Source organism: Ralstonia chuxiongensis, assembly GCF_024158925.1.
GTDB lineage: Bacteria > Pseudomonadota > Gammaproteobacteria > Burkholderiales > Burkholderiaceae > Ralstonia > Ralstonia chuxiongensis.
In genome coordinates, this window is the sequence record NZ_JAMYWC010000002.1 from 396,027 (window position 1) to 452,671 (window position 56,645).

The window sequence follows — 56,645 nt, forward strand, 5'->3', positions numbered from 1 at the left end:
CAGCACGAGGTCGACCAGCCGGGCGCCCAGCAAGTCGCGGCGCAGGCCGTTCGACAGGTTCAGCAGGTTGTTGAACGCCTTCGGTGCGAGTTGGAAGTAAGCGATGCGGGGGGCTTGCGACATGAGCGGCTCCTAAAGGGTTTGGGTTGGTCACCAGGAGCAGTGGCAGGCGTTGCGTTGGTGCCCTGCGTCGCTCCATACCTTTAAGACGCCCCGCGCGGCCGGCTTGTGACAGCCCGGCCAAAAAATGTTTCGCCTTCTTTTATGCGCGGGTGCCGATGTGCGCCAGCTTGTCCGGATTGCGCACCACGTAGATGGCCACGATGCGGCCGTTTTCGATGACGAACGACTGGGCCGATTCCAGCGTGCCGTTGACGTAGCGCAGCAGGCCGGGTTCGCCATTCACGCGGGCGTGCACGTAGCGGACTTCGCCCATTGCACGCACCAGCTCGCAGTAGATCTTGGTGATCTGGCCGGCGTCTTGAATGATGCGCATGAACGAAGGCACCTTGCCGCCGCCATCGCCCACCAGTTGCGCGTCGTCTGCCAGCAGGGCGCGAATGGCGTCGCGCTGGCCCGTGCGTGAGGCCTCAGCAAAGCGCTCCAGCAAGTCCCGATGCGCATCGGGCGCAACATCAAAGCGCGGGCGCTCCTGCTGCACGCGGTCGGATGCGCGGTGCACCATCTGCCGGCACGCGGCTTCGGTCTTGCCCAGCAGGGCGGCAATCTCTGCGTAGTCCTGGTCGAACACCTGGCGCATCAGAAACGCCGCGCGCTCCTCGGGCGACAGGCGCTCCAGCACCCACAGCAGGGCCATCGACAAGTCGCCCGCCAGTTCTACGGCGGCCTCGGGCGTGGGCGCGGCAGATTCCGGTTCAACCAGAGGCTCGGGCAACCACCAGCCGACGTACGCTTCGCGCTCGGTCTTGGCGGCGCGCAGGCGGTCGATCGACAGGCGCGTGACGACGGTCACGAGCCACGCCTCGGCGGATTGCAGCGCGGTCTGATCGGTCTGGTGCCAGCGCATCCAGGCGTCCTGCAGCACGTCTTCGGCATCGGCCCGGCTGCCGAGCATGCGATAGGCAATCGCAAAGAGGCGGGGCCGGGCGGCGGTGAAGGTCGTGTCTTCGCTGTCGGTGCGGATGGCGCGGGTGGTGTGGTCGGGGCTGGGCTTGGTCATGGCGTGCGTGTCGTCTAGGGATTATGCTCCCTAGACGGGCGGGCGCGATCGGTTGTGACAGGATGCCGTGATTAACGATTATGCGGCGTTCGTCACATGCTGCGCGTCAGCCCCACTGGCGCTTGCCCTGAGCCACGGCCCCAGCGCCTGTTGCAGCGTCATCAGGTCGATCGGCTTGCCGAGCAGGCGTGCGCCGGCAATGGGCTCGCCAATCTCGGCCTCCGTGCCATAGCCGGACATCAGCAGCACATCCACGTGCGGTTGCAGGCGCAGCAGCGTGCGGGCGAGGTCCGCGCCGGATTGGCCGGGCAGGGTGAGATCAGTCAGCAGTACCTGCACGGTGCGCGTGCGGGCCAGTGCAAGGGCGTCTTCGGCAGTGGCGGCTGCCACGCACTGCAGGCCGAAAGTGGTGAGCACTTCCTGCATGGCTTCGCGCGAGGCGGTGTCGTCTTCCACCAGCAGCAACGTAGGCGGTTGTGAAGCGTCGGTTGCCACTGCATGGCCCATCGATGCCGATGCCGATTGCGCGGTGCGGTTGGCGGTGAGCACGTTGCGCACCATGCGCGCCAGGTCGTCACGCCGGTAGGGCTTGCCGAGCAGCGTCACGCCGGGCGGCAGTCTGCCGTCGTGTAGCACCTCGTCACGCGTGTAGCCTGAGACGAGCAGCACTGGCAGCGGCGGCACGCGTTGCGCGGCGCGTATCGACAGTTCGCCGCCCTTGATGGAGCCCGGCATGATCACGTCGGTAAACAGCAGGTCAATGGATGTGTCGCTGTTCATGAGCTCGAGTGCGGCCTCGCCGTTGGCGGCTGTGAGCACGCGGTAACCGAGCTGGGTCAGCATGTCGACGGCGGTCAGGCGCACGTCGGTATCGTCTTCCACCACAAGGATGGTTTCGCGCCCGCCCATGGGCGTGACGATGGTGTCGTGCGGGTCGCCGGCATCGTCCGGGGCCGCCTCCGTGCAGCGCGGGAAGTACAGCCGCACCGTGGTGCCCTGTCCGACCGCGCTGTCGATGGCGATATGCCCGCCGCTCTGCTTGACGAAGCCAAACACCATGCTCAGCCCCAGGCCCGTGCCGTGGCCGTCGGGCTTGGTGGTGAAGAAGGGCTCGAAGACGTGTTCGACCACTTCGGGCGGCATGCCTACGCCGGTGTCGGTGACGGAGAAGACGAGGTAGTCGCCGTGGGCGGGCTGGTCACGCCCTCGTGCTTTTGTGCTGTCGAGCGTGATGTTGTTGGCCGCAATGGTCAGTATGCCGCCGCCGCGCATGGCGTCGCGTGCGTTGATGGCGAGGTTCAGCAGCGCGTTTTCGAGCTGGTTGCGGTCGGCCTGCACGTTCCACAGGTCGTCGGCCAAGCGCGTTTCCACCTTGATGGCTTCGCCCAGCGCACGGTGCAGCATTTCGCTCATGCCTTGGATCAGCCGCGTCGGTTTGACGACCGCAGGCGAGAGCTGCTGGCGCCGCGCAAAGGCGAGCAATTGCGCCGCGAGCGTGGCACCGCGCTGCACGGCTCGCGTGGCGGCGGCAATCCGATGCTGCACGCGTGTGTTGCCCGGCGCTTCCACCGACAGCAACTGCAGGTTGCCGGCAATCACCTGAAGCACGTTGTTGAAGTCGTGCGCCACGCCGCCGGTCAAGTTGCCGATGGCTTCCATCTTTTGAGCCTGGCGCAATTGCGCTTCCACTTCAGCGCGGGCAGACAGCGCATCGGCCACGCGTTGCTCCAGCGTTTCGGTCAACTGGCGCAGGGCCTGTTCGGCGGCCTGCCGTTCGCGCTCGGTCTGCACGCGCTCGGTGGTTTCCACCACGATGGCCAGTACGCCGGCTGGGCTGCCGGTGTCGTCGGGCAGCGGGCTGTAGTAGAGATCCATCCACACATCTTCGGGGCGGCCGTTGCGCAGCAGGACGAGTTCTTTGTCGCGGTACGACAGCGTGCCGCCACCCAGGCAGACATCCATGACGTGCCGGTTGAAGTCGGCCACTTCGGGCCAGCCGAGTTCCACCGGGCAACCAAGAAGATACGGATGACGCCCGCCGGCAAATACGGCGTAAGCGTCGTTGTAGATCATGTAGCCATGGCGTTCCCACATCATGACCAGCGGTACGGGCGATGCCAGCACCATTTGCACCGCGGCGTGCAGGCTGCTCGGCCAGCCCTGGATCGGGCCCAACTGGGTAGCGCCCCAATCGAATGCCAGCACGCGCTGCGCCATCTCACCCTTCCACCCCAGGCAATCATGGTCATGCGCGAGAAACGGCATAAAGTCTCCTCTGTGGCGGGCAGCACAAATGCGGCCGAGTCGCGGTCATTCTAGAAAACGGGGAGGCCGGCCGGCGTCGGCATCCGACGGCTCAAAGCGATGTTGCGCACGCAGAAAACGTGCCCGAGGCGCCCGACACGCTTTGCGCTGGCTGTCTATCATGTGCATCCGTGCCCGCGCAGTCGCGCGCTTCGCACCGGAGTTTCCTACCCACCATACGCCCACACTCGCCAGGAGTTTTCATGAAGTTGATCGGCATGCTTGATTCCCCGTACGTGCGCCGCACGGCCATTTCGCTCAAGCTGCTCGGGCTGCCGTTCGAGCACGCGTCGGTGTCCGTCTTCCGGCATTTCGACCAGTTCCGCGCCATCAACCCGGTCGTCAAGGCACCCACCCTGGTGTGCGACGACGGCACCGTGCTGATCGACTCCACGCTCATCATCGACTACGCAGAGGCGCTGGCGGGCCGCAGCCTGATGCCAGCCGCCATTGCCGAACGCCAGCACGCGCTGCGCGTGATCGGCCTGGCGCTGGCCGCGTGTGAAAAAGCGGTGCAGATCGTCTATGAACACAACCTGCGCCCGACCGAGAAAGTGCACGGGCCCTGGGTCGAGCGCGTGCACAGCCAATTGCTGGCGGCGCTGGAAGCGCTGGAAGCGGAGTGGAAGGACGCGCCGCTACCCGTCGAGGCAGGTGAGCTGACGCAGGCCGGCGTGACGGTGGCCGTGGCCTGGGCCTTTATCCAGTTGATGGTGCCGGACCGCGTGCCGGCGGCGGATTATCCGCGCCTGGTGGCGTATTCGGCGGCTGCGGAACAGCTGGGCGTCTTTCGTGAGTTGCCGATGGATGCGGTTTGATGGCAGTTCAGTTCAGGCCACCTGCGGCTCGATGTTGGCCTGACGGTACAGCCCGCCCACCAAGTCGGATTCGGTAACGATGCCGGCCAGTCGGCCGTCGGCATCCAGCACCGGAATGTGGTGGTGGCCGGCGCTGGCAAACATCGGCACCAGATCCGACATGGGCGCCGTGGCAGCGATGGTCTGCACGCGCGTTTTCATGTGATCGGCCACGCGCGGCGGCGTGAGCGTGCCGATGCTGAACCAGCGGCGCAGCGTCTGGCGCATGTCTGCCGGCGCCAGGCCGAGCAGGTCGACGCGCGTGACGATGCCCACCACGCGCCGTCCTTCGTCCACCACCGGCAGTGCCTTGAAGCCATGCTGACGCAGCAGTTGCAGTGCGCGCGGGATCGACGTGCTGGCCGAGACCGTGACCACCGGCGTGGTCATGATGTCGGCGCAGGCGAGCGCGTGGAACGTGCGCGTGTAGGCCTGCAGTTGCATCTCGCGCAGCACGGCTTCAATGTCTTCGGGGTCGATGTCGAGCAGCTCGCTCTGGCGGCGCAGCGCGGCGACGATGTCGGCGCGGGTGAAGCCGGCCGCCGTGGGCGGGCGTTCAGCCGCGGGCAGGCGTTGCGCGTGCGGATACCGGTGGCCCGTGGCCGCGTGGTACACCAGCGCGCCCACCAGCAGCAACGCTGATTGAATCAGGATCGGCTCCAGTACGAAGCGATAGCCCAGCGCATGCACGGCCGGCCCGCCAATCACGGCGGTGAGCGCTACCGCCCCCGATGGCGGGTGCACGCAGCGCAGCGCAAACATGCCCGCAATGGCCGCCGAGATGGCCAGCGCAGACGCAATCACCGGGTCGTCCACCAGCAGTGCGAAGGTCACGCCCACGGTGGCCGCCACCAGGTTGCCGCCGATGATCGACCACGGTTGCGCGAGCGGGCTGGCCGGTACCGCAAACAGCAGCACGGCAGAGGCGCCCATTGGCGCGACCAGCAGCGGGATCAGCGTGGCAGCGCCCGGCACCATCTTCATCATCGTGCCGGTAAAGAGGATGCCGACGAGCGCGCCAACGGCGGAACGGACGCGCTCGCTCCAGCGCACCGTCACGGGTGCAGGAATAAAGCTGTGGAGCCAGCGACGCAGGGCGGGATGCAGAGGTGAAGCGGACATGGTCGACGGGACGGCGATTGCCCGGACGAGGCTTCACCAAAGTCAAAAAACGCAGCCGGCGATTGTATCACCCTGTGACATAAAGCACTGTCAGCGCTGTCATGGCGCGGAATGCCCCAATGTAGGGCGCAGATCACGCAGATTTGTCAACGAAACGTCACCGTTTTTTCACGGCGCGTGCCGAGACTGCTGGGCTTTCCAGCGCTCTCTTCGGGTTGCAAGCCCGTCGCACCATGTCCTTTACTGTTCGCCCCGCGTTCTCTCACCCGCGTCTTTGCTCCAGTTTCGTTGCGCTGTTCGGCGCCCTCGCGCTTACCGCGTGCGGAGGCGGCGGCGACACCACCACGGCGCCGGTAGCCACCACGCAAGCCATTCCCGCGCCGCCGGCAGACCCGGGCTTTGTCGACACGGCGGCGGTGGCCACTGGCGTACCGGCGTTCGTCGACAACATCGCCACCAACCAGCGCGGCGATGCGCGCTACGCCACGCTCGGCACCAACGCCGGTGTGCGCCTGTTCACGCGCTTTCTCGACCTGTGGCAGCCGCTCACGGAAATCGTGGATGCGGGGGTGAGCGCGCCGGCCAATGGCTCGTTCCCGGCGGTGGTCGCGTCCACGTGGACGGGCCTGCCCAACGATGGCACGGCCGGCGGCACGCAGCTCAACCTGCCGGTCTTGAACGCAAACGTTCAATACGTGGTGAATGCGACCACCAACCGCACGCAGGCCCAGGCCGACGCAGCGTACTTTGACGACCGCCGCGGCAAGGGCTACAGCGTGAGCGACGGCATGGGGCCGCTGACCACCGCGTGGCGCACGCTGGCGCAGCAGACCACGTCCATCACCACCGTGCCGGCCGATGCGACCACCGTGCTCTACAACGACAGCGGCAACAACACCGGCGTGGGCACCTCGGGCGGCAATACCGCCTTCGGCAAGGTCGTCGACCTGATCAACACGGTGGGCAACAACGCATCCACCGAGCCGTCCAAGCGTTTCTACAAATATGCGCGGCCATACCGCTGGAGCAGCAGCGTGGTCGTCGTGCCGACGCTGGTGCCGGCCGAGAGCCCAACGCCCACGACCGATGGCGGCTTCATCAGCGGCCACTCGGCCGAAGCCGTGCGCGATACCGTGGCGATGGCGTATCTGGTGCCTGAACGCTTCCAGCAGATCGTGGCGCGCGGGATGGAACTGGGCGAGAACCGCATCCTGGCGGGCATGCATTCGCCGCTGGACGTGATGTCCGGCCGCATGATCGGCATTGCTGCGGCCGCGGCCAACCTGGCGGACCCGGCCAACGCCACGCTCAAGGTGGCGGCCTTCTCGCAAGCGCACACCGCCCTGATGGCGCAGACGGGCACGGATGCCACCAGCTTCCCGGCGCTTGCGCAGTCCGGCACGCTCGCCACCGACCGCTTTGCCGACTACGCCACCAACCAGACCAACTTCACGCGTCGCATGACCTTCGGCTTCACGCAGATCGGCGCCACGACGCTGGTGCCGGTGGTGCCCAAGGGCGCCGAGGTGCTGCTGGAAACGCGCTTCCCGTATCTGAGTGCTGACCAGCGCCGCGTGGTGCTCAAGACCACGGAGCTGGCTTCCGGCTACCCGGTGCTCGACGACGCCGAAGGTTGGGGCCGCCTCAACCTGTTCGCTGCGGCGGACGGCTACGGCGCGTTCAATGGCAACGTGATCGTGTCGATGGACGCAACGCAGGGCGGCTTCAACGCGGCCGACACGTGGCGCAACGCCATCTCCGGCGCGGGCAAGCTTACGCTGCAAGGCAGCGGCACGTTGCGTCTGGCTGGCGCCAACACCTACACCGGCGGCACGCAGGTCGCAGGTGGTGTGCTGGAAGCCGATTCGGCCAACGCGTTCGGCGCGGGCGATGTGTATGTGGGCGCCGGCACGCTGGCCGTCCAGGCGCCGGCAGCGGTGGCCATTGCGGGCAAGTTCACGCAACTGCAGGGCACCACGCTGGATCTGGCCATCGGCCCGAACGGTCAGGGCAAGCTGAGCGTGGCTGGCCTCACCACGATTGCCGGCGGCACGCTGCACGTGAAGTTCGTGAACGGCTACGCGCCCAAGGTGGGCGACACCATCGCCGTGGTGGATGGCGCGGGCAGCAACCGCCAGTTCTCGTCGGTGGTCGTTGACGGCTTCAAGGCCACGGCCATCTACACGGCTACCGGCATCCAGATCCACCTGGACGCCTGATCGCCCTGATCGCTTACCTGAGCGGTAGCAGCACGTCCGTCACGGCTTCGTGTTCGGGCACGTCGGGGTAGAAGCGCACGCGCTGGAACAGCAACGGCGCGTCGCGCAATTCCTCGCCGCTGGCGGGCAGCCAATCGGCATACAGGTACGCAACGCTCTGGCCGAGCGTATCGTCGGAGCCCGTGTGACGCAGCACGGCGTAGCGGCCGCCTGCCAGCGTTTTGCTCGCTACGCCCGCAGCATTAGGTGCGACCGGTGCGGGCGTGGCCGCGCAGATATCCATGCGGAACGCCTCGGGCGGCACATCGTCGGGGTTGTCGTAGACGACGTTGTACGTGGCCGAAACGCTTGGGTGCAGCCGATGCTCGCGGCGCCAGGCGATGAACGTGCGGATGGTCTCGCCCAGGCGTGCTGGGTCACCGCGGTGCTCGATAGCCGCGACGGGCACGGCTTCGCGCTCGACGATCTCGACGGAATGGGATTGCGGTCGTGCGGGCATGTGTTGGCTCCTGAGGGCGCGCAGCGCCTGTAGATCAGTGGCCCAGGGCGCCCACTGCGGCGCCGCCCGAAATGCTGACGGCGATTGCCCCGTTTGCCTGCGGAACGCCCGCGCAAATGCTTCCGGCCCTTCGTATCCGCACGCTAGCGCGATGTCGGTGATACGCGCATCGTCGCGATAGGCGAGTTGATGTGCGGCGCGCTTCAGGCGCAGCAACTGCACATAGCGGCCGACGTTCATGCCGAACAGCAACGAGAACTGGCGGTGGAAGTGGTAGCTGGAAAACGCGGCGACCTCGGCTAGCCCGTCCACGTCGAGCGTGCCTTCCAGATGCGCGTCGATGTGTGCGAGCACGGCGCGGAAGCGGGCGAGGTAGCGGTCGGTGGCGGTGGTCAACATGGGGCTCCTGGGTAGCAACACGGTAGCGGTGTGCTCCTTCGCGTGCCTGATCGCAATTGCTCGATGCCATAAAAAAACCGCCCCGAGAGGCGGTTTCTTCTGTGCGTCAGCGTGGCTTCAGGCAAACGCCTTGGCCGGCTCACCTGCCAGGCCAGCTGCTTCGCGCAGCAGCAGGGCCTTGTCGGTGGCTTCCCAGCTGAACTCCGGCTCTTCGCGGCCGAAGTGGCCGTACGCGGCGGTCTTTTCGTAGACCGGGCGCAGCAGGTCCAGCATCTGCACGATGCCCTTCGGGCGCAGGTCGAAATGCTCCTGCACGAGCTTGGCGATCTGCTCGTCCGGGATCACGCCCGTGCCTTCCGTGTACACCGTGATGTTGATCGGGCGTGCCACGCCAATCGCGTAGCTCACCTGCACCTGGCACTGGCGCGCCAGGCCGGCGGCCACCACGTTCTTGGCGACGTAGCGCGCGGCATAGGCGGCCGAACGGTCGACCTTCGACGGGTCCTTGCCCGAGAACGCGCCGCCGCCGTGCGGGGCTGCGCCGCCATACGTATCGACGATGATCTTGCGGCCGGTCAGGCCGCAGTCGCCTTGCGGGCCGCCGATGACGAAGCGGCCGGTCGGGTTCACCAGGTATTTGGTGTCAGCCAGCATGTGCGAGGGCAGCACCGGCTTGATGATCTCTTCGATCACCGCTTCGCGGATGGCCTCTTGCGACATCTCCGGCGCGTGCTGGGTAGACAGCACCACGGTATCCACGCTGTGCGGCTTGCCATCCACATAACGCACCGTCACTTGGGACTTGGCGTCCGGGCGCAGCCAGGGCAGGCGGCCGTCGCGGCGCAGTTGCGACTGGCGCTCGACCAGACGGTGTGCGTAGTAGATCGGGAAAGGCATCAGCTCGGGCGTTTCATCGCACGCGTAGCCGAACATCAGGCCCTGGTCGCCGGCGCCCTGGTTCAGGTAGTCGTCCGATGCGCGGTCGACGCCCTGGGCAATGTCGGGCGATTGCTTGTCGTAAGCGACGAGGACGGCACAGCCCTTGTAGTCGATGCCGTATTCGGTGTTGTCGTAGCCGATGCGCTTGATGGTTTCGCGCGCTACGTGGATGTAGTCGACGTTGGCCGTCGTGGTGATTTCACCCGCGAGCACCACCAGGCCGGTGTTGCACAGCGTTTCTGCTGCGACGCGCGCATATTTGTCCTGAGCGAGGATAGCGTCCAGGATGGCGTCGGAAATCTGGTCGGCGACCTTGTCGGGATGGCCCTCGGAGACCGACTCCGAGGTGAAGAGGAAGTCGTTGGACACGGCTGTTAGCTCCAGATTGGCTATCACGTTGCCAATCCGTTAAGCCACGGCCGGCGACGCTTTAGCGGTATTTAGCAACCTTGCCGAGGTTTGTGGCCAAGCAAGGATTCGCCCCGCAAGTTGTCAGTTAACTCGGCGAATCGCGCTATTATACGCGGCACTTTTCGGGGCCGCAGCAAGGCCTGTCAAGACCCTGCTCCCCTGTCGACTGCGACCAACACATTGCAGCGTACGCACGCATGACCTTCCTCTACTGGCTGTTTTCTCGCCTGCCCCTGCCAGTGCTGCAGGCGCTGGGCGGCTGGCTGGGAGCGTTGGCCGCCAAGGTGCCCGGCCGCTATCGCGACCGGCTCATCGCCAACTTCCGCCACGCCTATCCCGACGTCACGCCCGCCATGCTCAAAGAGGCGGGGCGCTCTGCCGGCCGGATGGTGTTCGAGATGCCGTACTTCTGGGTGCGCAAGAACGGGGCGGACGTTGCTCCGCACCTGTTCGACGTTTGCCGAGAAGCTGTTGAGCGCGCGCTTGCAGATGGGCGCGGCCTGATCTTCCTCACGCCGCATCTGGGCTGCTTCGAGGTCTTGCCGCAGGCCTACGCGCGCGAGCATCCGGTCACGTCGCTGTTCAAGCCGCCGCGCAAGGAGAGCCTGCGCACCTGGATCGAGAACATGCGCAAGGGGCCTAACATGCACATGGCCCCGGCGGACCCGCGCGGCGTGCGCATGCTGGTGCGTGCACTCAAGCGCGGCGAGGCCGTTGGCATCCTGCCCGACCAGACGCCCACCGGCGGCGAAGGTGTATGGGCGCCGTTCTTCGGCAAGCCTGCCTATACGATGACGCTGGTGCACCGTTTGCATCGGCTGACAGGTGCGCCCGTCGTGGCACTGTTTGCCGAACGGCTGCCGCGCGGCGCCGGCTACCGCTTGCACATGCATGAGCTCGGCGATCTACCCGAAGACGCCACGCAAGCTGCGACCCTCATCAATGCCGCCATCGAACAGTTGATTGCCGTGGCGCCGACGCAATATCTCTGGGGCTATAACCGCTACAAGCATCCCAAGGGCGCGGACGCTCCGCCCGCTGCCTGACACTCTGCCTTTATGGAACGTTTCTCTGCCAAACTCGGACTCGGCTTTCTATGGCTGCTGTCCTTCTTGCCGTACGGTTTTGTCGCGCGTTTTGGCGAAGGCCTGGGCGGGCTGCTGTACCGCATTCCCAATGGCCGCCGCCGCGTGGTGCTGGCCAACCTGCGTGCGTGCTTTCCCGAGAAGTCCGAGGCCGAGCGCGAAGCCATGGCGCACGATGTCTTCCGCAAGGTCTTCCGCAGCTTTGCCGAGCGCTCGTTTGCGTGGTTCGCATCGGAAAAGCGCCTGATGCGCGTGGTGAAGATCGACGACCAGGCCAATCTGCCGGCGCTCCACGGCCAGCCGCACATTCTCGTCACGCTGCATCTGTCAGGTGTGGAGATCGGTGCGCTGGCGCTGACGGACTACTTGCGCACGCACGTCGGCAACGCGGGCTGCTCGCTGTACACGCGCATGGCCAACCCGGTGCTCGATGACGCCATCAAGGCGCTGCGCAGCCGCTTTGGCGCGACCATGGTGTCGCGCAACGAAAACATCCGCCAGATCATGCGCACCATCAAGCGCGGCGAGGCGCTGCAGCTCATTTCCGACATGGATTTCGGCGAGCGCGACTCGGAGTTCGTGCCGTTCTTCGGCGTGCCGGCGCTCACGCTCAATGCCATTCCGCGCATGGCATCGATGACTGGCGCCAAGGTGATCCCGATGTACACCGAGATCCTGCCCAACTACGAGGGCTATGCGCTGCGCATCCTGCCCGCGTGGGAGAACTACCCCACCGGAGACCTGACCGCCGACACGCGCCGGATGAATGCCTTCTTTGAAGACGCCATCCGCCCGCGCATCACCGAGTATTACTGGGTGCACAAGCGCTTCAAGCACCGCCCCGAGGGCATGCCGGGCATTTACTGATGCCGGGAGCCGGCCGGGGCAACCGGGGCCGGCTCGCTTTAGAATGGGCGTTTTCCGAACGCTCATTGCCGCATCTGTGCGGCCAGCCATGAAACTGCACTTCACCAAGATGCATGGCGCGGGCAACGACTTTGTCGTGCTCGACGGCATCCAGACCCCGATCGACTTCACGCCCGAGCAATGGGCTGCCATTGCCGACCGCCACTTTGGCGTGGGGGCAGATCAACTCCTGCTGGTCGAGCGTTCGACACGGCCCGATGTCGATTTCCGCTACCGCATCTTCAACCACGACGGCGGTGAGGTGGAGCACTGCGGCAATGGCGCCCGCTGCTTCGTCAAGTTCGTCACCGACCGGGGTTTGACCGATAAGCGCACCGTACGCGTGGAAGTCATGAACGGCATCGCCACGCTGACAATGCAGGACGATGGCCAAGTGACCGTTGACATGGGGGCACCGGTATTCGAGGCGGCGCGCCTGCCGTTCCTGCCCGAAGGTCTGCCCACCCGCGTCGAAGGCGAAGACACGCAGCATGCGCTGCAAATCAACGGCCGCACTGAATGGATCTCGACCGTGTCGATGGGCAATCCGCACGCGGTGCAGATTGTCGACGACACGGAGGCTTTTCCCGTGCTGGAAGACGGCCCGCTGATCGAATCACATGCCGTGTTTCCTCGTCGCGTGAATGCGGGATTCATGCAGATCGTCGATCGTCATTCCGTGCGTCTGCGCGTGTACGAGCGCGGCGCGGGCGAGACGCTCGCCTGTGGCACTGGCGCATGCGCAGCGGTGGTGGCCGGCATCCGTCGTGGCCTGATCGATTCGCCCGTCAAGGTGGCCACACATGGCGGCGATCTGACCATCGCCTGGGCGGGCGTTGGCCAACCGGTCATGATGACGGGCCCCGCCACGACCGTCTTTGAAGGCACGCTGGACCTGGATGCGCTCAAGCTGACCGCCGCCGCGCATTGATATTGCGGATACCGCACGGCGGCCTGCCGCCTACGTCAGAGCAACAAGCCAACAAGGAGATACCGTGGCATCCAGCGGCAAGAACCCGATTGACTCCTGGTATTTCGACGGCAGCAGCAAGTTCAAGATTGCCAAGTTCGATCCTGCCGCCAAGCCGTGCACCACGGGTAGTAAGGCAGGCGACCAGGTACGGCTGGCCGAACTCTCTGCGCGCATAGAGGCACTCCAGGACATTTTCTATGCTGAGCACCGGCGCAAGCTGCTGGTCGTGCTGCAGGGCATGGATACCGCGGGCAAGGATGGCACGGTACGCACCGTGTTCCGTGCGCTCGACCCACTTGGCCTGCGCGTGGAGGGTTTCAAGGTGCCGACGCCCCTGGAGCTGGCGCACGACTTCCTCTGGCGCATACACGCACAGGTGCCAGCCGCTGGCGAGATCGCCATCTTCAATCGCAGCCATTACGAAGATGTGCTCGTCACTCGCGTGCATGGCGATATCGACGCCGCCGAGTGCAAGCGCCGCTACGCTCACATCAACGCGTTCGAGCAGATGCTGGCCGAGACTGGCACCACCATCATCAAGTGCTTTTTGCATATCTCCAAGGACGAGCAGCGCGACCGGCTGCAGGAGCGTATCGACGATCCGCAAAAGCACTGGAAGCTCGGGATGGCGGACCTTGAAGACCGCAAGCTCTGGGACGACTACATGGCCGCCTACGAAGACGCCATCAATGCCACGGCCACCCCGCACGCGCCCTGGCACATTATTCCGGCGAATTCCAAGTCGCACCGCAGCCTGATGGTGGCGGAGATTCTGCTGGCGGTGATGGAGCGGTTGAAGCCGGAGTATCCGGCGGGGAATCCGGCGTATTCGGGGTTGAAGATCGAGTAGGGCGTTGGGTTGTGGGTTGATGAACCACAAAAAACAAAACCCCGGCGAAGTCCATCAACCGGGGTTTCCCAACAGTACAGCGAAAAGCGTCAGATCGCGCTAACGCCGTATTTGTCCCGGTAGGCCGCGGCCTTTTCACGGTAGCCAGCCAGCGCAGGATCGCCAGCCCCATCCAGATATCCCAGCAAGTCATCCAGGTTGGCAATCGACACCACCGGCATCCCATACTGCGCCTGCACATCCTGCACCGCAGAGCGCTCGCCGATATCCACAGCATTGCCGCTGCGCTCCATCCGATCCATCAGGATCAGCACGGCAGCCGGCGTCGCGCCAGCGGCGCGAATCAGCTCAACCGACTCGCGCACCGAGGTGCCGGCGGAAATCACGTCATCGACGATCACCACGCGCCCCTGCAGCTTCGCGCCGACCAGGCTGCCGCCTTCGCCGTGGTCCTTGGCTTCCTTGCGGTTGTACGCAAAGCCCACATTGCGGCCCAGGCCTGCGAGCGCGACGGCGGTGGCCGACGCCAGCGTGATCCCCTTGTAGGCCGGCCCGAACAGCATGTCGAACTCGACACCCGAGTCCAGCAGGGTTTTCGCATAGAATTGCGCGACTTGGCCCAGCAGCGCGCCGTCTGCGAACTTGCCGGCGTTGAAGAAATAGGGCGACGTCCGCCCCGCCTTGGTCACGAATTCCCCGAACGACAGCACGCCGGCTTCCACCGCAAAGCGGATGAAGGATTGGCGCAACTCGCTGTTTTGGCTCATCTTTTTTCTCTGGTCTGCAAAAAAGTCCCGCCATGTTACGCATCATTTCCGCCAACCTCAACGGCGTTCGCTCCGCTGCCAGCAAAGGCTTTTTCGAATGGATGGGCAAGCAGGACGCCGATTTCGTCTGTGTGCAGGAACTGAAATGCGCGCAAGACGACATGACGCCCGAATTCCTGGCGCCGCACGGCTACCACGGCGTGTTCCAGCACGCGGTGAAGAAAGGCTACAGCGGCGCAGGCCTGTACACGCGCCACAAGCCGGATGAAGTCATCGTCGGTTTCGATAACGGCGAGTTCGACGCCGAAGGCCGCTATGTCGAGGCCCGCTACGGCAAGCTGTCGATCATCTCGGTCTACGTGCCGTCGGGCTCCAGCGGCGAAGAGCGCCAGCAGGCCAAGTTCCGCTTCATGGACCTGTTCATGGAGCACCTCAAAGACCTGCGCCACGAAAAAGGGCGCGAGGTCGTGTTGTGCGGCGACGTCAACATCGTCCACAAGGAAATCGACATCAAGAACTGGAAGGGCAACCAGAAGAACTCCGGCTGCCTGCCCGAAGAGCGCGCGTGGCTGACCAAGCTGTTTGACGAAGTCGGCTACGTGGATGTTTTCCGCACGCTGGACGACCGCCCCGAGCAGTACACGTGGTGGAGCAACCGCGGCCAGGCTTACGCAAAGAACGTCGGGTGGCGGATCGATTACCAGATCGCCACGCCGGGCATTGCCGCCACCGCGCGCCGCACGTCGATCTTCAAGGACATCAAGTTCAGCGACCACGCGCCGCTGACGATCGATTACGACACCAAGGTGCACTGGTAGGCACTTTATTGCGCTGCCGCAGAAATTTCTTCGTCAGCCGCTACAATGCAAAACTCACGCGCCGGCATGGGGTCGGCGTTGTGCTTTTTGCTCCTCTGTTTTTAGCGAGATCGCCATGGCATTCAAGGTTTTCGTCGACGGTCAGGAAGGCACCACTGGCCTTCGCTTGCTCGACTATCTGTCGCAGCGCGACGATATCGAGCTGCTGCGCATCGCCGAAGACAAGCGCAAGGATTCAGCCGAGCGCGCCAAATTCCTGAATGCCGCCGATGTCGCATTCCTGTGCCTGCCGGACGTCGCCTCGCGCGAGGCCGTCTCGCTGGTCAACAATCCGAACACCTGCATCATCGACGCCAGCACCGCGTTCCGCACGTCGGATGATTGGGTCTACGGCCTGCCCGAGTTGAACAAGGGCCAGCGCGAGCGCCTGCGCAACACCAAGCGCATCGCCGTGCCGGGCTGCCACGCCAGTGCTTTCGTGCTGCTGATGCGCCCGCTGGTGGAGGCGGGCATCGTGCCGGCCGACTACCCGGTCACCGCGTTCTCGCTCACGGGCTACAGCGGCGGTGGCAAGGCGATGATTGCCGACTACCTCGCCGCCAATAATCCGAAGCTGGACAGCCCGCGCCCGTACGCGCTGGCACTGGCACACAAGCACCTGCCGGAGATGCGCGTGCAGAGCAAGCTGTCGCTCGCGCCGATCTTCACGCCGGTGGTCGGCAACTTCCTCAAGGGCCTGGCCGTGACGATCGGCCTGCACCCGCAGCATCTGGCACGCAAGGTGAGTCCGGCAGACATCGCCAAGGTGTTTGCCGATTACTACCAGGGTGAGCAGTTCATCCGCGTGGCGCCGGCTGACAATGTTGCGACGCTCGATAACGGCTTCTTCGACGTGCAGGGTGCCAACGACACCAACCGCGCCGACCTGTTCGTGTTCGGCTCGGACGAGCGCATGGTCGTCACCGCGCGCCTGGACAACCTGGGCAAGGGCGCGGCCGGCGCCGCGGTGCAATGCATGAACGTGCATCTGGGCGTGGATGAGGCGACCAGCCTGCACGTGGAAGCACCGATTCCTGCAGCCGGCGCCGAGCACGCTGTGCGCGAGGCCGCTCCGGGTTTTGCGAGCTGATCGATTACCGCCTGGGTTGAAACGAAAAACGCGCCTTCGGGCGCGTTTTTCTTTGGTGTTGCGACTTACCTACTTTGCGCGCCTGCCGGAATGTTGAACAGCATGCCGCCGCCGTTGCCGCCCGCCATCACGCTCGGCGTCACACCGTTCCATTTCTCGATGGCGGCACGTTCGAGCTTCAGGCGTTCCCACGCCAGCAGGCGGTCATCCAGCGATGAGGCGAGCGCGCGGTTGGCCGCAGCTTCGCCTTCAGCAATCGCCACCTTCTTCTTGGCTTCAGCCTGAGCGGAACGCACTTCGTTCTCGGTGCGGATCGCATCCTGAATGGCCTTGGTCTTGGCGCTCACCGCATCGAGCAACGAGCGTGGCGGGCGCAGCGAGCCGACAATGCCGAACTGCTTGATCGACACGCCCAGCGGTGCAAGCCGCGCGTCCAGCTCGTTGGTCAGCCGCGCGACGAACTCTTCCTTCTTGCCGCCGTTCACGTCGTCAAAGTTGTATTCCGAGCCGATGGCGACGATGACGTTGCGCGCCGTGTCGCGCAGGTAGCCGTGCGTGAAGGTCTCGATGCGATCGGCGCGGAAGTTGGTGTAGAACGCCGGCACCTTGTCGCGGTCGAGCTGGTACGAAACAGCCACGTCCACATTCACAGGTACGGCGTCCTTGGTGTTGAACGTCAGCTCTTCGTTGAGCGCGTGGCCCTCATTCACATCTTGCGTCCAGATCACGCGCTGCACGTAGGTCGGGTATTGGATGATCGCCGTTTGCACGGGGTTGTAGAACACGAACCCGGTGACGACGTTTTCATGCGTGATGCCGCGATCGACGAGTCGGTTGATCTTGATGCCCGTGTAGCCGGGCGGAATGATTTGCCAGTTCAGCAGGAAAGTCCGCCCGATGGCCAGCGCCGCAACGGCGCCGAAGACGAGCGCGAGCAGTTTGACCGGCAGCTTGCTTGCCGTGACTTGAGGCATAAGGGTTCCCCTTGCTTGTTGGTTTGCTTCTGAGGTGTGGCTGGCGGGGCAGGCGCGCTGCTTACGCAGAGGCCCGCTTGCTGGCGCAGGAATCGTCAGCGATTCCCGTCAGGGATGGCCGCGCCCGGTGGGCGGGGTGGCAAGCAAGCTTGCCAATGGTGATGAGGCGGTGAGCTTCAATACGACCGAGGTGGCGCATTGCGATGCCCGGATGTTGCGATGCACAAAGTATAGGGCGGCGCCCGATTTTTGCTCCCCTCCGGAAGCACTAGAGCGCGGCTTCGAATGCGCGGGCGTTTTGGCGCCGAATCAGGCGTCGCCGGGGTTGATGCGTGCGGGGTTCCAGCCCAACGCGTTGTACACGTGATAGCGCGCAATGCCGATCCACTCGTGCAGCGCGAAGTCCGTCAGCGCGAAGTTGTACGCCATCGGCAAGGGCGATGCCGCGGCCTGCAGATCGTCGGCGCGCACGGGAACCGGCGCCATGCCGAAGTGCGTGAAATACAGCAGGCTGCGTCGTAGGTGGATAGCCGACGATACGAGCACCGTGCGATCAGCCGCGTATTGCGCAAGCACCGTGCGTGAGAACTGGGCGTTCTGCCACGTATTCATGCTCTTGGGCTCCATCAGTACGTCGGCCTGGTCGACGCCGAGGGCAACGAGTTCACGGCCATATACCGTGGCTTCCGGCTCGCCGTGGTGGCGGGCATCGCCACCGCTGACCAGAATCTTGCAATCGCCGTCGGCCTTGCGGCAGGCCTGATACAACTGCGCCGCTTCCACCATGCGCGGATACGAGAACAGCCCGGGCTCGACTGCGTCGCCCACGCGAAACGTGCCCGCGCCCAGCAGCACGATTGCGTTGCGCGCGCCCCATTGGATGTGCGGCTCGTTCTCGAAGGGCTTTTCCAGCGAATCCAGCAGCCACGCCGGCACTGGCCCGCAGCCGATCGCCATCACCAGCACACCCGTGAATACCGCCAGCCCGCGCGCAGCACGACGTCGGCCGCGGGCTGCACACACCGTTGCCACGATCACTAGCACACATAGGATGGTCAGGCTCACAGGTTCCTCCAGGTTGGCGCGGCACGCGCGCACGCGAGGCGCCATCGTAAAGAGGAATGAACGGTTGCGCGACCCGTCTGCTTACGGGGTTGTTGCGGCAGGCTGCGGATTGGCTGAAGGCAGCAATCGGATGTGCCTTTCACTCCGCCGCGCCAATCTTCCCGAGCAACGCACGCAACATCGACCGCTCGGCCGGGCCAAGCGCCGCAAGCATGCGCTCCTCCGTCTCGACATGCGAGGCAACGAGCCCGTCAATCAGCTCAAAGCCTGCATCGGTGAGGGCGATCTGCAGGCCGCGCCGGTCTTCGGGATCGGTCCTGCGGACAATGAGACCACGTGTTTCCAGCCGGTCAAGCCGATTGGTCATGGCCGAGGTCGACAACATCATGTCCTTGGCCAGCGCTGACGGCGACAGCGCCTCTTCGCGGCCATTGCGGCGCAGGGTGAGCAGCACGTCAAAGCCGGCCATGTCGAGCTCTGCCTCGGCCACGTTGGCGACGACCGCCTGCCGCAGACGTTCGCCCGCGCGCCAGATTTCACCGCAGACCGCCATCGGACTTGGGTCGATGTCCGGACGCTCCCGACGCCACTGCGCGAGAATGCCGTCCATCGGCCCGCCTTGTGCCGGCGCTAAATTGCCTTGACCCATCGAACACCTCATCCTAGTATTTCGACGTCAAACTACTTGATATCGAATTTTAAAAATCGTACCGGGTTTGCGGGCCCCCAGCAATCGGTCAGCGTACGGCTGCGTATTCCCAGCTCTTTTTTCAGGTGATTACTTCGATATCAAATTACGTTACGTGGAGATTTCTCATGCCGTTTAATCGTCTGGCTGCGATGTTGGCCACCGCGTTGGCGCCCATGCTGTGGGGCACCACGTATCTCGTCTTTACGCAGACGCTTCCTGTCGGCCACCCGTTGCTGGTCGGCGCGCTACGTGCGCTGCCGGCAGGCGTGCTGCTGATGCTGCTGGGCCCTGGGCTGCCGCCGCGAGACAAGTTGCTGCGCCTGCTGGCGCTTGGCCTGGCCAACATCGGCGTGTTTTTCGCGCTGTTGTTCGTGGCAGCGCAGCGTCTGCCGGGTGGCGTGGCAGCGACGATCATGTCTGCACAGCCGCTGGTGGTCGCGCTGTTGGCGTGGCCGTTGCTCGCACGCAAGCCGCGCCCGGCGCAATTGGCGGCCGCGCTGGCCGGGTCGGTGGGGGTGGGGCTGCTGATTCTCGGCCCGGCGGCTCAGCTCGACGCAATTGGCGTGGTGGCGGCGCTGGCCGCCGCGCTATCGATGGCGACGGGGACTGTGCTCATCGAACGCTGGGGCCGTATCGGCACGCCGCTGGCCGTTGCGGCATGGCAGCTCGCGCTCGGCGGACTGGTCTTGCTGCCCGTGGCGTTGTTCGTCGAGGGGCTCCCGCCCGCACTCACCGTGCGCAGTGCGCTCGGCTTTGCGTACCTCATCGTCATTGGCACGGCGTTGGGTTACTGGCTCTGGGTGCGCGGCATTGGCGTGCTCGGCGCGGACGTCACGTTCCTTTCGCTGCTCAGCCCGCTGACCGCAACGGTGCTTGGCGCGCTGGTCCTGGGCGAGTGGTTCAGCCCGATGCAGACAGGCGGCGCGGTGCTGATCCTGGGCGCCACGGTGGCGGGGATGGCGTTGTCGCGGCGGGCGAAGGTGGCCGCGCAAACAACAAGCCCCGCGAGGCCGGGGAAGGCTGCGGGGCTGGTTGAACGTTGAGGTTATGCGCGGTGCTTACTGGACCGACTTCGTGATGTACGAGAAGCTCTTCAGGTACGTGGTCGGCGCCGTGCCTTTGTACGCGTAGTTGATTTCGCACTTGACCGTACGTTGACCATCTACATCCCACCAGCAACGTTCGTCTAAGTCATAGGCCGCCGTTCCGGTCGAGCCGCCTTGCAATTGGTTGTCGTTGGAGTTGGTGGTCGCAATTACGTGGTGGATGCGCAATGTATTGAGCGTGCCCATTGGTGTGACCAACGGTTCATAGGCTTCTACGGTCGAGGTGATGCTGGATTGTTCCTGGTAGCCGGCCACACACCCGTATTGCCATGAGGCGGACCATGTCTTGCCCACGAACAGCGGGAAGTTCACCAGGGAGCGCTTCGGGGTGTAGCGGCAGACGTTGCCGTTTTGGTAGGTGCGCGACAGGCGGTTGGCATCAAGGTCGGACGTATAGCTCTCATCGGCCGCACCATCCAGGGTCGAAGTGGTTGAGGTCACGCCTGCGGTGGTATCGACGTTGACGGTGGTGCTGACACGCTCATGCACATCCGTCGTGCCGTTCAGGCGCGAGTTTGTCTCCGTCTGGGTGATGACACGACCGACTTTTGGCGTGCCAGCCGTGTACTCATGCGGCGTCACCGTCACCGTCACCTTCGCCGACTTGCTCGCGTCCTTGGCAGACGTCACGGTAACCGTGAACGTGCCGCCCGGCGGGCTCTTCAGGCCAGCCGTCCAGCTCTGCGTGCTCGCGCCTTTGACGGAGACCACAGTATTGCTGGTCGCATCGCCAGACTTCCAGTTGACGTCGCTGCTGCTGTCCAGACGTAGGTCTTGCCCCGACTTGACCGTCAGCGTGGCATTTTGACCGCTGACCGCGCTAAACGATTGCACCTTGGTACCGCCAACGGTTGCGCTGACCGAAAAGCTGTTCGGATCCGCAAAGCTACCGCTGCTGCTATCGCCACCGCCACCGCAGGCGCTCAATGCGCAAGCCAATGCAATTCCCGTAAATCCCTTGCCCCATGCCTTCATTTTTGTACGTATCCCTGTATCTGTGATTTTTGTGAAAATCTGTGCGCAGAAATGCCGCGGGGCGCAGCGTACAAGCCGGGCAAATTTGTTTTCTTAGGATTTGCTTAAGGTGGGGTGACTCCCCACTAAATGGTGGGCGTGCTGGCGATTAAGGCGATCGCGAAAGCAAAACTCGCCGCAAATCGGTGGGATTTGCGCATGAGCAGAGCTTGCTACGCGCAAGAACGGCTACCAATGTGAGTTTCGAGCGCATCGCGATGCAATCGGATGGCTTATCTGGGCTGGGTCGCGGTAATCCACTGCTGATTATTGCCGCCGCACCATCGGCCGCATGGGCGCCTCATCGCCATTATCAATAGGCGCGGCGCCCAGATATTGCATGTTCGACCGATATTCCGGCAGTTTCGCCATTGTCATATGGCGGGCATCGGCAAACAGCGTGAGCGTTTCAGGCAAATGGCGCGACAGCACGGCCATACGCGTGCGCCCCGACGGGTGTGTCGACAGAAACTGCTTTTGCTCCGTCCCGCCGATCGACCCCATCTTTTGCCACAGCGTGAGCGCGGCGCGCGGGTCGTAGCCGGCGCGTGAGGCGATGTCCATGCCGACCAGGTCAGCCTCGGTTTCCTCCGCACGCGAGAACGCCAGCAGGTGCATCTTGGCGCCTTCGCCCAGGTCTGTGTCGCCCCGGTTGCCGAAGCCAAACAATTGCGAGATGACGTTGGCGCCCAGGTTGGTGATCTCGCGCTGGCCGGCGCGGGCGCGGGCGTGTTCGCGCAGGGCGTGGGCGATCTCGTGGCCGAGTGCCATGGCGAGTTCGTCGTCCGTCAGCTTGAACTGTTCGAGCAGCCCCGAGAACACGGCGATCTTGCCGCCGGGCATGCAGAACGCATTCACCTGCGACGAGCCGATCAGGTTGACCTCCCACTGCCAGTGCGCGGCGTCGGGGTTCCAGCGCGGCGCTTGCGGTGTGAGGCGCCTGACGATGCTGCGAATGCGGATCAGATCCGGCACGTTGGCGGGCGCAAGCGCGCCCTCGTGGGCCGCGTTGTCGATGATGCCCTGGTATTCGGCCAGCGCGCGCTTGTCGATTTCCTCAGCCGGAATGACGAGCCGGATGTTGGGCGACGTGGTGGTCGCCGCTTCCAGCTTCACGCCGTCGGCGGGCACCGGCAGCGGGCCGTCCATGGCGGTTGCCCACGCAGATAGCGCGAGGCCGATAGCGGTCAGCAGGGAGCGTGTTACGCGGGGCATATGGGTGAGGGGCCGAATCCGTGCGACATAATATCGGCCAACGCACCGCGCCACGCTACGTGGCAACCCGCATTCGCCTTCCCCTCCGGCCCGCCGCATGACCTTCCACGATTACCTCGATATTTTCCGCAACCGCCGCATCGGCGCGATGCTGTTGCTGGGCTTTGCCTCCGGCCTGCCGCTGGCGCTCACCTCGGGCACGCTGCAGGCGTGGATGACGGTGGAAGGACTCGACATCCGCACCATCGGGTTGTTCTCGCTGGTGGGGCAGGCGTACATCTTCAAGTTCCTGTGGGCGCCGTTGATGGACCGGTTTACGCCGCCACTGATGGGCCGGCGGCGCGGCTGGCTGGTGCTGACGCAGGCCGGGCTGGTGGCGTCGATTGCCGCCATGGCCTTCACGCCGCCGCATGCCGCGCTCTGGGCGCTGGCTGGGCTGGCAGTGTTGGTGGCGTTTTTATCAGCGTCGCAGGACATCGTTTTCGATGCCTACAGCACCGATGTGCTGCATACGAGCGAGCGGGGTGTCGGTGCGGCCGTGAAGGTGCTCGGCTACCGGCTGGCGATGCTGGTGTCGGGCGGCCTGGCGTTGTATCTGGCCGATCGCGTGATGGGCTGGAGCAACATGTACCTGCTGATGGCCGGGCTGATGGCGCTGGGCATCATCGCGACGCTGTGGTCGCCGGAGCCGGAGGTGTCGGCACGCCCGCCGCGCAGTCTGCAGGAAGCCGTGGTCGGCCCACTGCGGGACTTTTTCTCACGCCGGGGCGCCTGGGCGCTGCTGGCGCTGATCGTGCTCTACAAGCTGGGCGACGCGTTTGCAGGCAGCCTGTCGACCACGTTCCTGATCCGCGGCGTCGGGTTTTCCGCTGGCGAGGTTGGCATCGTCAACAAGACGCTCGGCTTGGCCGCCACGATCGTCGGCGCGCTGTATGGCGGCACGCTAATGGTGCGGCTGGGGCTGGTGCGCGCGCTGCTGCTCTTTGGCGTGCTGCAGGCGGTGTCCAACCTGGGCTACTGGGTGCTGGCCGTCACGCCGCAGCATTTGTGGACGATGGCGGTGGCTATCGGCATCGAAAACATCTGCGGCGGCATGGGCACGGCGGCCTTTGTGGCGTTGCTGATGGCGCTGTGCAACCGGTCGTTCTCGGCGACGCAGTATGCGTTGCTGTCAGCGCTGGCATCCATCGGCCGCGTGTACGTTGGGCCAACCTCGGGCTACCTCGTGGAAGCCTATGGCTGGCCGGCCTTCTATTTGATGACCGTGGCGTTTGCCTTCCCGGGCCTGGTGCTGCTGTGGTGGATGCGCGGCACGATCGGCCGCTATGAGGCCGAGCAGAACGAACGCGCCTTGGCGGCCAAAGCCGCGTCAGCCTGATTGACTAACCCAAGCGGTTCGAGCGGTCGGCATCGGCAAAGCCGGCCAGTGGCAGCGCCGCATCGATGTCTTTGCCCAGCGCAATGGCCTTGAACAACTCGCCCATCTCGGCTTCCGACAGCAGCTTCTGCACGGCGTTGGCCGCCGGCAGAAACTGCATCGGGTCGGACGGATCTAGCGTCATCAGCAGCTCGCCCACCCCGGCGCTCAACAGAAAGCGCGCCTGGCTCGTATAGCCGAGCAGGTCCAGTCCGGCCTCTTGGCCCGCCTGGGCAATCCCCGAAAAATCGACGTGTGCGGTGATGTCCTGCAGGCCCGGCAGCCAGAACGGATCGTCATGCGCGTGCTGGCGGTAGTGGCACATGAGCGTGCCGTTGGCGCGGTGCGCGTGGTAGTACTCGGCAGCCGGGAAACCGTAGTCGATCAGCAGCAGCAGGCCGCGCTCCAGCGCTGTGGCAACGCTGCGGATGAAGCCCTCGGCGGCTTCGTGTGATTCGGTGACGAGATCATCGGCGCCCGGCAGGGCAGCCAGCTTGGCAGGCACCTCCGACGGATCAACGAGCCGGTCTTCCCATTGCAAGCCGTTTTCGGCGTCGAGCGTCACGCCGCGCTGGTGCCACACGCCGCTTCGCCGCGCCCAAAGCGACACGGGCATCGCATCGAGCACTTCGTTGCCGATCATCACGCCGGTGAACGGCGCGGGCAACGTGTCGTGCCACTGCGCGAGGGCGCCCAGCTCGGGGCCGAGCGCGGTCAGGCGTTCCTGCTGGCGCTGGCGCAGCTCGCCGGAGAGTTCGACGATGCCGTAGCTGTCGGGGCGCACGCCCACCGCATCGAGTTCGGTGAGGATGTCGGCAGCCAGCTTGCCGGTGCCGGCGCCAAACTCCAGCACGTGGCGCTGGCCTTCGGGTAATGCGTGCAGCACCTGCGCGATCTGGTGCGCCACGGTGCGGCCGAAGAACGGCGTCAGTTCGGGGGCGGTGATGAAATCGCCGCCGTCTTCCACGCGGCGGCCGAACTTGGCCGCGCCGCCGCTGTAATAGCCCAGGCCGGGCGCGTAGAGCGCCAGTTCCATGTAGCGGTCGAACGGGAGCCAGCCGCCGGCGGCCGCAATGGCGTCGGCGATCACGGCGAACAGTTGCGCGGACTGCGCCTGCGCCGCCTCGTTGGGAAGCGGTAAACTCACGGTTTTGCTCATCGGCGAATTGTAAACAATGGCGCAGACGCCCATCCAGTCAACTGCGGAATCGACCGCAGAATCCGCTACACAGCGGCGCATTGCCCTCGTCACAGGCGCAGGCCGCCGCGTGGGCCGCGTCATTGCCCTGGCCCTGGCCCGCCACGGCTGGGATGTGGCGGTGCATTGCCACCGCTCGCGCACCGAGGCCGATGCCGTGGCCGCCGAGATCACCGCCATGGGGCGCCGCGCCGCCGTGCTGCAGGCCGACCTCTCGGACGAAGCCGCCGCCGGCCGCCTGATCGCCGACTGCATCGCTGCACTGGGTACGCCCACCTGCCTGGTCAACAACGCGTCGCTGTTCCAGTACGACGTGGCGACCAGCTTCAGCTACGCATCGCTCGATACGCACATGCGCACCAACGTGGCGGCGCCGCTGCTGCTCTCGCGCGAGCTGCACCGTGCGCTGACAGCCGATGGCGCTGAGGGCCGCGGCGTTGTCATCAATCTGCTCGACCAGAAGCTCGATAACCTGAACCCGGACTTCCTCTCTTACACGTTGTCGAAGGCGGCGCTGTCGACCGCCACGATGCAGCTTGCGCAGGCCCTGGCGCCCGCGCTGCGCGTGGTGGGGGTGGCGCCGGGCATCACGATGGTGTCGGGCGACCAGTCGCAAGGCGGGTTTGCACGCGCGCACCAGATGACGCCGCTGGGCCAGTCGTCCACACCGGAAGACATCGCCGAAGCGGTGTGCTACCTGGCCACCGCACGCGCCGTCACCGGCACCACGCTGTTCGTCGACGGAGGCCAGCACCTGATGCCGCTGGCCCGCGATGTGATGTTCCTCACTGAATAATTCTTCCCCCGGACGCTCCCATGCTTTCCCTGCTATCCCACCCGCGCCTGTCGCACTGCCGCCGCATGTTCCTGCGCAACTACGAAGTGCAGATCAACATCGGCGTGCACGAATTCGAGAAGAAGGGCGAGCAGCGCGTCCTGATCAACATCGAGCTGTACGTGCCACTGGAGCATTCGTCGCCCACGGAAGACAAGCTGCACGAAGTGGTGGATTACGACTTCATGCGTGAGACCGTGGCGCGCCGCATGGCGCAAGGCCATATTCACTTGCAGGAGACGCTGTGCGATGACGTGCTGACGGCGATGCTCAAGCACCCGCATGTGCTGGCTGCGCGGGTGTCGACGGAGAAGCCGGATGTGTATCCGGATTGTGAGTCGGTGGGGGTGGAGGTGTTTCGGATTAAGGATCAGGCGTAAGCGCTTGTTCTTTGTTGTTCGTGCATCCCCTGTTTCATCCCCTGCCGGGGCTGACCTACTTTCTTTGTCTTGCCAAAGAAAGTAGGCCAAGAAAGGCGCGCCCGAGATGGCGACCTATTCCTTGAATTTATGTCGCAGGGAGGGAAGGGAGGCAAACTCGCTTCGCTCAGACAGGCCTCCCTTCTTTTTCCTCCCTGCAACAGAAGTTCAAGGCGCCATCTAGGGCAGGGTAAAGCCACACCGTCTGTGCGCAGGGGTTGGCGGTTCGATTTTTTGATTGCGGCTTATGCCGCCGTCGCGTATTCGCGGCGTTGGGCGTGCAACGCGCCCGCGACGCTGGCCAGCAGGTCCAGGGCCAGATGTGCTGTGATCCCGCCCTTGTCGTGGCGCGGGTTGTATTCCACCAGTTCGAATGCGGCGAAACGTGCATCGCGGGCGCAAGCGGCGAGTGCCTGTGCCATGCCTTGCGCGGTGAGCCCGTCTGTTTCGGGCGTGCCGACGCCGGGCGCGACTGCGGGGTCGAAGGCATCCAGATCCAGCGTTACGCCAAAGGCCGCCGTGTCCGATTTGACCTGGCGGATGGCGTCGGCCATGACGGCGCGCAGGCCGTTGCGCGCCACTTCGGCTGCGTCGATCACGCGCACCCCCAGCAAGTCGAGCAACGCGCGCTCGGCGGGCTCATAACTGCGCGCGCCGATCACCACGACGTGTTCTGGCGATACCTTCGGCGCGGCATCGCGAACTTGCGTGAGGGTCGCGGCGCCGTGGCCGAGCAGCGCCGCCAGCGGCATCCCGTGGATGGCGCCGGAATCGCTCGTCTGCGGCGTGTGGCTGTCGAGGTGGGCGTCGATCCAGATCAGGCCAAGTGGGCCCTTCTGCCGCAAGGCGTTTGCTACACCCGACCACGTGCCGATCGCGCAGGAATGATCTCCGCCGATGACGACCGGCACATGCCCCTGGTGGACGCTGTGCGCTGTCGCATCGGCGAGCGCGCGCGAGAAACCGGCCACGCCCGGCAGCGCCGCCAAGCGTGCTGAACGGCTGTGCCCCGCCGACATCGCCAATTCGATGTCGTGCACGAGCGCGGCTTGCGTGTCCGGCGTCTGCAATCGCGCCAGCGCGCCGGCTTCCAGCAGCGCTCGCGGGCCGTCCTTGCAGCCGTCGTCTTGCGCGCCGCAGCCGATGGCCGCGCCGATCAGATCAATGATGGTCATGTCACTCCCCTTGCGAGTTCTTCCTCAAGCCGCCTTGCGGCGCGGCCAGCCAGCCAGCGTCTGGCGGATGGCTTCCAACGCCAGCGCCAGCTCGGCCTCGCCAATCACCAGCGGCGGTGTGAGACGGACCACGTTGCCGTAGGTGTCCTTGGTCAGCACGCCGCGCTCGGCCACCGCGAACGCGAAGTCGTGCGCATCGATGTCGGCATCGAGTTGCAGGCCGATCATCAAGCCGCGCCCGCGCACCTGCCGCACGCCGTGGCCGACGAGCGCCTTCAGTTCGTTGATGAACGCCGCGCCCACGCGGGCGGCACGCTGTGGCAGTTGTTCTTCGATCAGCAAGGCGAGTGCCGCGCGTCCGATGTGCGCTGCGAGCGGGTTGCCGCCAAACGTGGAGCCGTGGTCGCCCGGCTGAAACACGCCCATGACCGCCTCGCGCCCCGCGATGGCCGACACCGGCATCATGCCGCCCCCGAGCGCCTTGCCCAGCACCACCAGATCGGCGTCAACGCCTTCATGCCAGCTCGCCAGCACATCGCCGGTTCTGCCCAGGCCTGTTTGAACCTCGTCGCAGACGAGCAACACGTTGTGCTGGGTGGCGAGTTCGCGCGCGAGTTTGAGGTAGCCGGCAGGAGGCTCGACGATGCCGCCTTCGCCTTGCACCGGCTCCATCAGGATGGCGCCCGTGTTGGGGCCGATGGCCGCACGCAGCGCATCGGCGTCACCAAACGGAATGCGCCGGAAGCCGGCCGCGAACGGGCCGAATCCGTAGCGATATTGATCGTGCGAGGAAAACCCGACGATGGTCGTCGTGCGGCCGTGGAAGTTGTTTTCGAAGACGATGATTTCGGCCGCCTCGGGCGCCAGGCCCTTCACGTCGCGCGCCCACTTGCGCGCAGCCTTGATGGCGGTTTCGACGGCTTCGGCGCCAGTGTTCATCGGCAGCGCGCGGTCCATGCGCGTGATGCGGCAGACGTCGGCCAGGAAGGGGCCGAGCTCCGTATTGTGGAATGCGCGCGACGTGAGCGTCAGCCGGCCGGCCTGCTCCGTCAGCGCGGCAACGAGTTTCGGATGCGAATGCCCGAAGCTGACGGCCGAATACGCCGACATCATGTCGAGGTAGCGTCGGCCGTCGGTATCGAACAGCCACACGCCTTCGCCGCGTTCCAGCATGACCGGCAAGGGCGCGTAGTTGCGTGCGCCGTAACGGTCTTCCAATGCATAGCTCGGATGTTGCATTGCGGTCGTCATGATGGCCTCCTGCCTGGATCGGTCGTTCACTTGCGGCGGATTGTGCGATCTGACAGACTTGAAATCAAATCGAATGTTTTTCGTTTTTCGATCCAAAAATTTGATAGATAAAGGCAACTTCGTTCTGCCATGTCGCACTCGCCGTTGCGCTATCTGCATAGCTTCCTGACCGTCGCCAACGAAGGCAGCTTCGTGCGCGCGGCAGACCGCCTGGCTGTGTCGCAGCCGGCCCTGTCGTACCAGATGCGGCAGTTGGAGCAGTGGCTCGGCGTGCCTTTGTTCGAGCGCTCGGGGCGCAAGCTCGTGCTCACGCGTGCCGGCACGTCGGTGCGGGCGTGGTGCCGCGATGCGTTTGCCGGCTTGGATGAACTGCGCGCCGCATTGCACAGCGGCGAGATAGAGCGCGTGTCGCTCAAGCTGGCGAGCGGCTCCAGCTTCGGGCGCTATGTGCTGATGCCGGCATTGCTGAAGCCATCGCCCGAATCCGATGCGCCGCTTCTCGACGACGTGCGCCTCGAACTCGCCTTCGGCAGCGACGAAGAAGTCTTCAGCCATGTCGAGTCGGGCCGCGCCGATCTCGGCTTTGTCTACACGCCGCGCACGTCACGCCTGTTTGAACACCACGCTGTCTACACCGAAGAATTCGTGCTCGCGTGCAGCGCCCGCGCTTTGCGTGAGCAGAGTGCGCCGCGCACGCTGGCCGATTGCGCGGCGCTGCCCTTCGTCACCTATGACGAATCCGATGCGGTCTACGGGCTGTGGTTCAAGGCGCTGTTCCGGCGCATGCCGGAGACGACCGTCAGCGCACATCACGTGTCCGACCTGGAAGAGGTCAGCACGTTGGTGGAGGCCGGCATGGGCTGGTCGGTGCTGCCGCTGCATGCCATTCAGGATGCCGTGGAGCGAGGGCGCCTGCAGGTCGTGCGCCCGATCGTGGCGCGGCGCTGCCTGAATACCGTGTTCGCCGTGCGCCGCACATCGAGCTTTCCGAGCGAAGCGCAAGACCGCTTGCTTGTGCGGCTGGCGCAGCTTGAAGCGGCAGCGCGCGCTTAGCCGCGCGGTTGCAATCTTGGGGGGGGGCGATCTGCAAAGCCCAAACTGCTGCCTTGAAATTAATTAATTCGACAATTAATATTTGCGGCATGGCAACCGGTAAACCTTCCTCTCGCGGCCCAGGTCGCCCCCGTCGCCCGGATGGCGCAACGCAGGACGACCTTCGTGACCGCCTGCTCGACATTGCCGTCACGTTGTTTGCGCGAGACGGCGTTGGCCCGACCACGCTTGCCGCCATCGCACGCGAAGCCGGGGTGACGGCGCCGATGGTGCATTACCACTTCAAGACGCGCGATCAATTGCTCGATGCCGTGGTCGAGGGGCGCATCCGCCCGCTGATCGACCAGGTGACGGGCCCGGCGCTGGCGATCATCGCCGACGACGCGCATTTGCCGGACCTTGCGCAAACCGTGGCCGGCGTGGCGCAGCGCATGGTGGCGGTGGCGACGGCCACGCCGTGGTTTCCAACGCTGTGGATTCGCGAGATCGCGAGCGAGGGTGGCCAGTTGCGCGAGCGCGTGTTCGCGCGCATCGCGCTGGAGCGCGCCACGTTGCTGGTTGATCGCATTGCCCGCGCACAAGCGGCGGGCGCGGTGAACGCAGCACTGCAGCCGCCGCTGGTGATGGTGTCGGTGATCGGCCTGGCGATGCTGCCGCTGGCGACGCGCGCGCTTTGGGGCCGCCTGCCCCTGGCGGATCGGGTGAGCGACGAGGACATCGGCCGGCACGTTGCCGCGCTGCTGCTGCACGGCATCGGCCCCGTCGCGGCGCCTGAAGACGGCGCAGGCAAGAAAGCGAAGCCGAAGCCCAAGCCAAAGAGCAAGGGGAGCAAGTAGGCGAACACGGCAGGCAATCGAATCAATCGCATCAATCGAATCCCGCGGAGGGCGGTATGCGGAAAGCGTTGTGCATCGGCAGGGCAGGGTGGTTTGCGGTGGCATCGGCCGCAGCGATGGCCCTGGCGGGTTGCGCCAAACAAGACAACCACACCTACCAGGGCTATGTGGAGGGCGAGTTCGTCTACGTGGCATCGCCTGTGGGTGGGCGGCTCGAACATCTTGGCGTGCAGCGTGGGCAGACCGTCAACGCGGGTGCGTCACTCTTCGCGCTGGAATCGGTGGATGAGACGGCGGTCCGCCAGCAGGCAGCCGCGCAACTGCAAGGCGCCGAAGCCCAACTCGCCGATCTGAATGTCGGCAAACGTGTACCGGAGGTGGATGCGGTGCGCGCGCAACTGGCGCAAGCCGTGGCGGCGGACAAGCTCTCGTCGACGCAGCTGGTGCGAGACGAGGCGCAGTTCCGCGCTGGTGGCATTGCGCAATCGCAGCTCGATGCAAGCCGCTCGACCGCGCAGTCGAACGCGCAGCGCGTGCGTGAATTGACCAACCAGCTGCGCATTGCCCAGTTGCCGGCGCGCAATGACCAGATTCGCGCGCAATCCGCGCAGGTGGAAGCGGCGCGCGCCGCAGTGGCGCAAGCGCAATGGCGGCTCGATCAGAAAGCGCAGAAGGCTACGCAGGGCGGCCTCGTGTTCGACACGCTGTATCGCGAAGGCGAGTGGGTTGGCGCCGGTAGCCCCGTGGTGCGCATGCTGCCGCCGGGCAATGTGAAGGTGCGCTTCTTCGTGCCGCAAGGCGTGGTGGGCGCACTCAAGCCCGGGCAAACTGCGCGCCTGCACTGCGATGGCTGCGCGGCCGACATCAACGCCACGGTCACGTACATCGCAACCGAAGCCGAATACACGCCGCCCGTCATCTACAGCAACACGACGCGCGACAAGTTGGTCTTCATGGTAGAAGCCCGGCCTGCCGCGGCCGATGGCCCGAAGCTGCGCCCAGGCCAGCCCGTGGAGGTGATGCTGCCATGAGCGATGCCAGCCACGACAGCCAGCCGCACACACACAACGGCGACTACGCCATCGACGTGCATGGCCTGAACAAGCACTTCGGCGACAAGCACGTTGTGAAAGATCTCTCCATGCAGGTTGCGCGTGGCGAGATCTTCGGCTTCCTGGGCCCCAACGGCAGCGGCAAGACCACGTCGATCCGCATGATGTGCGGGCTGCTGACGCCCGACAGCGGCAGTGGCTCGTGCCTGGGTTACGACATCCTCAAGCAGTCGGCGCAGATCAAGCGGCGCGTTGGCTACATGACGCAGCGGTTTTCGTACTGGGATGATCTTTCCATTCGCGAGAACCTGGACTTCGTCGCACGCCTGTACGAGATGCCCAATCGACGCGAGGCGGTTGACCACGCGCTCGAGAACCTCGGGCTGGCATCGCGCGCCAAGCAACTGGCGGGCTCGCTGTCGGGCGGCTGGAAGCAACGTTTGGCGTTGGCCGCGTGCATGCTCCACAAGCCCGAACTGCTGCTGCTCGATGAACCCACCGCCGGCGTCGACCCGAAAGCCCGCCGCGATTTCTGGGAAGAGTTGCACCGTCTGGCGGCGGAGGGCATCTCGGTGCTCGTCAGCACGCACTACATGGATGAGGCCGAGCGCTGCCACAAGCTCGCTTACATCGCGTATGGCGAGCTGCTCGCGCAAGGCACTGCCGATGAGGTGATCGCCGGGCAGCACCTGTCGACGTGGTCGATCTCAGGCGGCAATCTGGTGGAGCTGGGCCGCAAGCTGGAAGGGCAGCCCGGCGTGGATCAGACCGTCGCGTTTGGCTCGGTGCTGCACGTGACCGGCGCGGATGCGCACGCACTGGAGGGCACGTTGCGCAAGCTCGCGGGGGAATCCGGCATGCGCGCCGAGCCGATCGACACCGGCCTCGAAGACGTGTTCATCCACATGATGAAGCGCTCCTCCGACAATTACGGGGCGCAGCCATGAAGCCAGACGGCAATCAATTTTCGCTGGTGCGCTGGTGGAGCGTGGTGCTCAAGGAGTTTCTGCAGCTGCGCCGCGACCGCGTGACGTTCGCCATGATGATCGGCATTCCGATCATGCAACTGTTCCTCTTCGGCTTTGCCATCAACGCTGACCCGAAGCATCTGCTGACTGGCGTGATTGCCACAGACCAGAGCGAGTTCACGCGCAGCTTCCTGGCCAGCATGCGCAACTCCGACTACTTCGATTTGGCGACCACGCTGACAGACGAAACCGCCGGGCGCGAGGCCTTGGCCAAGGGCCAACTTCAGTTTGTCGTATCGATCCCGCCGGACTTCACGCGCAAGCTCGTGCGCGGCGAGAAGCCCTCGCTGCTCGTGGAGGCGGATGCCACGGACCCCGCCGCGACCGGCCTGGCCGTCGCCTCACTCTCGCAACTGGTGCAGGGTGTCGTCAGCAAGGATATGAAGGGCGCGCTGTCACCGCTGGCAGGTGGCGCGGGCGGCTCCGCAGGTGCAGCATCGCCATTCGATGTGCGCATCCACAAGCTCTACAACCCGGAGGGCATCACGCAGTACAACATCATCCCCGGCCTGATGGGCACCATCCTGACGATGACCATGGTGATGATGACGGGCCTGGCCATGACGCGGGAGCGTGAGCGCGGCACGATGGAAAACCTGCTCGCCACGCCGGTGCACCCGCTGGAGGTGATGACGGGCAAGATCGTTCCGTACATCTTCATCGGGCTGGTGCAGGTGACCATCATCCTGCTGATGGCGGTCTTCGTTTTCCACGTGCCGTTTGTCGGCAGCGTGTGGATGGTCTACGTGTCGGCGCTGCTGTTTATCGTGGCGAGCCTGACGGTGGGGATCACGCTCTCGTCGCTCGCGCAGAACCAACTGCAGGCGACGCAGCTGACCTTCTTTTACTTCCTGCCGAACATCCTGCTCTCGGGTTTCATGTTTCCGTTCGTGGGCATGCCCAAGTGGGCGCAGGCGATCGGCAACCTGCTGCCGATGACGTACTTCAACCGGCTCACGCGCGGCATCCTGCTCAAAGGCAATGGCTGGTTTGAGCTGTGGCCCAGCATTTGGCCGCTGATGGTGTTTACGGTGGTGGTGCTGGGGGTGGCGTTGCGGTTTTATCGCAAGACGTTGGATTGAGGTGGCTATGTGGATGCTGCGGATTCTGTGGGACGAGGGCAGTGATGTTGGTGGTGCACCCCTTGTTTCGTCCCCTGCCGGGGCCGACTTACTTTCTTTGTCTTGCCAAAGAAAGGTAAGCAAAGAAAGGCGCGCCCGAGATGGCGACTTCCCCTTGAATTTTCATAACCGGGCGGAGAACGGGAAAACTCGCTTCGCTCAGACAGTTCCCGTTCTTTTTTCCGCCCGCTTACAAAAATTCAAGGCGCCATCTAGGGCAAGGTACGGCCAAACCGTCTGGCGGCGTTTGCTGGCGTTGGGGCGTGCGTTGGTGGGTGGTGAGGGGGCGGCTGGGGCAGTGTTGATCGCCGCGCTGACCGTGAGCGGCTGTGCTGTCGGTCCCGACTTCAAGACGCCAGGCGGGCCTGCGGCCGCCGGCTATTCCGCACAGCCCTTGTCGCGGGAAACCGCATCAGCGCCCGCTGTTGGCGGCGAGGCGCAGCATCTTGTCGATGCCAACGTGCCGGCCGATTGGTGGCACCTGTTTCGATCGCCCGCGCTGGATGCGCTGGTGGACGAGGCGTTGCGCGCGAGCCCGTCCGTCGCGCAGGCGGAGGCGCGCTTGCGTCAGGCGCAGGCTGAAGCCGAAGCGCAGTTCGGCTACGCATTGCCGTCGGTGGATGGCACCGTGTCAGCGGTGCGTCAGCAGATTAACCCGGAGGCGTTTGGGTTCAATACGCCCAAGCCGGGGCCGTTCACGCTGTATTCGGCGTCGCTGTCGGTGTCGTATGCGCTGGATATTTTTGGCGGCGTGCGACGTGCGCTTGAGGCATCGCGCGCGCAGCTCGATACGCAGCGTTATGAAATGGAGGCGGCGCGCCTGTCGCTGGCCGGCAATGTGGTGACGGCCACGGTGCGGATTGCCGCACTGGATGCGCAGATTGCGGCCACGCAGCGATTGGCGGCCGAGCAGCGCAGGCAGTTGGAGATCACCGAGCGCCGCCTCAACCTTGGGGGCGTCGCGCAGGTCGATGCGTTCTCGCAGCGCACGCTCGTCGCGCAGACCGATGCCACGCTGCCGCCGCTCATGCAGCAGGCTGCGCAGCAGCGGCATCGTCTATCGGTATTGCTGGGCCGCGAACCCGGTGCGGGGTTGCCGGACCTGCCGTCGCTCGATGCGCTGCATCTGCCCGACCCACTGCCGGTGTCGCTGCCATCCACGCTCGCGCAACGGCGCCCCGACATCCGCGCCGCCGAAGCGATGTGGCACGAAGCCAGCGCCAACGTGGGCGTGGCCACGGCCAACCTGTTCCCGCGCATCACCCTGTCCGCAGGGCTGGGATCGGAAACCACCAGCTTCCGAAACCTCCTTGGCGCCGGATCAAGCATCTGGAACCTTGGCGCCGGGCTCACGCAACCGATCTTCCACGGCGGCACCCTGCGCGCCAAAAAGCGCGAAGCCGAAGCCGCCTACGATGCAGCCGGCGCCGCCTACAAGCAAGCCGTATTGCAAGGCTTGCAGGAAGTGGCCGACGCCCTGCACGCCGTGCACAACGACGCCCAAACGCTGCAGGCCAGAGCGCTGGCAACCGACCAGGCGCAGCAGACCCTGCGCGCCGCCGAAGCCCGCCACGCCGCAGGCGGCATCAGCACCCTGACGTTGCTGGACGCCCAACGCCAGGTCGATCAGGCCACGCTTCAGCAGGTGCAGAGCCAAGCTGACAGGCTGCTCGACTCCGCCGCGCTCATGCAGGCATTGGGCGGCGGCTGGCAATAGGCAAACCACAAAGCAAACCAAATCGGCCACGCAAGCATTCAACCGGTTTGGCTGTTCCCTGCCCTAGATGGCGCCTTGAATTTGTGTGAGCGGGCGGATAAAGGAAGGAGGCCTGTTTGAGCGCAGCGAGTTTGCCTCCTTCCCCGCACGGTCACACAAATTCAAGGAGTCTTTCGCCATCTCGGGCGCGCCTTTCTTTGCTTACTTTCTTTGGCAAGACAAAGAAAGTGAGTCAGCCCCTGCAGGGGATGAAACCGGGAATGAACCACAAACGCAAAACAATCAAACAGCCGCCCGCAACAATCGCTGCTGATAAGCCTGCAAATGCGCAAACGCCACCCGCAGCAACGAAACATCCGTCCCCAACGCCCGCCCGCGGCGCAGCATGTCCCCCACGATGTGATCCGCTTCAACCCGCGCACCACTCTCCAGGTCCCGCAGCATCGATGCCGTCAGCGGCGACCCAGCCTGCGTCAGCACATTGAGCCCGCGTTCGCGCGCAGCCTGCCGATTCGGATACCCCGAGGCCGCAGCCACGCGCTCGCACGCCATGAACATCGCCTCGTTCAACGCAGCGCCCTCATCCGTGGCGACAATCTCGCCCACCGTCGCCCGCATCAGGCAAGTCATCGCCGCCAGCGAAGTGAGGAAGGTGAATTTCTCCCACATGTCTTGCATGACGTTTTCGGCCAGCACGGAATCAAAATTGGCCGTGGCAAACACGTCGCGGATTGCCTCGGTGCGCTCGCGCGGCGCATGCGGCGTGCGCTCGCCAAAGGTGATGGAGTGCACGGCAGGGCCCTGGCCATTGCTCAGGTGCAGCACCGCCCCGTCCGGCGCGCTCGTCGCACTGATGTGGCACAGCCCACCAAGCACGCGCGATTCACCAAACGCGGCATCTAGGCGTTCCAGATGCGCCAGCCCGTTCAGCACCGGCAGCACCACCGTGCGCTCGCCCACCACGGGGCGGATTGCCGTGATGGCGTCTTCCAGGTCATAGGCCTTGCAGCTCAGCAGCACCAGATCGGCACGGCCCCAAGCCGCAGTTTGGTCTGCGGTGATGGTCCGCACGGGCAATTGCGCATCGCCGTGCGGGCTGCGAATCACGAGACCATGTTCGCGCAACCGCGCCGCGCGTGCCGGCCGCACCAGGAAGGTCACGTCTGCGCCCGCCTGGGCGAGCCGGCCGCCGAAATAGCCGCCGGTGCCGCCGGCGCCAAGCACCAGAATCCGCATTGCTGTCGTCATTGGGTTCGTTTCCATCGAGCAGAAGATAGGCAAACGATTCTAGGCCTGTTCGCCCGACCCTGCAGACGGCGCTCCGCGCGCGCTAAAATGCTGATTTTCCTCACGATTTGACGCCCGCCCGGCCATTATTCAGCGCTGGCGGGGTCGAGATGCCATGACGTTTTCCAATAATTTCCACCGCCTCGAAACCCGTCTGCAGTCGCAGGTCGGCCGCGCCATCGGCGACTTCAAGATGATCGAAGACGGCGACACCATCCTCGTGTGCCTGTCTGGCGGCAAGGATTCATACACGATGCTGTCGGTCCTGATGGCGCTGCAGAAGCGTGCGCCGGTCGACTTCAAGCTGATTGCGATGAACCTTGATCAGAAGCAGCCGGGCTTTCCGGAAGAGGTGCTGCCCAACTACTTGAAGAAGGTGGGCGTGGAGTATGTGATCGTCGAGGCGGACACGTATTCGATCGTCAAGGAGAAGGTGCCCGAGGGCAAGACCACGTGCTCACTGTGCTCGCGCCTGCGCCGCGGTGTGATTTACCGCACGGCCAAGGAACTGGGTGCCAACAAGATCGCGTTGGGCCACCACCGCGACGACATCGTCAACACGTTCTTCCTGAACATGTTCTTCGGCGGCAAGATGAAGGCGATGCCGCCCAAGCTGGCCACGGACAACGGCGAGCACATCGTCATCCGCCCGCTGGCCTACTGCGCAGAGAAGGAGATCGCCTCCTACGCCCGCGCAATGGAATTCCCGATCATCCCGTGCAACCTCTGCGGCTCGCAGGAAAACCTGCAACGCAAGAAGGTCAAGGAGATGCTGCTGGAGTGGGAGCGCCAGACGCCGGGCCGCATCGACAACATCTTCGCTTCACTGCAAAACGTGGTGCCGTCGCACCTGGCTGATACCGATCTGTTCGACTTCAACGGCCTGACCACGGGCTTGGCGAAGATCGGTGAAGACGCGCTGTTTGGCCAGACCGCCTACGACCAGGCCCCGCTGGTGTTTGCCGGCTCGCATGACGATCGCATCGAGTTCGTGCGGTTTGAGCGCAAGCCGGGCGACAAGGCCGCCGACCAAGCCCTGCCCGGCGAGGTGGCCGCAGGCTGAGCGCGTCCCCCGTCACATGGGCGGCGTACGCTGCCCAAATTCGCTCCGGCGCGCCACGCCGGGTGTCCGCCATCCGCCTGACCGGCGGGCGGGCTAACCGTCTCGGTAATGGCGCGGTTGCAACAATTCCACCGTTTGACCGGTTCAGGGGGAGGGTGGGCCCCATGCTAGAATTTTTGCATCTGTGTCTTATACGCCGCAAAAGCGCCCCGCAGAAGGGTTTGCAGGCGGTCCGGCCATCCTGAGGGGAGGTGGCGGGCGGTGGGTTTCAGGCAGCCGTTTCCGGCGCCGGCAACCCGTCGCAGGCTATCGCTTCGAGTCACTCTAGGAACCTCCTTGTGAATATCGTCATCCTGGCTGCAGGCATGGGCAAACGCATGCGCTCCGCCCTGCCGAAAGTGCTGCACCCCCTGGCCGGCAAACCGTTGCTGGCGCACGTCATTGAAACCGCCCGCACCATGTCGCCGACGCGGCTGGTGGTGGTGGTGGGCCACGGCGGGGATCGGGTGCGCGAGATGGTCGGCGCGTCCGACATCGCCTTCGCCACGCAAGACAAGCAGCTTGGCACGGGCCACGCCGTCATGCAGGCCGTGGACCAGCTCGACGAGAGCGTGCCCACCCTGGTGCTCTACGGTGATGTGCCGCTCACCCGCGCCGAAACACTGAGCGCCCTGGTGGGCGCCGCCGGCAATGACCACCTGGGCGTGCTGACCGTGCACCTGGGCGACCCGACCGGCTACGGCCGCATCGTGCGTGACGCCGCCGGCCGCATCACGCGCATCGTCGAGCAGAAAGACGCCAACGAAACGCAGCTCGCCATCCATGAGGTGAACACCGGGATCTTGGTGTGCCCGACGGCCAAGCTCAAGAACTGGCTGGCTACGCTGTCGAATGACAACGCGCAAGGCGAGTATTACCTGACCGATGTGATCGAGCGCGCCGCCAGCGAAGGCGTGCCCATCACCTCCGCGCATCCGCTGGCCGAGTGGGAAACGCTGGGCGTGAACAGCAAGGTGCAGCTGGCGGAGCTTGAGCGCATTCACCAGAGCAACCTCGCGCAGCAATTGCTGGAAGACGGCGTGACGCTGATTGACCCGGCGCGCATCGACGTGCGCGGCAAGCTTACGTGCGGCCGCGACGTGGTGATCGACGTCAACTGCATCTTCGAGGGCAACGTCACGCTGGCTGATGGCGTGCGCATCGGCGCCAATGCGGTGATCCGCGATGCGACCATCGAGGCCGGCGCCGAGATCCTGCCGTTCTGCCACATCGAGAGTGCCAAGGTTGGCGCCGACTCGCGCATCGGCCCGTACGCGCGCCTGCGCCCGGGCACCGAGCTGGCCGAAGACGTGCACATCGGCAACTTTGTCGAAGTGAAGAACAGCCAGATCGCGGCGCACAGCAAGGCCAACCACCTTGCCTACGTGGGCGATGCGACGGTGGGCTCGCGCGTCAACATCGGCGCGGGCACCATCACGTGCAATTACGATGGCGCGAACAAATTCCGCACCATCATCGAAGACGACGCCTTCATCGGTTCCGATACGCAGCTCGTGGCGCCGGTGCGCGTGGGCAAGGGCGCGACGCTGGGTGCCGGCACCACGCTGACCAAGGACGCGCCCGAGGGCAAGCTGACGGTCTCGCGGGCGCGCCAGGTCACCATCGACAGCTGGCAGCGCCCGGTCAAGCAGAAGAAGGAAGGCTGACAGGGTTTCTCCTGCGCCGAACAGCGGATGCCGCTTCGGCGCACGAGCATCGATACTGAATTACCGAGTGCGGCGCACATTCAACGTGCTGCCGCACCCCAACTGGAGAAATCAACATGTGCGGTATCGTTGGCGCGGTTTCCACGCGCAATATCGTTCCCGTCCTGATCGAAGGCCTGCGCCGCCTGGAATATCGCGGCTACGACTCCTGCGGCGTTGCCGTTCAGCGTGATGGCCAGCTACAGCGCGCGCGCACCGTCTCGCGCGTGGCCGATCTGGATGCCCAGGCACAGACGAGCCACCTGGACGGCGCCATCGGCATCGCCCACACGCGCTGGGCCACGCACGGCCGGCCGGATACCGTCAACGCCCACCCGCACTTCTCGGGCGACACCATCGCCCTGGTGCACAACGGCATCATCGAAAACTACGAAGCGCTGCGCGAAGAACTCAAGGCCGTCGGCTACGGCTTTGAATCGCAGACGGATACCGAAGTCGTGGCGCACCTGATCCACCAGGCCTACACGTACCCGAGCAGCGCCACGCGCGGCGACCTGTTCGCCTCGGTGCGTGCGTCGGTCAAGCGCTTGCACGGTGCCTATGCGATTGCCGTGTTTGCCCGTGACAACCCCGACGTGGTGGTGGGCGCGCGCGCCGGCTCGCCGCTCGTGGTGGCGATTGGCGAGAACGAATCGTTCCTGGCGTCGGACGCGCTGGCCGTGGCCGGCACCGCCAGCCGCATGGCCTACCTGGAAGAAGGCGACGTGGTGGAAATCACCCGCGACGGCTTCACCGTGGCCGATGCCCACGACAAGATCGTCGAGCGGGAAGTGAAGGAAGTCGGCACCTATGCCGCCGCCGTGGAACTCGGCCCCTTCCGCCACTTCATGCAGAAGGAAATCTTCGAGCAGCCGCGCGCCCTGGGCGACACGCTGGAAGGCGTGCAAGGGTTTGGCCCCGACCTGTTTGGCCCCGAGGCGGCCCAGGTGCTGCCCAAGGTCGACAGCGTGCTGATCCTGGCCTGCGGCACGAGCTACTACTCGGGCTGCACGGCCAAGTACTGGCTCGAATCGATCGCCAAGATCCCGACGCAGGTGGAAGTCGCCAGCGAATACCGCTACCGCGAGACGGTGCCCAATCCGAACGCGCTTGTCGTCGTGATTTCGCAATCGGGCGAAACCGCCGACACGTTGGCCGCGCTGCGCCACGCACGCGAACTGGGCCACACGCACACGCTGGCGATCTGCAACGTGGCGACCAGCGCCATGGTGCGCGAGACGCAGCTCAAGTTCCTCACGCGCGCGGGCACCGAGATTGGCGTGGCGTCCACCAAGGCGTTCACCACGCAGCTGGCAGCGCTGTACATGCTGGCACTGACGTTTGCCAAGCTGCGCGGCCATCTGAATGCGGAGCAGGAAGAAGATGCGCTGCGCCATCTGCGCCACCTGCCGTCGGCGCTGAACGCCGTGCTGGCGCTGGAGCCGCAGATCATCGCGTGGTCAGAAGAGTTTGCCCGCCGTGAGAACGCGCTGTTCCTCGGTCGCGGTCTGCATTACCCGATCGCCCTGGAAGGCGCGCTCAAGCTCAAGGAAATCTCGTACATCCACGCCGAGGCCTACCCCGCCGGTGAACTCAAGCATGGCCCGCTGGCGCTGGTGACCGAGCAGATGCCGGTCGTGACCGTCGCCCCGAACGACGCGCTGCTCGAAAAGCTCAAGTCGAACATCCAGGAAGTGCGTGCGCGCGGCGGCAAGCTGTACGTGTTTGCCGACGCAGATACGCAGATCCAGTCGAGCGACGGCATCCAGGTGATCCGTATGCCTGAGCACTACGGTCAGCTCTCGCCGATCCTGCACGTGGTGCCGCTGCAATTGCTGGCGTATCACACCGCACTGGCGCGCGGTACGGACGTCGACAAGCCGCGCAACCTGGCGAAATCGGTGACTGTCGAATAAGTTTCGGCAGGCGCAGAAATAGAATGTGGCGAGGAAATGAAAGCGTTTCAAACTCGCTGAAAAGTTTGGATTCTGGGGGGCGAGCCCCTCCAGAAACCGCTGTACTGCAAGGCTTTAAGCACTACGTAATGTTTGCGGGCGCGCCAGCTTGGCGCGGTGCTTTTTACCCCCGCTTAGCACCCTGGTTTTTCCTCCGCTCGCGAGAATGTTATGTGGCACGTGCGCTCCCTTCAGTAGTGGAGCAATACATCTCGCGTTTCGTGATGTGTACGCCAGAATGACCTCAACGGGCGCCGGCTGCAAATCATCGACGTGCGTCAACTTCCATCGCTAATAGTCGTCCCTCCGTCCACGACGATGTGTTGACCCGTCATAAACCATCCGCTGGGCTAGCAAGCATGACGGCGACACCTGCGATTTCATGCGGTTCTCCCACGCGCCGAACGGGGTCAATGACAGTCGCCAGCTCTCATGTGTCAAGTAGGTCGATCGCTCACGTGTGCCCTTCCATAGCGAGGCGCGTCAACAATCTGGAACGCTTCTGACCCGCATGGATGATGCGTCGATGCTCACCGATGCTCTATTAAAAATATGTCGCCGAAGGCGGCCATGTGGGCTGGCTGAACCATTTCAGCCCTCCATCAGCGCCCGTTCGATCAACGCCTCGACAGTGCCGTCGTGTTGAAAGCCAGCCGCGACAGCGCGACGATCGATCAGCGGTGGCTGGCGGCCAAACAATCGCTCGATCCCATCCTCGGGGGCATAGCTGATTTGCATCGGGCCGAACCTATGCGTCAGCGCGTCGACGAGCGCACCAACCTCCAATCGCAGCACGGGGGGTGTCCAGACGCGCTCCGCGTGTAGACCGTCCGAAGACAGCCGCGCAGCATGTACCAAGTTGTCGACGCAGCAGGCACGCGACATCCACCATGCTGTTGCCGATGGCGAGACAGGACATACATAGGGTTGCCCGTGCTGAGCGACGCGAAAGATCGCACTCATGAAGGCGGAGCCGTGTCCTAGGGACAATCCGGGCCGCGCCACGATGCCCGGCAAGCGCAACGAGCGGCCATCGACCGAGCCGCGACGCGTCCAATCGGCCAACAATTGCTCGCCAACTAACTTGTGCACGCCGTAACTGATGGTGGGGTGTACCGCCGAATGCTCGTCCATGTGCGACGGCAGAGGGACTCCATAAACCGCGACACTGCTGGCAAAGACGACTCGCGGCACGGTCCCATGAACGCTCGGCTGTTTTGCGAGGCATTCGAACAACGCCAGGGTGCCATGCAAATTAATACGGTCGCCCAGATCCCGATTGGCTTCGGCCTGTGCGCCCGGCACACTCGCCAAGTGAAAGACGAGATCCACGGGCTTTGACAGCACAGCATCAAGTGTGTGCGGCGTGCCAAAGTCTCCGTTGATGACAGTAACGCGCGCATCCGCGGGGATGGCGTCGATCTGTTGGTCCACAAGCAGCAACTCTGTGACATCGCCTGTGGTAGCGACCCCATCGCGCAATAACCGGCGAACCAACGCTGATCCTACGAAACCATTGGCACCCGTCACCAAGGCTCTCATCGGTGTTCCTCTTTTGCGCTAGCGGCACCCGCTTGAACAACACGCTGCTCAATGATGCCGAACGGCATCTCACCTTCTGCGTCGTGCGCCATCATCCTGACCCGATCGCCGAAGCGCATGAAGCCAGTCTTGGCTTCGCCTTCGTCGATGATCTCGATCACACGCCGCTCTGCAATACATGCCGATCCAGCTGTGCGGCTCACATTCGATACCGTGCCGGAGCCGATGATGGTTCCAGCGGACAGTTGGCGTGTACGCGCGGCATGTGCAATGAGGTCGCCAAAGCTGAAATTCATTTCGCTGCCACATGGATGACCAAACCAGTGACCATTCCATTCGATATGCAGACGCAGTTGCACGCGGCCGTCGCGCCAATTTCCGCCCAACTCGTCGGGCGTGATGGCGACCGGCGCAAAGCTGGTCGACGGTTTGGCCTGTAGAAACCCAAAACCTGTCTTCATCTCGCGCGGCCCAAATGCGCGCAGGCTCCAATCGTTGATCTGCACGAGCAGGCGGATGTGCTCCAAGGCCTGCGTGGCAGAGACGCCCATCGGTATACGACCGACGACCACACCAAACTCGCCTTCGAAATCGATACCGTCGGCCTCACTGGGCAACGGCACATCCTGCGTCGGGCTGAGAAAGTCGTCGCTCGCACCCTGGTACATCACGGGGATGGTGGCGAAATCTGGAATCGGCGGCGTATTGAATGCGCGCTCCATCAGTCGACCGTGGTTGAGAAACGCCGAGCCATCGCACCATTGCGGACTACGCGGCAGCGGTGCCAGGCAAGCGGCAGCATCAAATGCACGTGCATCAGCAATACGCCCCGCATTGAGATCGTCGTAGCGCGCCTGCAGCTTGGGCGCAACATGCTCCCAACGCTCCAGTGCATCGATCAACGTGGCGGCAATTGGGGTGGCATCGACAGCGCGCTGAAGATCGCGCGACACCAACACAAGGCGACCATCGGTTCCCTCGCCGGGCAATGTGGCGAACTTCATTGCGCCTCCCGTTGCGTCCGGGCCTGCAATGCCTCGGCGATGGCCGGGTCGTACACGCCGTCGATCAGCACGAAGAGCATCCTGCATGGCCGGCTGGAGCGGTTGGCCCAGGCGTGATTGGTGCCGCGTTGAATGACCACGCTTCCCGGTGCAAGCGCCACCTCGGAATCATCGAGCACCAGCGTCATCTCGCCATCGATCACCACGCCGTAGTCGATCGATTCCGTGCGATGCATCAGCGGATGCGGCGAATCGGCGCGCACGGTAGATGCATGTGCATCGCCCACCTGGGTGAACGCTTCCTGCATCCGGGTCGCGCCACGCGCCAGGAACTCCGAGGTATCGGGCGGAATATCGACAAATCGGAAGCGCGTGCCTTGCTTTGGCGGCGGCAACATCAGCGCGCCCACGGTGGGATCCGCACCGTTGTCGATCGGCACCGGGTTGCCCGACGTGCTCCACACTTCGTGGAACACCGTGCCGGGAATGGCCGCAATTTCCACCACGGTCGGCAATGGCCCTTGCGAGACGATCACCGCGCGCCCGTCGGCGTCGTTGCCCGTCACGATACGTTGAATTGTTGGAAAGCTCATGCAATGTCCCGTTCAGCGTTAAAGATGGCGACCGCGCGCGTCCACCCTGCGGATGCCCCGCGAATCTTGTGCGGAAAGCAACTGATGACAAATCCATGCGGAGGCAGGGCCTCGAGGTTGTGCAGCTTCTCCAGATGGCAGTAGCCAATGTCGCGACCGGCCTTGTGCCCTTCCCAGATCAGTGAGGTATCGCCCGTCTCGGCGATCTTCTTGGCGGTGTAGGAGAACGGTGCATCCCAGCTCCATGCATCGGTTCCGGTCAGGCGCACGCCGCGTTCGAGCAGGTACATCGTCGCCTCGTAGCCCATGCCGCAGCCTGCGTTGACGTAGTCGTTGTGCCCATAGCGCGCGCCCGCCCGCGTGTTGACCACGACGATGTCGAGCGGCTGCAGCGTGTGGCCGATGCGTGCAAGCTCTGCCTCCACATCGGCGGCCGTCACCACGTAGCCGTCGGGGAAGTGCCGGAAGTCGAGTTTCACGCCGGGCTGGAAGCACCATTCCAGCGGAACTTCGTCGATGGTGATCGACGGTTTGGCCTCGCCAAGGGTGGCGTCCATGGTCGAATGGAAGTGCCAGGGCGCATCGAGATGCGTGCCGCTGTGCGTGGTGAGCGTGACCCACTCGGCCGCAGCGGCTTCGCCGTCGGGGTAGTCCTCGGGCTTCGTGCCGGGCAGCATGGCCATGAACTCGGGCAAGGTATCGGCATGCTTCTGGTAGGTGATCTTCGGTGCCAGCGGCGGCGGGTCGGAGAGCACGTCGTTCTCCAGATAGATGGAGAGATCGACAAAGCGTCGGGTTGGCTTCATGCGGAGGCTCCTGCGGGCACAGCGCGGCGTTCAAGACGTGAGAAACACAGCATGGCGGCAATGGCCATCAAAACAGCGGCGATGCCAAGGCTGCCGTAGCCAAGAAACTTGACCAGCGTGCCGCCAAGGATCGGCCCGACGGCGGCGCCAGTCATCAGCATGGCGGGCGTGGCGGCCACGGCGCGGCCGGTGACGTCCATCCGGGCCAGCACGCCAAACGCGAAGGTGTGCGTGAAGATCATGACGGCAACGAACACCGCGCCAGCCGCCGCATACGGGGCCAGCGCTGAACTCTGCGTGATGACGAGCGCAAGTGTTGCCTGCACGAGCGGCCCACCCAGCACAACCCGCCGGGCCGGCACATGCAACTCCAGGAACCCCGCCAGTGGCGCTGGCAGCAGGTTCACCAACCCCGTTGCGATCAATACGGAGGTGACGGCGGCCAGGCCGAAACCTCGATCCACGCCAATGCGTTCGACAAAGCTGAACACCATTGCCTGGGTCACTGCCATGCAGGCCACGCCCAGCATGCCGCTCCATACGGCTGGCGAAAAGCTCGGCTCGGCAGCGGACATCTCAAGGCGCGGCGCCTCAAGGGCCGGAAACGCCGCCGCACACAGCACGGCGGCAATCGCCATGACACCCGCGAAGACGCGGAAGAGGATCGGTCCACCGTGCAATGCGACCAAGCCCGGTGTCACACCCAGAAAAGCGATGGCAAAGCAGCCCAGCGCCAAGCCCGCCGCAGCAAACAACCGATGCGGATTGCGACTGCGCCCGATCGTGCCGTGCGTAAAGCTCAGGCTGCATCCCACGGCGAAACCCGCAACAGCATGCAAACCTGCCATGGCCGCATAACTGTCGCCCACGGCTGCCATGCTGAGAAACGCCAGCATGGCCACCCCAAAGCCGGCAGATACAGAAGCACGGGCCGGCAGACGATTCAATCGTGGCGCGAAGACTACGCTGCTTGCCACCGCCGCCGCTAAAAACAACGTTACCAAGCCGCCCGCCTCTTGCGGGTCGAGGTGATAGCTTCCGATCAGGGTGCCAACCCACACCGGCAAGGCGACCATGTCGACCATGCCGGCGCAATGCGCAGCCAGTAGCGCGAACGTGCCCCGGCCGCCCAATCGCGCTGCGCCGCCGGTCTCAAGATTCGATTCCATGGAGGTCTCCGCCGTGTCAGATGGCCTGTGCCAAGCTCATGAGCGTGTCGCGCATGATGCGGGCGTGCTCGGCCTTGTCACCGCCGGCAATCTCGATCTCGCCCAGGCGGCCGGAGTTTTCCACCACCATGCGGCAACGGTCCCAGCGGCGACCTTGGAAGGCTTGCAGTGCGGCATCGAGCGTGGCAGCGCGCTCCAATTCCTCTGCTAGCACGATGGCGTCTTCCAGGCCGATACCGGCACCGGCCGCCATGTGCGGTGTGGTGGCGTGGACCGTATCTCCGATCAGCACGATGCGGCCGCTGAACCACGGGCGCGGCATCAATAGGCTTTCCAGTGGGCGATAGTTGATGAGCGACTGTGCGGAGATCTGCGCGCGGATGGTTTGCATCAACGGCGCGCTGAACGGTGCGAGCAGATCCGACAGCATCTGCGGCCAACGTTGCGGGTCGATGTACTCGTTCGCCTCACGGTCTTCGGTCACGAACAGGTACATCTCGTCTTGCGATACGGGGTTGACGCCTGTCTTGACCTTCTGCCCGAGCCACATCGTCGCGCACGTAATGTCTGCGGGGCGAGGAACCACGGCACGCCAGACACCCTGGCCGGTGTACTGCGGCGTGGGTGCATTGGGAAACGCTGCCTCGCGCACCTTCGAGTACAACCCATCGGCGCCGATCACGAGGTCGTAGCGACCTTGCGTGCCATCGGTAAAGGCAACGTCCACCCCGTCGGCGCGTTGCTCAATCGCCGTGAATGTGCAGCCCAGGCGCACCTTCACGCCCGCAGCGACTGTCGCCTTGGCCAGGATGTCAGCCAGCGCCGGGCGCATGATTGCGCCGCCGCCCGGCACATCTGGTCCGGCCACACGCGGCGTGGGTAGCTGCCCCAGCGCCTGGCCGCTCGATGTGAAAAGATTGACGCCATCGCCACAATAGCCGCGCTCTCGGAATGCATCGAGTACGCCAATAGTTTTCAAGGCGCGCAGCGTTGGGCCACCGATGCTGATGCCGGCGCCATAGGCCCGCCATTTCGCGTCAATCTCGACCATGTCGATCTGCATGCCGAGCTTGGCGCATTGGATGGCTGCGGCCATGCCGGAAAAGCCGCCGCCAATCACGAGGATCTTCTGCACTGGGGATGTCATTGTGGTGTCTCCTTGTTGTCTGGCATCAAGAACACGGTGCCGTTTTCGGCCACCTCGATCTTGATGGGCTCCAGCGCTTGTCCCAGGCAGGGGCCAAGAACGCAAACGCCGGAGCCGATATCGAATTGCGCGCCATGCGCATGGCAGACGATGCGGGTGCCGTCGCCATTGAGGTAGGCATCTTTGCGCCATGCCATCGGCGTTCCGCCCTGATGTGGGCAGGCATCACGGTAGGCATGAAGTGCCTCGCCTCGCCGCACCACGAAGACCGTGTCCTGGCCGATACCGCGCGGGTCAAATCCACGCGAATGGCCATCGATCAACTCATGCAACTGGCATAGCGGTACGCGGTTGGATGTCGACATGGCTGAGTTCAGATCCCTCAGGATGCGGCGTGCGCCGCATCGGTTGCCGGCGGACCGCCCGGTGCCCAGTTCTCGCGATGCTGGAACAGGAACAGTTGCGAGGTGTCCGCCCCCATGGGTGCTTCGCGTGCGATCCAGTCGGTATCGTGCAAGTCCATGTCGGCGTCGTATTCCACATGGCAGCCGAGCGGGCTATTGAAGTACCAGAACCAGTTGGAGCCGAAGCGATGGCGCCCCGGGCCCCAGAACGATTGATAGCCCTTCTCGACCAGTCGCGCCCCGGCCTGCATCACCTCGGTCGGGCCGCCCAGATGGAACGTGAAATGTTCACAGCCCTTCATGAATGGCGGCGTCTCGATCATGAAAAGCGTGTGGTGGTCGAGCGTGCCGGCAGGGCGCAAGAAAGGCCCCACGCCGACAAAGCGATCGGTGCAGACAAAGCCCAGGCGCTTGACGTAGAACGCCTCCGCCTTCGCGGCATCCGGCACGAAGTAGACAACGTGCGAGAGCGTGCGGGCCTGCACCACGGCATCGCCGTCCACGCCTACAACGTTCGCCGGCCGCTGCGCAGGTGCGCCCGGTGCGTTGACACGCTCCGCCGGTAACTCCAGCGGGCGGCGAACCGTCACCTGAAACGCCAGTGCAAAGCCCGCATCGTCCACAGCGTGGATGGAGCCATCCGCATGGCGTTCGACGGGGCGGTCTTTCTGCAGCTCTGCGGCAATCGCCTCCAGCGTCTGCTGGTCGGCCACGCCGTAGATGGTCTGGCGTAGGAAGCTCGCGGTGCCGAGCGAGGGCGGCAAGGTCGCATCGTCCTTGTGCGCAATGCGGATGAACGTGCCGTCCAGCGCCTCGAAGCGGCCTCCGGCGGCGGTCACGCCAACCGGCTTCAGGCCGTAGTCGGTCAGATATTGCGCGCACGCGGCAACGTCGTCGACGCCAAACAGCAGTGCATCGGGTCCGATGATGTTCATGGAAGTCCTATCGGTCATGGGTTGATGATCAGGGGGCCGTCCGGCCGCCCAGTGTTTCTGCGACCCAGTCGGCGATGTAGGCACCAGCGTTGGCCGAGTTATCGAAACTGCTGTGCTGCACGCCGCCTTCGCGGTCGGTAAAGATCTTCAGCTCGCGCTTGGGGCTGTTGACGAGTTGCTCATACGTGCGGTGGGCCCAGTGCACGGGAATTTGCGAGTCCTTCTCGCCATGGGTGACGAGAAACGGAACACGAATGCGGTCAAGCACGCCATCCAGATGCACGTTTTCGGCAATGCGCATGAAGGTGTCCATGTCGGGCGCGCCCCACACCCAGCGCACGTGTTCCCAGTAGTGCGGCACGGGAAAGCTTCCCTCGCGCGCCAGGCGCTTTTTCTGCACGTCGCGCCAGTCATGGTTGGCGCCCCACACCACGCCGCATGCAAAGCGCGGCTCGAAAGCCACCGCGCGCGGACAGTAGTAGCCGCCGAGTGAAACGCCTTCCAGGCCGATGCGTTTCGGGTCGATGTCATCGCGCGTTTCCAGCCAGTCGACGATCTTGCTGGCCCACACTTCGGTGTTGTAGACCGCATGCATGTCGTGCAGGCGCAAGGCCTCGCCCGTACCAGGCTGATCAACCACGAGCGACGACACCCCACGCCGCGCCAGCCACTGCGGCAGCCCGACGCGGTACTTCATCTCCTTGGTCGAGTCCAGCCCGTTGATCTGCACGAGAATCGGGGCCCGCCCGGTCACGCCCTCCGCACGGACATAGAGCGCAGAGAGATGCGCATCGCCATACGGGATCTCCACGCGTTCGCAGTTTTCGCCCGTCGCGGCAATGCCCTTGGCAAACACCTCCAGAAAGCGCTTGTACAGCTCAAGACGGCCTTCCGCGCCGTGCGCTTGCAAGCGCTCGCCGGTGAGGTAGTACGTGGCGGCACGGTTGTACTTGTCGCCGGCGGACAGCGTGCGCCCTCGCGCTTCGTCCTCCGCGGCCAGCTCGCACAGCTTGTCGGCCATGCGCGACCACGTTTCGCGAAACGCGCGCGTACCGGCGGCATCAGGCTGCTTGGCGGCCTCCTGCAATGGAGCGCACATCGCCTCAATTTCGCCGATGCGAGCCCCCATTTCGATGGCAAGATCGACGGACAGATTCCAGACGTAGTTCGTAGGGAAATAGCGGAACATCCCGATTCCTTTAATGCGTTTTCAGATGCCGTTGCCCGGGCCAGGCGGCTTCGCCCACAGCGGGATGGCGATGTTCAGCCACACTGCGCTGCTCTTGGATGTGTTGGCTGCATACACCCCTTGCTGATAGTTGATGTTGATATTGAAGGCGCCCGCGTCGTACGCAATGGATGGCCCCAGTGCCAAGCTGCGGGCACGGTTGTTGGCGACGGTCGCGCCATTGAGCTTGTCGTCGGTGAACTGGTTCAGATAGCCGCCCACTACGCCGACTTTCCATTTGCCGAAGTTCCACCCCGCCGTGAAATCCGCCACATAGGCCGAACCCGAGCGGTATCCGGTGTCGCCGTTTTCCCGGTTGATGAGCAAGCGGTTGGTCATGCCAACGTCAATGCCGTTGGGCACGTTGTAACGAAACGAGAAGACCGGCTGCCATGACGTGTAGCCCACTGCCACGCTTGGGCGGTCCTGGTTGTATGCACCGTTGGCGAGCGCGATATCAAAGCCCGTGACGATGGCGAGGTTGCGCGTGACCGACCACTTCAAGATGGCAGGCGATACCGTGATATTCGACAAGCCGTTATGGCGTTGGCTCTGCCCGACAATGTCCGTATGCAGCGAGACCACCGGCACAACCAGTTGGGAATACAGACCCGCACCCAGCACGGTGACCGGATACGCCGCCAGCAAGCGCGTCGTCATCGACGGCGCAGAGATACTGAACGGAATCGGCAGTTTGTTGCCGCTGTTGTCGTATAACCCGTTGGAGTGGCTGTAACTGAATTGCTCCAGCACGAACAACCCAGGGATCGGCGGCATGGCTGCGATGCTGGTGCCCGCAGCACCGGCTGGATACGGCGAAACGCCCCCTTCAAATGCATTCGCGGTGTTCGACGCCAGCGCGGCCAGCGTCATGCAGCCTGCGGCAGTGCACGCCGCGGCTAGTCGTTTGCTCATGTTGTCTCCTCACTTTTCGACACCTCGTGTCGGGTGTCTGTCTTGTCGTTGAATGCGCGCAACCAAGCCGCTGCTGCCGTCTATTTGGGGCGCACATCATCCTGGGTTGTGCACCGCAATTCGCGTGTGTGCCAGGACGGGTTTAGATTAAGATGCCCTCGCGAATGGCTCAAATTGATTGTTTCCATCCGCTGTATTGGCGCCCTGAATACTTTCAGGGGAAACCCTAGCGCGAGACCACAAGACCACGCTGCGGGGGTTGCCCCAATCGCTTCGGGAGAAGACCTTCAACGGAGACGGCGCCCATGCGCTTTAACAAGCTCAACCTAAATCTGCTCGTCGCCCTCGACGCTCTCCTGACCGAACAGAACATCAGCCGCGCCGCAGAGAAGGTCCATCTGAGCCAGGCCGCAATGAGCAATGCGCTGGCGCGGCTGCGCGAGTACTTTGACGACGAGCTGCTGGTCCAAGTCGGCCGCAAGATGGAACTGACGGCACGGGCAGAAGGCCTGAAAGACCCCGTGCGCGACATCCTTGTGCGGATCGATGCCACCGTCGCCGCACAACCGGCCTTCCTGCCACGCCAATCGGATCGGATCTTCCGCCTCCTGGTCTCGGACTACACGACGATGACCCTGATGCCGCATCTGCTGCGGCTCGCATACCACCAGGCACCGGGCGTCCGCTTTGAACTGCGCCCGCAGGTCGCATACCCCGAGCGTGCGCTGGAGCGCGGTGAAGTCGACCTGCTTATCATCCCCAAGGACTACTGCCCGGCCGAGCACCCAGCCGAGGTCGTGTTTGAGGAAACCTTTTGTTGCGTGCTGTGGGACCAAAGCCCGCTGGCCAGGGGCGAACTGACCGCCGAGCGCTACATGGGCGCCGGCCACATCGTCGTGCAGCCGGGGGACGAACACTCCGCGCTGGAGCAATGGTTCATGCACAAGCTGGGCATCGTCCGACGGATAGAGACCACCACATTCAGCTTTGTGGCACCCGCGCACCTGTTGATCGGCACCGACCGGATTGCCACCATGCACAAGCGGCTCGCCGCGCAGGCCGTCCGCAGCCTGCCCATCACGATTCGCCCGGTGCCGGTGCCCATTCCTCGCATGGAGCAATCCATGCAGTGGCACAAGCACCGCAGCGCCGATCTTGGCCTGCGCTGGCTGCGTGCGCTTATCAAGGAAGCGGCGGCGGCCATGGACGCTGCCGCGCCTGGTGCATCGCCGCCGGTATCACCGTCCGCACCGCAGCCATGAAGCCGACACCCTCGCCAAAGCCCGGCAAGGTGGTCATGCCGGACATGCTCAGCACGCTACCGATCATCGACCCACGCTGGCTGCTGTTTGTACGCGTTGCCGCATCAGGAAGCCTGAGCAAGGCCGCCGCGATGCTCGATATGCCGCAGTCCATGGTCAGCCGCAACATTGCACAGCTTGAGCAGCAGTGTGGGCAGCGCCTGTTTCGCAGAACCGGTCGCGGTGTCGTGCTCACAGAGTTTGGTGAGCAGACACTGCCGCGTGTCGCCCGTCTTGTGGATGAGGCCGACGCTCTTGCCGATGACATTCGCAATGCGCGCGGCCAACCCGTTGGGGAGGTGCTGGTCGGCTTGCTGCCTTCGGCGGTCGGGCAATTTGCAGCGCCGCTGTTCGCCGCCGTGCGCGAGCAGCTGCCCGGCGTGCGGCTACACCTGGTGGAAGGTGCCAGCGCGCAGCTTGAAGAGCAATTGCGGGACGGCCGGCTCGACATGGGCATTGTTCTGCGGGAAGACGAGGCGAGCATTGGTGACGCACACGTGCTTGCGCGCGTACCTCTGCATCTGGTTGGCCGACGTGGGGATGCCCTTGTCAGCAAGAGCGATGTCGCGCTGACCGCGCTGGCCGGTGTTCCTCTTGTCGTACCCAGTCGCCCTCATCTGTTGCGTGCGCGGCTGGATCGTCTGGCCACAGACCACGCCTTGCCACTGCAAGTGGCGGTAGAGGCCGACTCCGTCCGCCTGCAATACGAGATTGCCGCAGCCGGCGGCGGCTACGCTATCGCATCCGTGCAGCCCGGCATGCTGGATGCGCGGCTGGCGTCGTCGCAGATCGTCCAGCCTCTGCTTGAGCGCTTCGTGGTCTTGGCGGAATCCCCGCTCCGACCCCACACGCGGGCCACGCTGGAAGTGCGCCGCCTGATCCATCGCGTAGCGGAGTCTCACATCACCTGAGCGGCATCTTCCGCAGCTATCGATCTGGTGCATAGCTGCTTTCGCTGTCAGGCAGTACCTCGCGCAGGTGCGGCCTTCTATAGTCGGCTGGCCGTTGACTTCCACGCCCAGCGCCATGTCCGACCTGCAACCGAGCGAACTGCTCGCCCCCACGTTGTTCCTGAGCGATGCCGATGTCGCATCGCTTGCCGACTGGCCTTCGGCCGTCGCTGCCCTCGCCAAGGCCTACGCTAAACCCACGTCCGACGCCATGGTGCCGCCGCGCTCGATGGCACGTGGTGACGGCATCTGGCTGCGCAGCCTGACCGCCGTGTCGCCGGCCGGCGGCCACATGGGCTGCAAGCTGATCGCGGCATCCCCGCGTGCGCGCCGGGCAAGTTACCTGATCTCGTTGTTCGATCAGAAGACCATGGCCCTGAGTGCATTGGTCGATGGCAACAGGGTCACCGGCCTGCGTACGGCAGCGACCGTGGCGTTGGCGGTGGACCTGCTAGCACCCAATCGGCCGCTGCACGTGGCGATCATCGGCTCTGGCTTTGAAGCACGCAATGCACTCGATTGCCTGCGTGCGGTGCGCACACTGCAATCCGTGCGCGTATACAGCCCCACGCCTGCGAGCCGCGAGCGCTTTGCCGAATCGTTTCGCACTGCACTGGACATCGCCGCATCGGAGTCGCCTGAAGCGGCTGTGGAGGGTGCGGATATCGTCATCTGTGCCGCGCGCAGTCGGGACGAGTCACCCGTCCTGCGCGGCGCGTGGCTGTCGCCGGGCGCTACGGTGGTCTCGCTGGGTTCCACGCTGCCGGAACAGCGCGAAGTCGACGAGGAAACGATGGCGCGCGCCGCCTGCATCGTGGCCGACATGCCACAGGAAGTCGCCCACGATACTGGCGATGCCATCGCCGCCTCGCGTGCAGGCGTGCCCATCGCCAGCAAGCTGGTGCCGCTCTCGGCGCTCGCTGCGGGAGAGATCAAGCCCCGCCAGGCTGACAGCGACATCGTGCTCTACAAGTCTGTCGGGTCCGCGCTTCAGGACATCGTCATTGCCGAGATGCTCTTTGCACATGCCAAGGAGCAAGGGCGCGGCGTGCCCCTGCCGGCCAGCATTGTTCCGATCGCCAAATAAATCACCCCCACATTCCCAAGGAGACGCCAACGATGGCCACCTACAAGAAATCCGACGCCCGCGCCTGGGCGCGCGAACACCTGATCGGCTGCTCGGCCGTCACGATACCCAGCTACAGCGCCGACTTGAAGCGCCTGAACGAACACGGCATCCGCCACGACATTGAATTGGCAACCAAGCTTGGGTTCAGCTACACGTTGCTGTGCAGCGAAGTTGCCATCACGCCCGAAGAAAACGCCCAGTTCACAGCCTGGGCACGCGAGACCGCAGGCAACCGGCTTGGCCTCTTCTTCCATGCGGCGTTTGGCACGCTGGCCGAAAACATTGAGGCCGTAAAGCTGGCCGAGAAAGCTGGCGCCGACATCGTCCTGCTGTCTTACCCGCCCCAGTTCTGGCCAACGAGCGAGGAAGAAATCTACAACTACACGAAGACCTTCTGTGACGCGACCGACCTTGCGGTGATGCTGTTCCCGATCCCGCTGTGGGGCTTCGAGCGTGTACATCCGGCGGGCATGCCGGTCAGCCTGGTGCGCCGGCTGCTCGACGATTGCCCCAACATCGTTGCGATCAAATCCGAGCAAGGATTCCCGCTGCCGGCTGGCATCTGCGAGATGTACCACCACTTCCGCAACGAGGTCGTCATCAGTTGCCCGATCGAAGGCGATGCGATTCCGCTGATGAGTCTGATGGAGCTGCAGTTCTCCGGCACCAGCAACACCGCGTGGATGGGTGACTACTACCCGAAGGCGTTTGAACTGGCACGCACCGGCCGGTGGGAAGAGGCCATGGCGATGTACTGGAAGGTCAATCCGGCACGCAGCGCCAACGGCGCGGCCGCGCAAACCTACGCGGGCGGCACCGGCGTGCTCAACCGCACCATGTGGAAGTATCAGGACTGGCTCGCCGGCTTTAACGGTGGCCCCCTGCGCGCGCCAGCCATGCGCGTGCCGGATCGCCTGATGAAGATGCTGCGCCAAGGTCTGGTGGCGTCGGGCCTGCCCGTCACGTCGGACCCGGATGAAGCCTTCATGGTTGGCCGCTTCCCCTGCTGAAGGAGCACAACCATGAAGCACCTTCTGAAAGATCCCACGCTGTGGCGCGAAGCCGCTTTCATCGCCGGCGAATGGGTGGAAAGCACACCGCACGGTCGTTATGCGCTGCACAACCCGGCCGATCAATCGTTGCTCGTAGAACTGCCGCGCTGCCGCGAGGAGGAAGTACGCCGCGCCATCGATGCGGCGCATAGCGCCTTTACCACCTGGCGCCGTACCACCGCCAAGCATCGTGGTGAAGTTCTGCGCCGGTGGTACGAATTGACGTTGGCGCATCGTGAAGATCTCGCAACGCTCATCACGCTGGAAGAAGGCAAGCCGCTGGCTGAAGCCCGTGGCGAAATCGACTACGCCGCATCGTTCCTGCGCTGGTTTGCCGAAGAGGCAACGCGCGTGCGCGGTGATGTGATTCCAGGCGCCAAGGAAGCGCAGCGCGTTGTCGCGCTGCGCGAACCGATCGGCGTATGCGCAGCCATCACGCCGTGGAATTTTCCCGCCGCAATGATCACGCGCAAGGCGGGGCCGGCGCTTGCCGCCGGCTGCACGATGGTGCTCAAGCCCGCCAGCCAGACACCGATGACCGCGTTGGCACTTGCCGAACTGGCACAGCGTGCGGGTGTTCCGGCCGGTGCCTTCAGCGTAGTGACGGGCAACGACACGCGAGCGATCGGCGGTGAGCTGACGGCCAACCCGCTGATCCGCAAGCTCACCTTCACGGGCTCGACCGAAGTCGGTCGTGTCTTGCTGGCCCAAGCCGCACAGACAGTGAAGAAATGCTCGATGGAACTCGGCGGCAACGCACCATTCATTATCTTTGACGACGCCGATCTTGATGCC

The 56,645-nt window shown here is 64.4% G+C and carries 52 protein-coding genes (2 of these 52 cut by a window edge); 26 read left to right on the forward strand and 26 right to left on the reverse strand.

Annotated features, from left to right (window positions below; translation table 11 throughout):
- The 3 genes from NKG59_RS06460 to NKG59_RS06470 form a co-directional block, all read right to left on the reverse strand.
- Window positions 1-123, reverse strand: partial view of a carboxymuconolactone decarboxylase family protein gene (locus NKG59_RS06460; protein ID WP_253535949.1) — the 5' end (the start) only. Its footprint begins 348 nt before the window's first position; only the first 123 of its 471 coding nucleotides appear in the window; the start codon lies at window positions 121-123; its stop codon lies beyond the left edge, outside the window.
- A gap of 139 nt (window positions 124-262) precedes the next feature.
- A complete protein-coding gene (locus NKG59_RS06465) occupies window positions 263-1,180 on the reverse strand; it encodes an RNA polymerase sigma-70 factor (RefSeq protein ID WP_253535950.1) in 918 nt (305 codons plus the stop codon).
- 78 nt (window positions 1,181-1,258) lie between these two features.
- Window positions 1,259-3,445: a response regulator gene (locus NKG59_RS06470; protein ID WP_253535951.1), complete on the reverse strand. Its 2,187-nt coding sequence runs from the start codon at window positions 3,443-3,445 to the stop codon at window positions 1,259-1,261.
- 242 nt (window positions 3,446-3,687) lie between these two features.
- On the opposite strand from NKG59_RS06470, the gene NKG59_RS06475 reads away from it, so the two are divergent.
- On the forward strand, window positions 3,688-4,302 hold the full coding sequence (locus tag NKG59_RS06475; RefSeq protein WP_253535952.1) for a glutathione S-transferase: 615 nt from the start codon (window positions 3,688-3,690) through the stop codon (window positions 4,300-4,302).
- Window positions 4,303-4,314: 12 nt separating this feature from the next.
- On the opposite strand, the gene NKG59_RS06480 is transcribed toward NKG59_RS06475, so the two are convergent.
- A complete protein-coding gene (locus tag NKG59_RS06480; RefSeq protein WP_253535953.1) occupies window positions 4,315-5,463 on the reverse strand; it encodes an HPP family protein in 1,149 nt (382 codons plus the stop codon).
- A gap of 233 nt (window positions 5,464-5,696) precedes the next feature.
- Here NKG59_RS06480 and NKG59_RS06485 point away from each other — a divergent pair, with 233 nt between their 5' ends.
- Window positions 5,697-7,682, forward strand: coding sequence for a phosphatase PAP2 family protein (locus NKG59_RS06485; RefSeq protein ID WP_253535954.1), 1,986 nt, complete (start codon window positions 5,697-5,699; stop codon window positions 7,680-7,682).
- Between the two features lie 13 nt (window positions 7,683-7,695).
- On the opposite strand, the gene NKG59_RS06490 is transcribed toward NKG59_RS06485, so the two are convergent.
- The gene (locus NKG59_RS06490) at window positions 7,696-8,577 is read right to left on the reverse strand and encodes an AraC family transcriptional regulator (RefSeq protein WP_315862595.1); all 882 of its coding nucleotides are present in this window, start codon (window positions 8,575-8,577) and stop codon (window positions 7,696-7,698) included.
- 120 nt (window positions 8,578-8,697) lie between these two features.
- Entirely contained in the window at window positions 8,698-9,888 is a 1,191-nt protein-coding gene (gene metK / locus NKG59_RS06495; RefSeq protein WP_045205042.1) for a methionine adenosyltransferase, read from the reverse strand.
- A gap of 239 nt (window positions 9,889-10,127) precedes the next feature.
- Between metK and NKG59_RS06500 the strand changes: the two genes are divergently transcribed.
- From NKG59_RS06500 to NKG59_RS06515, 4 genes are all read left to right on the forward strand, one after another.
- Window positions 10,128-10,976, forward strand: a complete 849-nt coding sequence (locus NKG59_RS06500) for a lysophospholipid acyltransferase family protein (protein ID WP_045205041.1) — start codon at window positions 10,128-10,130, stop codon at window positions 10,974-10,976.
- A 12-nt stretch (window positions 10,977-10,988) separates the two neighbouring features.
- Window positions 10,989-11,882, forward strand: a complete 894-nt coding sequence (locus NKG59_RS06505; protein ID WP_253535956.1) for a lipid A biosynthesis lauroyl acyltransferase — start codon at window positions 10,989-10,991, stop codon at window positions 11,880-11,882.
- Between the two features lie 88 nt (window positions 11,883-11,970).
- Window positions 11,971-12,852, forward strand: a complete 882-nt coding sequence (dapF, locus tag NKG59_RS06510; protein ID WP_045205324.1) for a diaminopimelate epimerase — start codon at window positions 11,971-11,973, stop codon at window positions 12,850-12,852.
- Between the two features lie 64 nt (window positions 12,853-12,916).
- Window positions 12,917-13,744, forward strand: a complete 828-nt coding sequence (locus NKG59_RS06515; RefSeq protein ID WP_253535957.1) for a polyphosphate kinase 2 family protein — start codon at window positions 12,917-12,919, stop codon at window positions 13,742-13,744.
- 89 nt (window positions 13,745-13,833) lie between these two features.
- Here NKG59_RS06515 and pyrE read toward each other — a convergent pair whose 3' ends face one another.
- Window positions 13,834-14,511, reverse strand: a complete 678-nt coding sequence (gene pyrE, locus NKG59_RS06520; RefSeq protein WP_045205038.1) for an orotate phosphoribosyltransferase — start codon at window positions 14,509-14,511, stop codon at window positions 13,834-13,836.
- Window positions 14,512-14,543: 32 nt separating this feature from the next.
- On the opposite strand from pyrE, the gene NKG59_RS06525 reads away from it, so the two are divergent.
- Window positions 14,544-15,329, forward strand: coding sequence for an exodeoxyribonuclease III (locus NKG59_RS06525; protein ID WP_045205037.1), 786 nt, complete (start codon window positions 14,544-14,546; stop codon window positions 15,327-15,329).
- Window positions 15,330-15,444: 115 nt separating this feature from the next.
- On the forward strand, window positions 15,445-16,458 hold the full coding sequence (gene argC / locus NKG59_RS06530) for an N-acetyl-gamma-glutamyl-phosphate reductase (RefSeq protein ID WP_045205036.1): 1,014 nt from the start codon (window positions 15,445-15,447) through the stop codon (window positions 16,456-16,458).
- 65 nt (window positions 16,459-16,523) lie between these two features.
- On the opposite strand, the gene NKG59_RS06535 is transcribed toward argC, so the two are convergent.
- The 3 genes from NKG59_RS06535 to NKG59_RS06545 form a co-directional block, all read right to left on the reverse strand.
- The gene (locus tag NKG59_RS06535) at window positions 16,524-17,432 is read right to left on the reverse strand and encodes a prohibitin family protein (protein WP_253535958.1); all 909 of its coding nucleotides are present in this window, start codon (window positions 17,430-17,432) and stop codon (window positions 16,524-16,526) included.
- Between the two features lie 309 nt (window positions 17,433-17,741).
- Window positions 17,742-18,497 (reverse strand): YdcF family protein, encoded by a 756-nt coding sequence (locus NKG59_RS06540; RefSeq protein WP_253535959.1) that lies wholly within the window; start codon window positions 18,495-18,497, stop codon window positions 17,742-17,744.
- Between the two features lie 139 nt (window positions 18,498-18,636).
- Entirely contained in the window at window positions 18,637-19,146 is a 510-nt protein-coding gene (locus NKG59_RS06545) for a MarR family winged helix-turn-helix transcriptional regulator (RefSeq protein ID WP_253535960.1), read from the reverse strand.
- 167 nt (window positions 19,147-19,313) lie between these two features.
- Between NKG59_RS06545 and NKG59_RS06550 the strand changes: the two genes are divergently transcribed.
- A complete protein-coding gene (locus tag NKG59_RS06550; protein WP_253535961.1) occupies window positions 19,314-20,231 on the forward strand; it encodes an EamA family transporter in 918 nt (305 codons plus the stop codon).
- A 15-nt stretch (window positions 20,232-20,246) separates the two neighbouring features.
- Here NKG59_RS06550 and NKG59_RS06555 read toward each other — a convergent pair whose 3' ends face one another.
- Together NKG59_RS06555 and NKG59_RS06560 are read right to left on the reverse strand one after the other, a co-directional pair.
- A complete protein-coding gene (locus tag NKG59_RS06555; protein ID WP_253535962.1) occupies window positions 20,247-21,221 on the reverse strand; it encodes a hypothetical protein in 975 nt (324 codons plus the stop codon).
- Window positions 21,222-21,575: 354 nt separating this feature from the next.
- Window positions 21,576-22,523, reverse strand: a complete 948-nt coding sequence (locus NKG59_RS06560; RefSeq protein WP_253535963.1) for a M48 family metallopeptidase — start codon at window positions 22,521-22,523, stop codon at window positions 21,576-21,578.
- Between the two features lie 97 nt (window positions 22,524-22,620).
- On the opposite strand from NKG59_RS06560, the gene NKG59_RS06565 reads away from it, so the two are divergent.
- On the forward strand, window positions 22,621-23,901 hold the full coding sequence (locus NKG59_RS06565) for a muropeptide transporter (protein ID WP_024976944.1): 1,281 nt from the start codon (window positions 22,621-22,623) through the stop codon (window positions 23,899-23,901).
- 4 nt (window positions 23,902-23,905) lie between these two features.
- Here the strand turns inward: NKG59_RS06565 and NKG59_RS06570 are convergent, their stop codons facing one another.
- On the reverse strand, window positions 23,906-25,099 hold the full coding sequence (locus tag NKG59_RS06570) for a class I SAM-dependent methyltransferase (RefSeq protein WP_253535964.1): 1,194 nt from the start codon (window positions 25,097-25,099) through the stop codon (window positions 23,906-23,908).
- A 16-nt stretch (window positions 25,100-25,115) separates the two neighbouring features.
- On the opposite strand from NKG59_RS06570, the gene NKG59_RS06575 reads away from it, so the two are divergent.
- On the forward strand, window positions 25,116-25,934 hold the full coding sequence (locus NKG59_RS06575) for an SDR family oxidoreductase (protein WP_045205030.1): 819 nt from the start codon (window positions 25,116-25,118) through the stop codon (window positions 25,932-25,934).
- 20 nt (window positions 25,935-25,954) lie between these two features.
- Window positions 25,955-26,353, forward strand: coding sequence for a dihydroneopterin aldolase (locus NKG59_RS06580; RefSeq protein WP_045205029.1), 399 nt, complete (start codon window positions 25,955-25,957; stop codon window positions 26,351-26,353).
- Window positions 26,354-26,637: 284 nt separating this feature from the next.
- Here the strand turns inward: NKG59_RS06580 and NKG59_RS06585 are convergent, their stop codons facing one another.
- Both NKG59_RS06585 and rocD read right to left on the reverse strand, forming a co-directional pair.
- Entirely contained in the window at window positions 26,638-27,567 is a 930-nt protein-coding gene (locus NKG59_RS06585) for an arginase (RefSeq protein WP_253535965.1), read from the reverse strand.
- Window positions 27,568-27,591: 24 nt separating this feature from the next.
- Window positions 27,592-28,818 (reverse strand): ornithine--oxo-acid transaminase, encoded by a 1,227-nt coding sequence (gene rocD, locus NKG59_RS06590; RefSeq protein WP_253535966.1) that lies wholly within the window; start codon window positions 28,816-28,818, stop codon window positions 27,592-27,594.
- Between the two features lie 129 nt (window positions 28,819-28,947).
- Between rocD and NKG59_RS06595 the strand changes: the two genes are divergently transcribed.
- The 6 genes from NKG59_RS06595 to NKG59_RS06620 all read left to right on the forward strand — a co-directional run bounded on the left by NKG59_RS06595 (window position 28,948) and on the right by NKG59_RS06620 (window position 35,625).
- Entirely contained in the window at window positions 28,948-29,871 is a 924-nt protein-coding gene (locus tag NKG59_RS06595; protein WP_253535967.1) for a LysR family transcriptional regulator, read from the forward strand.
- 89 nt (window positions 29,872-29,960) lie between these two features.
- Window positions 29,961-30,707 (forward strand): TetR/AcrR family transcriptional regulator, encoded by a 747-nt coding sequence (locus tag NKG59_RS06600; protein ID WP_253535968.1) that lies wholly within the window; start codon window positions 29,961-29,963, stop codon window positions 30,705-30,707.
- A gap of 56 nt (window positions 30,708-30,763) precedes the next feature.
- On the forward strand, window positions 30,764-31,738 hold the full coding sequence (locus tag NKG59_RS06605; protein ID WP_253535969.1) for an HlyD family secretion protein: 975 nt from the start codon (window positions 30,764-30,766) through the stop codon (window positions 31,736-31,738).
- On the forward strand, window positions 31,735-32,706 hold the full coding sequence (locus tag NKG59_RS06610; protein WP_253535971.1) for an ABC transporter ATP-binding protein: 972 nt from the start codon (window positions 31,735-31,737) through the stop codon (window positions 32,704-32,706). Before NKG59_RS06605 ends, NKG59_RS06610 begins: the two co-directional genes overlap by 4 nt.
- Window positions 32,703-33,869 (forward strand): ABC transporter permease, encoded by a 1,167-nt coding sequence (locus NKG59_RS06615; protein WP_253535973.1) that lies wholly within the window; start codon window positions 32,703-32,705, stop codon window positions 33,867-33,869. The genes NKG59_RS06610 and NKG59_RS06615 overlap by 4 nt, the downstream gene beginning before the upstream one ends.
- Before the next feature lie 13 nt (window positions 33,870-33,882).
- Window positions 33,883-35,625: an efflux transporter outer membrane subunit gene (locus NKG59_RS06620; RefSeq protein WP_253535974.1), complete on the forward strand. Its 1,743-nt coding sequence runs from the start codon at window positions 33,883-33,885 to the stop codon at window positions 35,623-35,625.
- Between the two features lie 282 nt (window positions 35,626-35,907).
- Here NKG59_RS06620 and panE read toward each other — a convergent pair whose 3' ends face one another.
- Window positions 35,908-36,861, reverse strand: a complete 954-nt coding sequence (panE, locus tag NKG59_RS06625; RefSeq protein ID WP_253536470.1) for a 2-dehydropantoate 2-reductase — start codon at window positions 36,859-36,861, stop codon at window positions 35,908-35,910.
- 166 nt (window positions 36,862-37,027) lie between these two features.
- Between panE and ttcA the strand changes: the two genes are divergently transcribed.
- The 3 genes from ttcA to glmS all read left to right on the forward strand — a co-directional run bounded on the left by ttcA (window position 37,028) and on the right by glmS (window position 41,636).
- The gene (ttcA, locus tag NKG59_RS06630; RefSeq protein WP_253535975.1) at window positions 37,028-37,975 is read left to right on the forward strand and encodes a tRNA 2-thiocytidine(32) synthetase TtcA; all 948 of its coding nucleotides are present in this window, start codon (window positions 37,028-37,030) and stop codon (window positions 37,973-37,975) included.
- A gap of 338 nt (window positions 37,976-38,313) precedes the next feature.
- Window positions 38,314-39,681: a bifunctional UDP-N-acetylglucosamine diphosphorylase/glucosamine-1-phosphate N-acetyltransferase GlmU gene (gene glmU, locus NKG59_RS06635; protein WP_253535976.1), complete on the forward strand. Its 1,368-nt coding sequence runs from the start codon at window positions 38,314-38,316 to the stop codon at window positions 39,679-39,681.
- Window positions 39,682-39,797: 116 nt separating this feature from the next.
- Window positions 39,798-41,636, forward strand: coding sequence for a glutamine--fructose-6-phosphate transaminase (isomerizing) (gene glmS, locus NKG59_RS06640; protein ID WP_045205019.1), 1,839 nt, complete (start codon window positions 39,798-39,800; stop codon window positions 41,634-41,636).
- A gap of 630 nt (window positions 41,637-42,266) precedes the next feature.
- Here glmS and NKG59_RS06645 read toward each other — a convergent pair.
- Genes NKG59_RS06645 through NKG59_RS06690 form a run of 10 tightly spaced genes read right to left on the reverse strand, consistent with a single transcriptional unit; the run spans window position 42,267 to window position 51,418 of the window.
- Window positions 42,267-43,217: an NAD-dependent epimerase/dehydratase family protein gene (locus NKG59_RS06645; protein WP_253535981.1), complete on the reverse strand. Its 951-nt coding sequence runs from the start codon at window positions 43,215-43,217 to the stop codon at window positions 42,267-42,269.
- On the reverse strand, window positions 43,214-44,221 hold the full coding sequence (locus tag NKG59_RS06650) for a fumarylacetoacetate hydrolase family protein (protein WP_253535983.1): 1,008 nt from the start codon (window positions 44,219-44,221) through the stop codon (window positions 43,214-43,216). The genes NKG59_RS06645 and NKG59_RS06650 overlap by 4 nt, the downstream gene beginning before the upstream one ends.
- Window positions 44,218-44,814 carry a cupin domain-containing protein gene (locus NKG59_RS06655; RefSeq protein ID WP_253535985.1) on the reverse strand — a complete coding sequence of 199 codons (597 nt, stop codon included), beginning with the start codon at window positions 44,812-44,814 and terminating at the stop codon, window positions 44,218-44,220. Before NKG59_RS06655 ends, NKG59_RS06650 begins: the two co-directional genes overlap by 4 nt.
- Window positions 44,811-45,620 carry a cyclase family protein gene (locus NKG59_RS06660; RefSeq protein WP_253535986.1) on the reverse strand — a complete coding sequence of 270 codons (810 nt, stop codon included), beginning with the start codon at window positions 45,618-45,620 and terminating at the stop codon, window positions 44,811-44,813. The genes NKG59_RS06655 and NKG59_RS06660 overlap by 4 nt, the downstream gene beginning before the upstream one ends.
- Window positions 45,617-46,789 (reverse strand): MFS transporter, encoded by a 1,173-nt coding sequence (locus NKG59_RS06665; RefSeq protein WP_253535987.1) that lies wholly within the window; start codon window positions 46,787-46,789, stop codon window positions 45,617-45,619. The genes NKG59_RS06660 and NKG59_RS06665 overlap by 4 nt, the downstream gene beginning before the upstream one ends.
- Before the next feature lie 16 nt (window positions 46,790-46,805).
- Window positions 46,806-47,936, reverse strand: a complete 1,131-nt coding sequence (locus NKG59_RS06670) for an FAD-dependent oxidoreductase (protein WP_253535988.1) — start codon at window positions 47,934-47,936, stop codon at window positions 46,806-46,808.
- Window positions 47,933-48,301, reverse strand: a complete 369-nt coding sequence (locus NKG59_RS06675) for a Rieske (2Fe-2S) protein (RefSeq protein WP_045205012.1) — start codon at window positions 48,299-48,301, stop codon at window positions 47,933-47,935. Before NKG59_RS06675 ends, NKG59_RS06670 begins: the two co-directional genes overlap by 4 nt.
- Before the next feature lie 17 nt (window positions 48,302-48,318).
- Entirely contained in the window at window positions 48,319-49,275 is a 957-nt protein-coding gene (locus NKG59_RS06680; protein ID WP_045205011.1) for a VOC family protein, read from the reverse strand.
- A gap of 28 nt (window positions 49,276-49,303) precedes the next feature.
- Entirely contained in the window at window positions 49,304-50,464 is a 1,161-nt protein-coding gene (locus tag NKG59_RS06685) for an alpha/beta hydrolase family protein (protein ID WP_045205010.1), read from the reverse strand.
- A 21-nt stretch (window positions 50,465-50,485) separates the two neighbouring features.
- On the reverse strand, window positions 50,486-51,418 hold the full coding sequence (locus NKG59_RS06690) for a SphA family protein (RefSeq protein ID WP_045205009.1): 933 nt from the start codon (window positions 51,416-51,418) through the stop codon (window positions 50,486-50,488).
- A gap of 305 nt (window positions 51,419-51,723) precedes the next feature.
- Between NKG59_RS06690 and NKG59_RS06695 the strand changes: the two genes are divergently transcribed.
- The 5 genes from NKG59_RS06695 to NKG59_RS06715 form a co-directional block, all read left to right on the forward strand.
- Window positions 51,724-52,680 carry a LysR family transcriptional regulator gene (locus tag NKG59_RS06695; RefSeq protein WP_045205008.1) on the forward strand — a complete coding sequence of 319 codons (957 nt, stop codon included), beginning with the start codon at window positions 51,724-51,726 and terminating at the stop codon, window positions 52,678-52,680.
- Window positions 52,677-53,630, forward strand: coding sequence for a LysR family transcriptional regulator (locus NKG59_RS06700; protein WP_253535989.1), 954 nt, complete (start codon window positions 52,677-52,679; stop codon window positions 53,628-53,630). Before NKG59_RS06695 ends, NKG59_RS06700 begins: the two co-directional genes overlap by 4 nt.
- Before the next feature lie 115 nt (window positions 53,631-53,745).
- Window positions 53,746-54,756, forward strand: a complete 1,011-nt coding sequence (locus NKG59_RS06705; protein WP_045205007.1) for an ornithine cyclodeaminase family protein — start codon at window positions 53,746-53,748, stop codon at window positions 54,754-54,756.
- 32 nt (window positions 54,757-54,788) lie between these two features.
- A complete protein-coding gene (locus NKG59_RS06710; protein WP_045205006.1) occupies window positions 54,789-55,808 on the forward strand; it encodes a dihydrodipicolinate synthase family protein in 1,020 nt (339 codons plus the stop codon).
- Between the two features lie 12 nt (window positions 55,809-55,820).
- Window positions 55,821-56,645: the 5' portion of an NAD-dependent succinate-semialdehyde dehydrogenase gene (locus NKG59_RS06715; RefSeq protein WP_045205005.1), read on the forward strand. Its footprint extends 645 nt past the window's final position; the window shows 825 of its 1,470 coding nt (coding positions 1-825); the start codon lies at window positions 55,821-55,823; its stop codon lies beyond the right edge, outside the window.

Coding starts and splice junctions, on each gene's coding strand:
- NKG59_RS06465 (WP_253535950.1), bottom strand. CDS start 1,180: ATGACCAAGCCCAGCCCCGACCACACCACCCGCGCCATCCGCACCGAC.
- NKG59_RS06470 (WP_253535951.1), bottom strand. CDS start 3,445: ATGCCGTTTCTCGCGCATGACCATGATTGCCTGGGGTGGAAGGGTGAG.
- NKG59_RS06475 (WP_253535952.1), top strand. CDS start 3,688: ATGAAGTTGATCGGCATGCTTGATTCCCCGTACGTGCGCCGCACGGCC.
- NKG59_RS06480 (WP_253535953.1), bottom strand. CDS start 5,463: ATGTCCGCTTCACCTCTGCATCCCGCCCTGCGTCGCTGGCTCCACAGC.
- NKG59_RS06485 (WP_253535954.1), top strand. CDS start 5,697: ATGTCCTTTACTGTTCGCCCCGCGTTCTCTCACCCGCGTCTTTGCTCC.
- NKG59_RS06500 (WP_045205041.1), top strand. CDS start 10,128: ATGACCTTCCTCTACTGGCTGTTTTCTCGCCTGCCCCTGCCAGTGCTG.
- NKG59_RS06505 (WP_253535956.1), top strand. CDS start 10,989: ATGGAACGTTTCTCTGCCAAACTCGGACTCGGCTTTCTATGGCTGCTG.
- dapF (WP_045205324.1), top strand. CDS start 11,971: ATGAAACTGCACTTCACCAAGATGCATGGCGCGGGCAACGACTTTGTC.
- pyrE (WP_045205038.1), bottom strand. CDS start 14,511: ATGAGCCAAAACAGCGAGTTGCGCCAATCCTTCATCCGCTTTGCGGTG.
- NKG59_RS06525 (WP_045205037.1), top strand. CDS start 14,544: ATGTTACGCATCATTTCCGCCAACCTCAACGGCGTTCGCTCCGCTGCC.
- argC (WP_045205036.1), top strand. CDS start 15,445: ATGGCATTCAAGGTTTTCGTCGACGGTCAGGAAGGCACCACTGGCCTT.
- NKG59_RS06535 (WP_253535958.1), bottom strand. CDS start 17,432: ATGCCTCAAGTCACGGCAAGCAAGCTGCCGGTCAAACTGCTCGCGCTC.
- NKG59_RS06545 (WP_253535960.1), bottom strand. CDS start 19,146: ATGGGTCAAGGCAATTTAGCGCCGGCACAAGGCGGGCCGATGGACGGC.
- NKG59_RS06550 (WP_253535961.1), top strand. CDS start 19,314: ATGCCGTTTAATCGTCTGGCTGCGATGTTGGCCACCGCGTTGGCGCCC.
- NKG59_RS06560 (WP_253535963.1), bottom strand. CDS start 22,523: ATGCCCCGCGTAACACGCTCCCTGCTGACCGCTATCGGCCTCGCGCTA.
- NKG59_RS06565 (WP_024976944.1), top strand. CDS start 22,621: ATGACCTTCCACGATTACCTCGATATTTTCCGCAACCGCCGCATCGGC.
- NKG59_RS06570 (WP_253535964.1), bottom strand. CDS start 25,099: ATGAGCAAAACCGTGAGTTTACCGCTTCCCAACGAGGCGGCGCAGGCG.
- NKG59_RS06575 (WP_045205030.1), top strand. CDS start 25,116: ATGGCGCAGACGCCCATCCAGTCAACTGCGGAATCGACCGCAGAATCC.
- NKG59_RS06580 (WP_045205029.1), top strand. CDS start 25,955: ATGCTTTCCCTGCTATCCCACCCGCGCCTGTCGCACTGCCGCCGCATG.
- NKG59_RS06585 (WP_253535965.1), bottom strand. CDS start 27,567: ATGACCATCATTGATCTGATCGGCGCGGCCATCGGCTGCGGCGCGCAA.
- rocD (WP_253535966.1), bottom strand. CDS start 28,818: ATGACGACCGCAATGCAACATCCGAGCTATGCATTGGAAGACCGTTAC.
- NKG59_RS06595 (WP_253535967.1), top strand. CDS start 28,948: ATGTCGCACTCGCCGTTGCGCTATCTGCATAGCTTCCTGACCGTCGCC.
- NKG59_RS06600 (WP_253535968.1), top strand. CDS start 29,961: ATGGCAACCGGTAAACCTTCCTCTCGCGGCCCAGGTCGCCCCCGTCGC.
- NKG59_RS06605 (WP_253535969.1), top strand. CDS start 30,764: ATGCGGAAAGCGTTGTGCATCGGCAGGGCAGGGTGGTTTGCGGTGGCA.
- NKG59_RS06610 (WP_253535971.1), top strand. CDS start 31,735: ATGAGCGATGCCAGCCACGACAGCCAGCCGCACACACACAACGGCGAC.
- NKG59_RS06615 (WP_253535973.1), top strand. CDS start 32,703: ATGAAGCCAGACGGCAATCAATTTTCGCTGGTGCGCTGGTGGAGCGTG.
- NKG59_RS06620 (WP_253535974.1), top strand. CDS start 33,883: ATGCTGCGGATTCTGTGGGACGAGGGCAGTGATGTTGGTGGTGCACCC.
- panE (WP_253536470.1), bottom strand. CDS start 36,861: ATGCGGATTCTGGTGCTTGGCGCCGGCGGCACCGGCGGCTATTTCGGC.
- ttcA (WP_253535975.1), top strand. CDS start 37,028: ATGACGTTTTCCAATAATTTCCACCGCCTCGAAACCCGTCTGCAGTCG.
- glmS (WP_045205019.1), top strand. CDS start 39,798: ATGTGCGGTATCGTTGGCGCGGTTTCCACGCGCAATATCGTTCCCGTC.
- NKG59_RS06645 (WP_253535981.1), bottom strand. CDS start 43,217: ATGAGAGCCTTGGTGACGGGTGCCAATGGTTTCGTAGGATCAGCGTTG.
- NKG59_RS06650 (WP_253535983.1), bottom strand. CDS start 44,221: ATGAAGTTCGCCACATTGCCCGGCGAGGGAACCGATGGTCGCCTTGTG.
- NKG59_RS06655 (WP_253535985.1), bottom strand. CDS start 44,814: ATGAGCTTTCCAACAATTCAACGTATCGTGACGGGCAACGACGCCGAC.
- NKG59_RS06660 (WP_253535986.1), bottom strand. CDS start 45,620: ATGAAGCCAACCCGACGCTTTGTCGATCTCTCCATCTATCTGGAGAAC.
- NKG59_RS06665 (WP_253535987.1), bottom strand. CDS start 46,789: ATGGAATCGAATCTTGAGACCGGCGGCGCAGCGCGATTGGGCGGCCGG.
- NKG59_RS06670 (WP_253535988.1), bottom strand. CDS start 47,936: ATGACATCCCCAGTGCAGAAGATCCTCGTGATTGGCGGCGGCTTTTCC.
- NKG59_RS06675 (WP_045205012.1), bottom strand. CDS start 48,301: ATGTCGACATCCAACCGCGTACCGCTATGCCAGTTGCATGAGTTGATC.
- NKG59_RS06680 (WP_045205011.1), bottom strand. CDS start 49,275: ATGAACATCATCGGACCCGATGCACTGCTGTTTGGCGTCGACGACGTT.
- NKG59_RS06685 (WP_045205010.1), bottom strand. CDS start 50,464: ATGTTCCGCTATTTCCCTACGAACTACGTCTGGAATCTGTCCGTCGAT.
- NKG59_RS06690 (WP_045205009.1), bottom strand. CDS start 51,418: ATGAGCAAACGACTAGCCGCGGCGTGCACTGCCGCAGGCTGCATGACG.
- NKG59_RS06695 (WP_045205008.1), top strand. CDS start 51,724: ATGCGCTTTAACAAGCTCAACCTAAATCTGCTCGTCGCCCTCGACGCT.
- NKG59_RS06700 (WP_253535989.1), top strand. CDS start 52,677: ATGAAGCCGACACCCTCGCCAAAGCCCGGCAAGGTGGTCATGCCGGAC.
- NKG59_RS06705 (WP_045205007.1), top strand. CDS start 53,746: ATGTCCGACCTGCAACCGAGCGAACTGCTCGCCCCCACGTTGTTCCTG.
- NKG59_RS06710 (WP_045205006.1), top strand. CDS start 54,789: ATGGCCACCTACAAGAAATCCGACGCCCGCGCCTGGGCGCGCGAACAC.